We start from the raw sequence: 57,391 nt of genomic DNA on the forward strand, positions 1-57,391 counted from the left end.
TCCAGCTTTCCGTTGTCGAGGGTGTAGATATCCAGGATCGAACGGAACAGTTGAGAGACGGTATGCAGCGAGCGGTCGATGTTGTCTACCAGGCGCAGTTCTTCGCCGCCCAAATTCGCGTCCCGCAGGCACGCGGTGAACAGGCCGATGGAGTGGATGGGCTGGCGCAGGTCGTGGCTGGCCTGGGCGAGAAAGCGAGATTTCTCCTGATTGGCGGCGATTGCCTCTTCCGATGCTATGCGAGTGCGCTTGAGCAGAATATGCGCATAGGCCGGCACTACGATGGTGGTCACGATCAGCATCAGGAACATGTAGGGCTGTGCGCGCCAGAAGGGGGTAAGCATGAAGATCATGACCAGCATGCTCAGCGCGATGAGTGTCGCGGCGGTCAAGTAGCGCGAGCCAAAGCGCATGCCATTGCCCAATGTGACCCAGAGCAACGCGGCATAAACCGGCAACGCGCCTTCTCCACCCACGATCATGGCGAAAGCGATGCCGGTATAGTCATGGGCCATGGCGAACAATCGGCGCCAGAAAAAGTGCCCTGGCCAGCGCTTGATCGCCATGCGCAGGGGGACTGCCACGCTGATGAAAAACGCCATGTACCACATGATCGGTACATAGGTGGCGAAGTCACTTGAAGGAAGGAGGGCCACCACAAAGATGTACAGCGAAGCACAGGTGCTGACCGTCAACCGCAATGTGGCCTGGTCCAGTTCACTGTTCTTTTCCGTCATGTTCATTGCGATTCTCCAGGGCAAGAAGTCGCTTAAAAGTTGAAACCTGGCGTTACAGTTTGCGTTACGATGCGCCGGACCTGATGTGAGATGGACCTTGACATGACGCACAGAATAATAGTGGCAGATGACCATCCTCTGTTTCGCGAAGGTATGCTGAGAACCATAGAACGGCTTATGCCGACAGCGATGATAGAGCAGGCGGGCAATCTGGATGAAGTACTGGCGCTGGCGCGTGCGGGCGCAGAAGTTGATTCGTTGATTCTGGACCTGCGCTTTCCCGGTATCACGTCTATGCAGGTCATAGGCCAGCTGCGCAATGAGTTCAAGCGCACCTCGATCATTGTGGTGTCGATGGTCGATGACCTGGACATTATTTCCCAGGTCATCGCCCAAGGCGCTGATGGCTTTATCGGCAAAAACGTTGATCCGGCAGGCATTGCCGAAGCCATCCTGGCGATTCGGGAAGGGGAAGTCGTGGTGAAGTACAACCCCGAAAATCCCCTGCTGGACCCAAGCCTTGCCTCACTCACGGCCCGCCAACGGCAAGTGCTCGGCCTGGTTGCAGCGGGCAAGACCAATAAGGAAATAGCCAAGCAACTGGGGATCTCCCCGTTCACCGTACGCATCCATGTTTCCACTCTGCTTAAATCCCTGGGTGTGCCCACCCGTGCGGCGGCGGCGGCTCAATTCAGTAACTTTCCCGGTGCCAGTGGGTGGCCGGGCAAGCTCGATACGTGAATCAAGACGGTGCAGTGACCATTAGAGCGTGGGTTGGGGCACGGGGGTGTTACCGGGGATCAACTTGGCGCCTTTAGGCCTTTTTGGACAGTCGCCAGATGAATACCAGCGGGTCACCACGCCCTTTTCAATCATGAACCGCTGTTCGCAACGGGCGTAATCAGGCACATAACCCCATTCCATCGAATGGCTGCCGTTTGTAAGCCATACGTAGTCGTAGCCGATGATTTTCGAGTTGCCATCACTGAGGCCATGGCTGTTTTTCGGCGCCCCCCATGACGTCACCAACTCATCTTCGGATGCACCTACCCATGAAGCAGTAATGTCCGATGTCGTTTGATAACGCTGGTTCATGACCAGATTACTCAAGGGAGAACCCGCACACCCGGACAGCATCAGAATGGATAAGACGGTGATCCATGATTTCATATTTCGACTCCATTCATGCGGCTTCAATAATCGGGCATTACATCAACTGGCGAGCAATTTATTACATTAATTCAAGCCATTAATGTCCATCTGGCTATGCTAGACAAGTCCCTGTTGTCCGCCTATAGCACACTTGTACTATGGCGTCAGCTCACGCGCCCTCATAAGCTGTACACGCTCGAAAAAGTCTTAAAGGCTTTGAGCCCGAGCGCACACCGGAATGCACTTTAACTTCAGCGTTTAAGTGTTCCAGTGTGTTTGCCCGCCTGTGAATCCAAAGGCTCGATTAGTTGCACTACGTTGTGTCAACTTCACCGTGCATCCGGTCGAAATGGAATGGTATTAATCACAACTCAAGGTAAGTCTATGTGCTTGAAATATGGAAAACTACTTAGAATCGGATTCACGCTGTGCATACTGACCGCAGGCCTGGGAGGCTGTGCTAACACTGGGGATTTGATGAATTCCTTAAATCCGGGAGCACAAAAGTACGATGTTGCTTACCTGAAGAAAACCATCATCCCGGGAAAAACTACCAAGACTCAGGTGACGCAATTGTTCGGCGCTCCAGCCGAAGAGGAACTTGATTCAACGAGCAGAAGCAATGGGTCCAACTGGACCTATGATAAAAACCAGGAGGGCCTGGAAAAGTACATGACCCTGGCCCACAAATATGTCTCGACCGAGACAAGCCTGAAGATGTACGACGCCTCGTCGCAAGTGTCCAAGGCTCAGGGTGTCGCCAATGATGTCGGCAGTGTGACGGGCACGAAAAAAGCTCAAAGCCAGACCAAGGGAACGAGGTTGATAATCTACTTCGTGGATGACGTGGTGGATTACTACAGGCTTTACTGACACGTTCCACTTCTGATACGACACGCTGTGTCGTTTGATGCCTTAACACGCCAACCTACGCCTTATTGTTCTCAAGGGGGCGGCATCCAGCGATGCATCCCCCATGGTCCATGAGGTTGAACGCGTGGAAAAGAACAGCGAACTCAATCAGGCCACGTTACGCCTGACCGTCAGCGCCTGTGCGCTGCTGTACATCATCGTACTGAGCGGGCTGCGCCCCAGCGATACCGCAGCCTACACGCCCATCATCGTGTATATCTCCACATTCATCGTGGTGTCGATATTCCTGCGCATGGCGATCAAGCGCTGGCCAGGACACTTTTTTTGGCGGCGCTTGCTCTCCATGCTTCATGACTACACCGGTATCGCTTTCGCCATGGTGCTGGGAGGCGAAGGTGCATTGCCTATCTATGCCGCGCTGCTCTGGGTAACCCTGGGTAATGGCATGCGTTTCGGCTCACACTATCTGGCCCTGGCAACCGTGATCGCGTTGTCCACCCTTATCGTTATTTTCTTGTTCAACCCCTTCTGGCGCGCACAGCCCTACATGTTCCTGATGCTGATCGTGACCACCATCGTAGTACCGGCCTATGCGCACATTCTGCTCAAGCGCACGCGTATCGCATCGGAAGAGGCAATCGCCGCCAATCAGGAGAAATCACGCTTTCTCGCCCAGGCCAGCCACGACCTGCGCCAGCCCATCCACTCCATCGGCCTGTTCACCGCGTGCCTGCGGGACGCGAATCTGGGCGGCGAAGAACTGCGCCTGGTAGACAACATCGACCGCTCGCTGCATACCGTCTCTCAACTGTTCCGTTCGATCCTGGATATCTACACCCTCGACAACGGAAAGCTGGAGCCGCGAGCGGAACCGGTGAACCTGGGCGCGCTGTTGCAGGAGGTCGTCAAACAGAACACCGAGGCCGCGCGCTGGGCCGGGATTGAACTGCGCCTGCGCCCTTGCGAGCACTGGGTGAATGTCAATGCGGGGCTGTTGACCACCATGGTGCAGAACCTGGTGTCCAATGCGATCAAGTACGCATCGGGAGAGCCCGTGCTGATCGGTGTCAGACGCCAGGCAAAGGGCTTGGCCGTGGTGGTTTACGATAAGGGCTGCGGTATCGCCGCCGAACATCTGCCGGACGTATTCAAAGAGTTTTACCGGGTGCGCCACGCACGCGACAAGGATGTCGAGGGCCTGGGGTTGGGCTTGTCCATCGTCAAGCGCATCAGCCAGTTGCTCAATGTCGATGTAGATATTCGCTCCACGCCCGGGCGCGGCACCCAGGTGGCAATCAGCGGGTTGAAACACGCCGCCCCCAAGGTCGTCGCGCCTCGGATGAAAAGCACCCATGAGCGCCTGAACGGACTACGGATATGCCTGATTGAAGACGACGCCAATGTGTTGCTGGCCACCAAGGCCCTGCTGGAGAAATGGGGCTGCGTCGTCGAGACCCACAGTGATGCGGATACCCTGGCCAGCGATTGCGACATCATCATTGCCGACTTCGACCTGGGCACAAAGGTCTCGGGGGCCGAATGTATCGCGGCAATACGCGAGTTCCGGGGTCAAGAGATACCGGCATTGGTCATCACCGGGCACGAAATCGAGCGCATCCGTCAATCACTGCACGCATTCAATATCTCGGTACTGGCCAAACCCGTGCGACCGCCGGAACTGCGTAACGTATTGCTTGAACAGGTCAAGTCAATGAAGTGTGAGTTACCCGTAGATCCATCAAGGGACTAGCAGGTGTAGCGCCCCGCGAAACGCGCGGCGGCTACTGCTCTATTGGGTACGTTCAAGGCACGTATCAGCGAAGACACGTGAATACGCACGGTATAGGGAGAGATTTCCAGTTCAGCGGCAATTTCCTTGTTGGTTTTACCTTGTGCGATCAAATGCCAGACTTCCCGCTGCCGCGACGTCAGTTTGCCCATCGCGTGATCACTCTCAAATGATGGCGATTCGGCCGGTTCGTATTTGACCACTACTTGGCCGTTCCGAATATCGTTGATGGCGTTACGTACCTCTTCGGCTGAAATGTTCTTGCCAATAAAACCATTGGCGCCGGCCTCCATCACTCGCGTAATGACCACGCTGTCATCGACTGTCGAAACAACAACGACTGCAGTAGTGCCTCTTTCCTCGCACAGTTTTGCAAGCTCTTTCAAGGAGCAAAGCCCTGGCAAATATACTTCGATAAACAGCATGGCGACAGGTTGCCAGCGATTCAGGAGAGCCCAGACTTCCTCCAGGTTTCCTGCCTGTTTTATTTTTGCTCCAGGTATTAAGCACTCCAGTAATCCTGTCATGCCCTCTCGATAAAGTGGATGTTCGTCCGCCACCACAATTCGGCAACTCATATCAGCAAGCACAACCCGTCCAGATCAATGAAAACACGCTTTGATCATGTCCGACTCATACAACTTATGATATAGAACAGCTGAACTAGTACACCTGTACTAGTTGCTAAAGGCCATTAAGCAATTAAGTGCATTTTGCTCGATGCAACTGCGGCACAAACAGCGTGCTTGAACCCGTTGCCAGGAAGGGCAGTGCTATCCTCCTTCTCAGCGCCTGGGCATAAAGCTACCTAGTTGGCTCGCGTCTCATATCGCATCTTGACCACTTCAACGAGCCGCTCCTGTCCACCATTCGTTCCGGAGAGACTGGTCGACCTGATTGATTGCCCACGGTAGGGCCCTTCGGCAGCAAACCAATTCTGCACCACGACCTTCTGGGTCGGTTGTTGACCGGACGTTGACCCAGTAGAAATTTCATTGGTGAAGCGACAGGTCTCGAATGTCCCGAGTGCTGTTTTGATCGTCTCGCGGCCATGGTAGGTCAGCTTTTCTGATACCTCAAACTCAAGCGTGGTGCCGCCGCTGACGACCTGGTTCTTGTAACTGACGGCGACTGTCTGCCCGGGTTGTAAATCCAGCGGCGTGGTGGGAGGAGGGGTGTAAAGGGTCGTGGTCAACGAAGGCCCGGCACCGTGCCGATCACCATAGCGAATCAACTGGCCGTCCTTGATTTGCGCAAAGGTGGTCGTTAAATACACCGGCGAATTGCTTATGAACGTGGTGTGTAATGACGCCACCGGGTTGGCCCCGGCGAAGTCTTCATGGCCCAGCGTTTCGGTTTTACTACGATTGGTTACTGCAGAGGTGTTGTCGCGACTTTCAGACTCCACAACGGTGCCGGCCTGGAAATCCGCTTCATTGGTACACGGTGCCGAGGAGGCCGTTGCACCAACGGCTGCCTCGGTCCAGGTAGCGCTGGTGGTTAACAGCGAGATCAAGGCCATCGCCAGCGCAGCGTTCATTTCAATTTTTCTGGTGGTTATAGGTTTCAAAAAAAGCATCCCTGTTCAATACGATCGGCAGCGTCGAATAGCGTAGAAAAGACCTATTAGAGCGCGAACAACTGTGATCCAGCGCCAAAGCTCGATGCAATAGGGCAGCTGTGCTATTGAGTTATCTCGATAGCCCCGGTTTTATAAGCAGCCAACGACAGCAGCACCCTTTATCCGCTCGACCATCACCCTGGGTGCTAAGGATTTGCGGGAATAACATGACGTTAGTGAAAAAAACAGCAGCGACTACCCTGGTTTTAATCGTCACCGTGGGGCTGAGCATTCAAGCCTCGTCATTCGAGAGCGGAGCAGACAACAAGGTATTCGATGCCGCGAGTCTTGAGGTGTCGAACGTGCCGTTGGGCGCCTTTCCCTACATCGCCCTTCCCGACGGATATGTCATCGCCACCGCGCCCGATGTCTCCGACTTTGATCAGGTACCCTTCTGGACCGGTGATCGCCTGGCAGTAGTAGAAGGCAAGGTCTGGTCAGCCCATATCGACGCCGCGCAGGGCAAGGCGTTCTCCGACCTGGAATTGCAGCGCAACCTCGAGTCCGTCGTGTCCTCGTTGGGCGGCAGCAAGATCTTCGATGGCAGGATTCCGGAAGACCCCGGCCAGAAGATCAAAGAATGGCCGCGGGACTTCGCGCTCAAATACAACAGTGGCCTGGGGGACATTTGGAATAACGCCGCGCAGGTGTTTGTTATCCATCGCGCCGACCGCGATATCTGGATTCATTTGTGCAGCTACGCGTTCGGCGGCGGCCTGCTGATTGCCGAAACCAAACCGCTGCAAATAACGGCCAGCCTGTTGCCGGCCAGTGAACTGAAAGCGCAGATAGATAAAACCGGCAAGGTGGCATTGCACATCAACTTTGCGACTGACCAGACCCGCATCCTTCCGGGTTCACAGCCACAGATCGAGCAAGTGTTGTTGTTACTCAAGCAAAATACATCGTTGAAACTGGCCATTAACGGCTACACCGATCACACCGGTGACCCCGCGCACAACAAGACACTGTCATACGGCCGCGCCAAGGCCGTCGAGGCCGCCATCACCGCCAAGGGCATCGACGCGGCGAGGTTATCTGCGGCCGGGTTTGGCGAGGCTGACCCGGTGGCCGACAACGCCACCGAGGCAGGCAAAGCTGAAAACCGCAGGGTCGAGCTGGTCAAGCAAGACTAAGCGAACGCTCAGGACCAGGGGCGGCCCGGGCCGTCAAGACGAGACCCGTGATGGCTTCCGGCCGATGGCGAGCCCCAAACTATCACGGGTGAAACCGCCGCCCCAACGCATCCAACCGCACCGCAATCGGCGGCAACTGCTCGCTGCTCCTGGCCAACATCTCCACGTCGTCAGCGGTGTTTTGAGCAATGCTCTGCACCGATTGCAAGCGCCCGACAATCTCCTGATTCGCCGAGGTCTGTTCGCGTGTGGTGGAGACAATCCGCCCATTCAGCGCATCGATCTGGGTAATGTCATTGCCCACCGCTCGCAGCATTTCCACTGCCAGCTGACTGTCCTCCACACACCGTTCCACGCCCTGGCGGCTGTCGTGCATGGCTTCCACGGCCTGGCGGCTGCCTTGCTGCAGGCCCTCGATGATGGTTTTGATTTCCTGGGTGGAAACGGCGGTGCGTTGCGCCAGGCTGCGCACTTCGTCGGCGACGACGGCGAAGCCGCGGCCTTGTTCGCCGGCGCGGGCGGCTTCGATGGCGGCGTTGAGGGCAAGGAGGTTGGTCTGGTTGGCGATGCTGCTGATGACTTCCAGTACCGAGCCGATTTGTTCGGCCTGGACCGCCAGGCCTTGCACGGTGTGGTGGGTGCCTTCCAGGCGTGTGGCCAGTTGGGTGATTTCGTGTTGGGCGCGGCCGACGCTTTCCTGGCCACGCAGGATTTGTTGGCTGGCGACGCCCGCGTGCTCAACCGCTTCTTCGACGTGCACCGTAATGTGGCCCATGGCGTCTTCCATGCGCTGCATGGAGTCGGTCATTTGCGCGATTTCGGCCAGTTGGTGGCGAGCACCTTTTTCCAGGGTGCCGCTGGCGTGGGCCAGTTCCTGGCCGAGTTGGCCGAGACCGTGGGAGTCGCGGGCGACGCCGTCGATGAGGTGGGTGATTTGTTGCAGGAAATGGTCGAAGCGCTTGGCAAGAGAGACGTGCACCTTACCTTCACCTTTGGCGCTGTCCACGGTGAATTGGGTGGTGACGGCGAGCATTTTTTCCAGCATTTCCTCGCTTTCCACCGCCTCGGCCTGGCTGTTTACCGCGAGGTAGAGCAGGGCGATGGTTTCCATCACGACGTAGAAGGCGTGGACAAATACCATGGTCCAACCGCCGTGATGCGCCATCACGAACACCGGGAAGCCTTGATGCTGCAACGCATGGAACACCACGTGGTGCACGGCAATCGTCAGGGCGGCCACCAGGATCGGCAGCCAGTCTCGATAGAACGTCAGTACCGCCAGCAGCGCGAAAATCCCGAAGTGCGCTTCGATCACGCCCTGGGCCTGGTTGATGTGCAGCGCCGCCATGACCATCAAGCCCGCGCCCAGTGCACAACGCATCACCCGCGTGCCGCCGATGGCGCGGTAGAGCGCGGTGAGCACCGTGCTGGTGCCTCCTCCCACGACAATTGCCTGGGTCAGGGTGTCGTGCCAGAACGCGAGCCCGACGGAGAACAGCGTCATCAGCCAGATCAATGCCAGCATGATACGGTCGGCCTTGCGGTAGTGCTCCAGGAAACGTGCGCGTGCGGGCATTCACTCTTACTCCATGTGGTCTGGCAAGAATCAAAGCATGCGGCGTGCCACTACGGCCCGCGTTCAGGCACTTTGCGGGGGCAGGGAAACCAGAAAGCTTATCGGCTTTGGGGGAGGGGACTTTAAGCGCGAATGCGTTCGCCGAGCGGCTGCCCGAGCGGGCAGCCGCCAGGTGGATCAGAAGCTGTACTTGGCCGTCAGCATCATGTTGCGTGGGGTGCCGTAGGCGTCGCCGCCATAGCTCACGGAGTTGGCGATGGTGGAGTAGTAGCGGCGGTCGAAGATGTTGTTGGCGTTGAGCTGCAGGTCGAGGTGGTCGTTGACCTTGTAGCCGGCCATCAGGTCGGTGACGGCGTAGGCGCCCTGTTGGAGGCGGTAGGTGCTGCCGTCAGCCAGCTTGACGTCGTTGTACAGGCGGCTTTGCCAGGAGATGTTGCCGCCCACGCGCAGTTTCTCCAGCGGGCCCTGGAAGTTGTAGCGGGTGGTCAGCTTGAACAGGTGCTCCGGAACGTCCGTGTCGTACTGCTTGTTGACCTTCTGCGGGTTGGCTTCATCCTTGATGGTGTGGGTACGCGCGTAGGTGTAGCCACCGCCGACCTGCCAGTTCTCGGTCAGTGCGCCTTGCAGTTCGAAGTCGATCCCCTGGCTGCGAATCTCGCCCGAGGCCTCATAGCACTCCGTCTGTGGGCAGTTTTGCACGGTCACCTGGGTGGCGCGGTTTTCCTGGTCGACACGGAATAGCGCCACGCTCGCATTCAGCGCGCCACCCAGGTACTCGCCCTTGATGCCGACCTCGTAGTTCTTGCCGACAATCGGCTTGACCGGAGTGCCGGAGGTGTCCTTGGCGCTCTGCGGCGTGAAGATGTCGCTGTAGCTGACGTACACCGAGTGGTGATCGTCCAGCTCGTAGATCAGCCCCGCGTAGCGGGTGAGGTTGCGGGTGACGTGATAGTCGCCGTCGTTGCTGCCATGGGCATCGTAGTCATACCAGTCCAGGCGCCCGCCGAGGATCAGCTTCAACGGGTCCGCCAGGCTCAGGCGCGTGGTCACGTAGACACCGTCCTGGGTGGTGACCTCGCGATCGTTGGTGGTGTGGACGAAGTCCGGTTTGCCCGCGGTGAGGGGCCAGTTGGTGTTGTAGGGGCTGTAGTTGTGGGTGGTCATGTCGTAGATGCGTCGGCTGGCGCCCACCACCAGTTCATGGGTGCGCCCGAATGCCTGGAACGGGCCGCTGGCAAAGGCGTCGACGCCGGCCTGGTTTTCATCGTAGGCGGCCTGGTAGACCGTGCGCGCCAGGGTGTTGTTGACCCAGCGCGACTGGTAGGAGCCGGAAAACAACGCGTTCTGTTCGGCGTAGTTGGCGTTGACCTGAAGCTTCCAGTCATTGGCCAGGCGCTGGCGCAGTTCGGCGAAGACCGTGTTGATTTCCTGATCCTTGTTCTCCCAGTCGGTACCGGGATTGTAGGAGCGCGGCAGGTCCAGGTGATGGCCGTCCTGGCCGATCATCGACGAGCCCCAGAAGTAGTTGGTCTTGTCCTTCTGGTTCGAGAAACCGAGGGTGAGGGTGGTGTCTTCGCTCAGGTCGGCTTCGGTGACGGCATAGAACAGGCCGTGATAGGACTCGGCGTTGTCGATGAAGCTGTTGGCGTCGCGGTAGGAGGTGACCACCCGGCCGCGCCAGGTGCCGCTGTCATTGAGCGGGCTGGAGGCGTCGAGCTCGCCACGGTAGTCATCCCAGCTGCCGGCGGCGCCGGTGAGGGTGACTTTCTGTTCGTCCAGCGGCCGCTTGCGGACCAGGTTGATGGCCGCCGACGGGTTGCCCGCACCGGTCACCAGGCCGGTGGCGCCACGCACGACCTCGACACGGTCGAACATCGCCAGGTTCGGCTGGGCGCCTACGGAAACGCCGTTGTAGCCGCTGGGAATGCCGTCGTACATCAGGTTGTCGATGTCGAAACCGCGTGAGGTGTAGGACTGCCGGCCCGGGCCGTTGGAATAATTGAGGAATAGCCCAGGCGTGGCATTGACCACGTCGTTGATGCTGGTCATCCCCTGGTCATCCATGCGCTGGCGTGTGATGACGGTGACGGCCTGCGGGGTTTCACGCAGGGTGAGGGGCAGTTTGGTCGCGGTTTTCATCGCGCCGGTGGTGTAGGACTGCGTACCCTCGGTGGTTTCGCCCAGTTGCTGCTCGCCGGAGATCTGGGTCGCACCCAGTTCCAAGGTGGTTGCCGGCGTTTCAGCGTCGGCGGCGAAGGCCGCGTGCGAAGTGGCGAGACACACCGCCAAAGCAATCAGACTGGGTGTAAAACCTTTACCGCCGTGTTGTTGCACAGACATGGAACGGACTCTCCCCTAAGTGCCGTCCTTGGCGAATAATAAATCTGTTGATAATTATTCGCATTAGTTTGGCAGATTAAACCTGTCGGAAAAAGCCTTTGGGGAGAATTAGTTAACGAATTTTTCACATCTGCAGGGCAGGCTTTTGGCCATTACCTGCCGTCGGCGAGTGCTTTTTTTGCGTGTTCAATCGCGCTTCGGAATCGCCATCCGACTCGTCGCCTTCACCTCGCGCAGCGCCAGGCTCGACTGGATCGACGCAATCCCCAGCTGCCGTCGCAGCACGCTTTCCACAAACTCGCTGTAGCTGTCCAGATCCTCCGCCAGCACCTGCAAGAGGTAATCCGCGTCGCCGGTGATCTTGTGGCACGCCAGCACCTGAGGAAGCTCCTTCACCACTGCTTCGAACGCATCCGGCGCGTGGTCGGTGTGGATCGCAAAACGCACATGCACAAACGCCATGATGTCCAGGCCGAGCAGCTTGCGATCGAGGTTGGCCTGGTAGTCCTTGATCACGCCTTCTTCCTCCAGGCGTTTGCGCCGACGCCAGCAGGGGGTAAGGCTCAGGGCCAGGCGCTCGCTCAGTTGGGCGTTGGAAATACTCGCGTCTTCCTGCAGCAGGGCGAGGATGGCGAGATCGGTGTCGTCCAGAACGACCTGTTTGGTTTTATTTTTCATATTTGGCTGTAACCAGGGTAAAAACACCCGATAAAGCTATCAGTGTAAGAAGTAAAAGCAAAGAAAGCCCTGCGCAGCCAGAACAAAATAGACCCTGTCTTTTTCTGGCGGATGTATCCAAATGCTGACTGTTTTTAGTGATGACCACCGTTTGCACCACGGCACCGAACTCAAGGACGGCGTGCTCAAGCCCTCATTCGAACAACCCAGCCGCGCCGACACCGTGCGTGACCGCGTCCGACACGTCGGGCTGGGCGATATCATCGTGCCGCGCCGCTTCGAGCGCGCCTGCTACGTCAACGCCCACAGCGAGCGCTACGTCAGCTTCCTCGAAACCGCCTGGGCCGAATGGACCGCCATCGGCCGCCGCCATGACGCGCTGCCGCTGGTGTGGCCGGTACGCGACCTGGCCAATGAGCAGGTGCCGGATTTTATCGACGGCAAACTGGGCTTCTTTGCCATGGACGCCGGCTCGCCGATCACCGCCACCACCTGGCAGGCGGTCAAGACCAGCGCGGACATCGCGCTCACCGGCCTGGCGCTGATCGACGAAGGCCATCACAGCGCCTTCGCCCTGTGCCGCCCACCGGGGCACCACGCGGCCCGCGAATACATGGGCGGTTATTGCTACCTCAACAATGCCGCGATTGCCGCGCAACAGGCCATCACCCAAGGTGCCAGGCGCGTGGCGGTGCTGGATGTGGATTTCCACCACGGTAACGGCACGCAGAATATTTTCTACGACCGCGCGGATGTGCTGTTCATTTCCCTGCACGGCGACCCGTCGGTGTCCTATCCGTACTTTTCCGGCGCCGACAGCGAACGCGGCGCAGGTACGGGGGAGGGCTTCAACCTGAACTACCCCTTGCCGAAAAACACCACGTGGGACCATTACAAAACCGCGCTGAACCACGCCTGCCAGCAACTCAAACACTTCGCCCCCGAGGTGCTGGTGATCTCCCTCGGCGTCGACACCTTCAAGGACGACCCCATCAGCCACTTCCTCCTCGACAGCCAGGACTTCCTCAGCATGGGCGAGATCATCGCCGGGGTCGGCGTGCCGACGCTGTTCGTGATGGAAGGCGGCTACATGGTCGACGAGATCGGCATCAACGCCGTCAACGTCCTGCACGGCTTCGAAAGCAAGACTGCCTGACCTGATAACAACACTCGCTCGATTTTTTTTCTGCCAAAACTCAAAAACATAACAAGAGGTTTTGTGATGAAAACAACCACGTCCGGGCTGTGTGAAAAGCCTGCGTTGCAACGCACCCTGAGCAACCGCCACATCCAGCTGATGGCCATGGGCGGTGCGATCGGCACCGGCCTGTTCATGGGCTCCGGCAAGATCATCGCGTTGTCCGGCACCTCGATCATCCTGATCTACATGATCATCGGGCTGTTCGTGTACTTCGTGATGCGCGCCATGGGTGAGCTGCTGCTGTCCAACCTCAACTTCAAGAGCTTCGCCGACTTTGCCGGCGCGTACCTGGGCCCGCGTGCGGCGTTCTTTCTCGGCTGGTCGTACTGGCTGAGCTGGAGCGTGGCGGTGGTGGGGGACGCGGTGGTGGTCGGCGGGTTTTTCCAGTACTGGTTCCCGCATGTGCCGGCATGGATGCCGGCGGTGGGCATGCTGTTGACGCTGTTCGCGTTGAACGTGCTGACGGTCAGGCTGTTCGGCGAAGTGGAGTTCTGGTTCGCGATCATCAAGATCATCGCGGTGCTGACCCTGATCGGCGTGAGCGTGGTGCTGATTGCCAGCTCGTTTGTCTCGCCCACCGGGGTCACGGCCTCCGTGAGCCACTTGCTGGACAAACAGGCGGCGTTTCCCAATGGCCTGTTCGGTTTTTTCGCCGGCTTCCAGATGGCGATCTTTTCCTTTGCCGGCACCGAACTGATCGGCACCGCAGCCGCCGAAACCCGAGCACCGGAGAGGACCTTGCCCAAGGCGATCAACTCGATTCCGCTGCGCATCATCCTGTTCTACGTGTTGGCCCTGGCGTGCATCATCGCGGTCACTTCGTGGCAACAGGTGTCGCCGAGCAAGAGCCCGTTCGTGGAACTGTTCCTGGTGGCGGGCTTTCCAGCGGCGGCGGGGGTCGTCAATTTCGTGGTGCTGACCTCGGCGGCCTCGTCGGCCAACAGCGGGGTGTTCTCCGCCAGCCGCATGTTGTTCGGCCTGGCTGACCTGGGGGACGCCCCGGGTATCTTTGGACGCTTGTCGAAAAGCAGCGTGCCGTTTATCAGCCTGGCCTTCACCACCTTGCTGATGCTGCTGGGCCTGGTGTTGCTGTTTGTGGTGCCGGAGGTGATGACCGCCTTCACGATTGTGTCGACGGTGTCGGCGATCCTGGTGATTTTCACCTGGTCGACCATCCTTGGGTCCTACATTGCCTACCGCAAAAAACGCCCGGACCTGCACGCCAGATCCCTCTACAAGATGCCTGGCGGTGTGCCGATGGCCTGGTTTTCCCTGGCCTTCATGGCCTTCGTCCTCGGCCTGCTGGCGTTGCGGCCGGATACACGCCTGGCGCTGTACGTGATGCCGGCCTGGTTTATCTGGTTGGGCATTGCCTTTCAGTTTTCACGCTTCAAGGCGGCCGGTGTGGTCAATCCCGGTCATAGGTGATTCACGGGTTCCCTAGAACTCCATTCTCAGGCCGACCGTGCCCTGGCGGCCGTTGAAGGTGTTGCTGTCCAGGTTGCGGTTGTAGCCCACCTCGCCGTACAGGCTGATGCCCGTGGCCACCTTCAGCGTGGCGCCGGCGCCCAGGTCCAGGGTGGTGGACTTCTGCTCGGTGTCGATGGCTGTCACACCGTTGAAGGTGACGGTGTTCTGCCCGGCACTGGTGTGCCAGACATTCGCCCGTACGTAGGGTTGAAGCGGCATGCTGCGGACCTGATAGTCACCGCGCAGGCGCACCCCGAGGCGGCTGGTGACGTTAGTGTCGGCGTCATAGGAAACGTCGGAGATCCCGTCGTTTTGCTTATCCAGTCTGGTCTTGCCGACGATCAGTTGCGCCTGGGGTTCAACCACCCAGTTACCCATCCCGGCAAACGGCCAGCCGACTTCGGCGGACGCCGTGACATTGTGCCCCCGGGTGTCCATCTTCACGCCACGATCCGACTCGTTATTGCCGTCGAAGCGGGTGCCCATCAATACCAGGTCGAGGTAGGCCTGGTTGGCGCCGATCAGCGTCCAGTAGACCCCCAGGCTGTCCCCGCGCAAGGTGGTCTTGCCGGCGTCCTTGTCCTGCCAGCCGCCGTTGAAGCCCTTGATGTTGCCTTTGAGGGTGCTGTGGCCGACGAAGAACCCGCTGCGTTGGGTCAGGCCATTGTCGTAGGTGCTGGCGTACAGGTCGGTACCCACCTGGAAGCCGGTCACCGAACTGTCGAGCGACGGGCTGACCGTCCCGGTAAAGCTCTGGCGCGTGCTGTTGCCGTAGGTCCGTCCCCAACCCGACGTGAGTGCACCGCTGTGCAGTTGCTGGCTCTGGTCGCCCATGCGTTGGTGAAAGGTGCCGAGCATGCCCTGCACGAGTTGCTGTGCGGCGGGAAACAACGCAGCGTAGATCGGCACTTCCGGACGATAAATAGGGATCGGTTCGGTCCCGGGATTGGGCGGCAGCGGTGGTTCACCGGGAACCGGGGTGGGTAACGGCACGATAATCACCGGGCCAGGCGGCACCACGGGGATCGTCGAGCGCAGGTAGTAGTTCTCCGCCGTACCGGCCGTGACACCGCCTTTGAACAGGTAGTAGTCGAACGCGCCGGCAGGTACCGGGCCCGCCAGTGTAAATGCGCTGCCACTGCCAGACGCGCCGTTGAGGGCCTGCACCACCTGGATGCCGTCCTGCAGGGTGGCCGCGCCCGCGCCGCCGAGGTTGGTGACGCTGATGGCGGTGGTACCGGCGAGGGTGCCCTGGTTGATGATCAGTTTGTCGCTGGGGGAATCATCCGCGCCCAGGGCGCTTTGCAGTAAAAGCCGTCCATTGTCGCCGGTGTAATTGCCATTGATGGTCAAGGTGTCGCTGGTGCGGGTGTTGCCGGTGGTCATGTTGAGGGTGCCGCTGTTGGTGACGTTCACCCGTTGGCCGGCCGTAAACGGGTCGATCACCCCGGTGCCGATCAACAGTTCACTGGTCCCGTCGATGCTCAGGCTGCCCGTGCCGGTGTCGCTGTCACCCAGTTTCAGCGTTCCGCCCAGGATCAGCTGCGACTGGTTGTCCAGCCGAATGCTCTCCCAGTTGGAAAACAGGCCCGGATCGCCTGCCTTGGTATTGTCCAGTGTGAGCGTGTCGACACCCAGGCCAGCGTCGATCAACTGCGCCGCGGCCAGTTGGGTATTGACCAGGTTTTGCAGCACCGCCGTGTCGTCACCGGCGCCCAGCAGTACGAACGAATGCAGGTTGCCACCGGTCCATTCGAAGTGATCGTCGCCAAAGCTGAGGAGTATCTGGCCGTTGACGTCACCACCGGACACCGCCACGTGATCGTTGCCCCCGCTGACACTGATATTGCCGCCGACGAAGGCCGTGCCCGAGATCAGGATGGTGTCGTCGCCGAAGCCGGTTACCAGGTTGGCGATGATGCTGCCACCCGACATATCGAACAGGTTGTTGTCGAGTTTCATGTCGACTCGGCCAATGCGGCCGCCGCTCATCTTGGCCCGGTCGCCATCCTCGAAAGCACCGTCGATGATGCCGCCGCTCATGTTGAAGTCGTCCAGCCCATCGCCCTGGGCCAGTGACGCAATCCTGCCGCCGCTCTGGGCGTAGCTGTCGACGCCTGCGCCCTGGCTGACGGCGCCGGCCTGGCCGCCGCTGATCTGCGCCACATCCGCGCCCGAGCCCTGGCTGACGCTGCCGGTGATGTTGCCCAGGTTGAGCCGGAAAATATTACTGCCATCGCCCTGGTTGAGGTTGCCATCAATCCCGGCACTGGGCCCGTTCACATCCACCAGATCGTTGCCGGCGCCATAGGTGACATTCCCGGTAATCCGCCCCGTGGCGCTGAGGTTCAGGGTGTTATTGCCGGCACTGTCGGTAAAGCCTGGTGCCGTGCCGCTGTCGCAGGAAGAGAGGTCGTCGCCGGCGGTGTTGCTGATGGTGCACGCCCCGTAAGAGGCGCTCGGCAGTGTCGCCAGGGCAATCAGGTACAACAGGGTCGGAGTCCGTGAGCGCATGATCCATCCTCGTGCGAGGGGAAAGTTGCCCCGGCACCGGCAAAGGCCGGTGCAGGCCAGACCATGACAACGTGAAACGCGATACGGAGCAGGGAGTGCGGGTTACCTGTTCGAAAACACCGGCCAATGCAAGGAGTTGGCATGGCTTTCTCGACTGCACCTCAACGGGTGCAGCGCTGTTTGCACCCTAGCCATACATCGTGCAGGGCGCTACTGTCAGAGTTGACAGGTATAGACGAGCTGCCGGTCTTACGAAAACACAATCTCGTAAGGCTCGCGCATACGCTCCAGCAGCACCTGGGCCAATATCGGCGCCAGGCCGATCTGCGGGTCGCCCGCCAACTGGCTGGCATACGCATGGACGGCGTGGAGTTTGCGCGCCACGGTCCAGGTGTCCAGGCGTACCTTGCGCGCCCGTTGCCAGGGGATCATCGCACCCTCGCGGGCGGGGCAGTGCCAGGCCCAGATCGGCAGTTCATAAAGCTGCGCGCCCACCAGCCTGCAGGCGTTGGCGCTGGCACGGCCGACGGCCTCATGGTCGTCATTGCCGTCGTTGCGCCAGGTGGAAAACACCACATCGCCCGGTTGCAGGTAGCGCGCGATAAATTGGCTCAGTTGCGGTTCGCGGGCGGCGAGGGCGTTGTCGCAGAAACCGCCGCGAATCCACTTCAGGCTGTGCAAGGGCATGCCCAGGCGGCGCAGCGCCTCGGCGCTTTCCTGGGGCCGCACCACACTCAGGCGGCTGGCTGGCCACACGTGGGACCCCGGGTGGCTGGCACTGCCGTCCGTGATGGAGATCATTTGCAGGGGGTGTTCCAGGGTGCTGAGCAATTGCAGTAGACCACCGCAGGCCACCACCTCGTCGCCGGGATGCGGCGCGATGATCACCACGCGCGCGCCAGCGGGCACCAGGGAGGTGGTAGAGATAGGCGGGATTTGCGCCAGCTGCGGTGCGCTGTTCCAGATTTGCGCGGGGCCGCGACGGCCTTCACTGAGGGAGGCAGGCTTCATGGGCGTTACGTCCTTGTCGATTGATGCTGGGTCGTGCCCCGTTGACGGGACGACTCTATTTATTCACCACAGACTCCGCCGTGGTGCACGCGTGGTAATCCAACCCTGAATTACCAGCAAGGCGTCATCAGCATAGACAAGGATTGGTCGCTTTTACATTTTGCAATGTCGTTTTTTTCAAGACGCGCACATCAGGCTCTTCAAATAATCGCCGAACCCGCCCTGGGCACGGGCCTCCAGGCGCGCGCTGGTGATGACTTGCGGGGCGTGGCTCCAGGCGATGGACGCCCCGCAGCGCTCGAGGTCGCGCACCAATTGCACATCTTCGTGACAGGGCAGCGGTTCGAACCCTCCGGCCCGCACATAGGCTCCGGCACTGATGCCCAGGTTGGCGCCATGGATATGCCGGTGGCCGTCACGGGCGTGGTACGCCTGCTGGTAACGGATCTGCGCCGCCGGGTCGAACCCTTCGCTCCAGGCGTCGACGGTCACGGTGCCGCACACCGCGTCGGCGCCCAGTGCCAACTGGGCCACCAGCCAATCGGGGGCCACGCGGCTGTCGGCGTCGGTGCATGAGATCCAGCGCGCACCCTGGTTGAGCAGGTGTCGCGCGCCCACCCCGCGCACATGGCCCACGTTGCGCGCCTGCACCTCCAGGCGCTGCACCGGGAACCCTTCGGCAATCGCCGCACTGGCATCGCTGCAACTGTCGAGCAGCACCAGGATCTGCACCGCTTCACCCAGCAGGCCTGGGTGACGGGCAGCCACCAATGCGGCCTCCAGACACTCGCCGAGCAGCGCCTCTTCGTTATGTACCGGGATCAGAATGCCGATCATCGCAGGCCCTCAAGGGTGGCAACCGAAGTGCCGTCGCGGCTCCACAGGTCGAGTAGAAAGTCGGGTTCGTGGTGGGTGGCGACCAGGGGCATCCCCAGCCGCTCATGGAGCAGGGCATGCACCTGTTCGGCGGTCTGCGGGCACCCGTCGATCGTCGGGCGCCAGTGGCAGGCCAACACCTGGCCGTTGGCGGTGAGGCTGCCGAGGGCGCGATCGATCAAGCGGCACAGGTCATCGCGGTCGAGGTAGTAGCACAGCTCGCTCAAGACGATCAGATCGAATTCGCCGGTCGGCCATTGCGCGGGCAGGCGGCTCTGCTCCACCCGGGCATGGGCAAAGCCCAGCAGGCGGCTGCGTGCCAGGGCGACGGCGGCCGAGGCGGTGTCGCAACACAGCAGGTGATCACAACGCGGGGCCAGCTCGAAGCTCAATTCGCCATTGGCGCAACCGGGCTCGAACACCGAGGCATAGCGCGGCCGGGTCAGGAGTGCCAGGGTCAGCGCCCGTTTGCGACGCTCGTACCAGCGTTGGCGAAAGGCCCAGGGGTCGTCGTTACCGGCAAACAGTTGATCGAAATACGGTGTCGCCACACTCATACGAATACCACTTCAAAAGGTTGTAGCAGACGCTCCACCACATAGGGTGCCAGCACCGGCGGCAGGCCGATCTGCGGGTCACCCTCCAGCTGGCTGGCGAACGCATGGATGGCGTGGCGCTTGCGCGCGACGGCTTCACAGGTCAGGGGGATTTTGCGGGCACGGTGCCAGGGCACCAGGCTGTTCTCGGGAGACGCCCAGTGCCAGGTCCACACCGGCAGCTCATAGAGGGCCGCACCCACCGCGTGCGCTGCCTTGGCGCTCGCGCGGCCAACGGCCTCGTGGTCGCAATGGCCGTCTTCGCGCCAGGTGGTAAACACCACATCCGTGGGTTTGAGGTGGCGCTGGATAAAGGCGCTGAGCTGCTCTTCCCGCGCCGCGACCTGGCTGTCGCTGAAGCCGGCCCGCAACCATTTCAGGCTGTGCAACGGCACACCCAGGCGATGCAGGGCCTGGGCCGACTCCTGGGGGCGCACCACGCTCAAGCGCTCCACCGACCAGTGGGTGGAGCCGGGGTGACTGGCGCTGCCATCGGTGACCGAAATCAATTGAATGGGCCGGCCCAGTTCGGCCAAGCCTTGTAACAGGCCGCCACAGCCCAGCACTTCGTCATCCGGGTGCGGGGCGATGATCACCGCGCGGTGGCCCTCGGGCACCAATTGTTCGACGCTGATCTGCGGCAGTTCGGCCATCAGCGGCGAGTCCTGCCAGCGCTGCAGGGGCGTGCCCTGGCCGACGATCGGGTTGGGTTTCATAACTGCCACCTCCCTGTGGGTTCCCCGGCGACCAGTTCGCCGAGGCCGGCCAGGTCGCGTTCGGCATGGCTCTGGCGGACATACACCGGCAGGTCCGCCATCAACTGGGCGAAGTGCGGATCCTTGCAGTACGGACCCGCGCCCACGGCTCTGCCCACATGCCGCATGACCTGCTCGACGGTGTCCTCGATGCACGCGCGCACCTGCTGGGCCAGGTGCCGGGCATTGGCCCTGGGGTAGCGGTCGATCTGTTCAGCGCTGGCCCGCAGCACACAGGCCGCGCTGTTCAAGGCGCTGTCGACCGCACCCAGATGGGCGAGGGCGTGAGGCTCCGAGCGCTTGCTGCAGTGATCGCGCAACACCTCGGCCAGGCGTTGTGCGGCACCGTACCAGCAGGCGGCGATACCGATGCCGCCTTGCCAGAACCCGGGGCGCGCGAGGTAGTCGCCGGGGCCGCCCACGGCAAGGCCATGGGCACCGTCAAAGACGACCTCGACGCTGCCGGTGGCGGCCATGCCCACGGCACTCCAACCGTCGTGGGTGACCGTGATGCCCGGTTGATCCATCTGCACCGCGACCAATTGCTGGCCGCCTTGTTCATCCCACGCCGTCAACAAACCATGGCTGAGCACCGCCGCCCCGGAACACCAGGCTTTACGCCCGTCCAGACGCAGGCGATGACCCTCGCAGCGCACCTGCACCTTGGCATTCGGCGGTTCTGCGGCCCACATGCCCCACAGACTGCCCAAAGGCGGCGCCGGGCTGCGCAGCTCTGCAATGATCGCCAACGCATCGGTGTGGCCTTCGAACAGCTTGCACAAGCGCAGGTCATGGCCAGCCACCTGCGCCAGGCGACTGAACCGCCCGAGGGTGTCGCCGCTGCCAGGCAGCGGCAACTGATCGAGGCCTTCCTCCTGAAGTGCCCTCAAGGCCTTGGCCAGGGCCTGCGTGTCCGCATAGCCCTGGAAGCCTTGAAGGAATCCATGCAGTGCCATGTCACACCTCGTCGTCACGCTGCAGTTCGAACAGCAGCAGCGAGCGGCCGGTCACACCGTACTCGTGGTCGAACTCGAAGCGTTCCTGGCCACGTACCGCCGGCTCGTTGGTGTCGAGCATGCAGGTCCAGAACTCACCCTCCGGCACCGGCGGCAGGCGGAAATTGACCACGTCGTGGTGGGCGTTCACCACCAGCAACAAGGTGGCGTCGGCACCGGCGCGGCGAATCCCGGTTTCCTGGGCGCGGCCATCCATCAGCATGCCCAGGCAACGGCCGTGGCTGTCTTCCCATTGCTCGGTGGTCATCTCGGTGCCAGCCGGCGACAGCCAGGTGACATCCTTGACGCCGATGTCCTCGTTGTAGTCGCCCACCAGGAAGCGCCCACGACGCAGGATCGGGTAGGCCAGGCGCAGCTTGATCAGGCGCTTGACGAACTTGAGCAACGCCTTGCCGTCCTCGTCCAGGTCCCAGTTGACCCAGCCGATCTCGCTGTCCTGGCAGTAGGCATTGTTGTTGCCGTGCTGGGTGCGCGCGAACTCGTCACCGGCGACCAGCATCGGCGTGCCCTGGGCCAGCAGCAGCGTGGCGAAAAAGTTGCGCATCTGGCGCAGGCGCAGTGCGTTGATTTCCGGGTCGTCGGTGGGGCCCTCGACGCCGTGGTTCCAGGACAGGTTGTTATTGCTGCCGTCCTGGTTGTTTTCGTCGTTGGCTTCGTTGTGCTTGTCGTTGTACGACACCAGGTCATGCAGGGTGAAACCGTCATGGGCGGTGATGAAGTTCACCGAACTGTACGGGCGGCGGCCACGGTGGTTGAACATCTCGCCCGAGGCGGTCATGCGCCCGGCGAAGTCCGCCAGTTGGCCGTCATCGCCTTTCCAGAACGCGCGAACGGTGTCGCGGAAACGGTCGTTCCATTCAACCCAGCCGGGCGGGAAGTTGCCCACCTGGTAGCCACCGGGGCCGCAGTCCCAGGGCTCGGCAATCAGTTTGAGCTGGCGCAGCACCGGGTCCTGGCGGCAGGCCACGAGGAAGCTGTGGCGTTCATCGAAGCCATCGCGGTAGCGGCCGAGGATGGTCGCCAGGTCGAAGCGGAAGCCGTCGACGTGCATCTCGTTGGCCCAGTAACGCAGGGAGTCGGTGACCATCTGCAGTACGCACGGGTGGCTCAGGTCCAGGGTGTTGCCGGTGCCGGAGTCGTTGATGTAGAAGCGCTTGTCATCGGGCATCAGCCGGTAGTACGAGGCGTTGTCGATGCCGCGCATGGACAGGGTCGGGCCGCGTTCGTTACCTTCGGCGGTGTGGTTGTAGACCACGTCGAGGATCACTTCCAGCTTCTGCTCGTGCAGGTGCGCGACCATCTCCTTGAACTCGGCGATCTTGCCGCTGGCCAGGTAGCGCGGGTCGGGGGCGAAGAAGGCAATGCTGTTGTAGCCCCAGTAGTTGGTCATGCCTTTTTCCAGCAGGTGCTGGTCGTTGACGAAGGCGTGCACCGGCAGCAATTCCACCGACGAGATGCCCAACTGGCGGATGTGCTTGAGCACATCATCTTCCATCAACCCTGCACAGGTGCCGCGCACGTCTTCGCCCACCGAAGGGTGGCGCATGCTGATGCCGCGCAGGTGGGTTTCGTAGATGATCGTACGGTCCCACGGCACCCGCACCGGCTGGTCGTTGCCCCAGGTGTGCGCCGGGTCGATGACCTTGCACTTGGGCACGAAGGGCGCACTGTCACGCTCGTCGAAACTGAGGTCGTCGTCCGGGTGGCCGATGGTGTAGCCGAACAGCGCTTCGGACCATTTGAGTTCGCCCACCAGTTGCTTGGCGTAGGGGTCGATCAGCAATTTGTGGTGGTTGAAGCGATGACCATTGGCCGGATCATACGGCCCGTACACGCGGTAGCCGTAGATCAGCCCAGGGTGGGCGTCGGGCAAGTAACCGTGGAAAATTTCGTCGGTGTATTCGGGCAATTCGATGCGCTCGAGTTCCACTTCGCCGGTGTCGTCGAACAGGCATAGTTCGACTTTCTCGGCGTTGGCCGAGAACAGCGCAAAGTTGACACCCAGGCCATCCCAGGTCGCGCCGAGGGGGAAGGGCAAACCTTCACGAATCCGCGACGGCTCGCTGCCCGGCGTCGAAGGGGTCTTATGGGGTTTGCTCATTGAGTTGCTCCTGCAAGGCTGTTTTTTCGGGCCGAACGCGGCCGTGCTGACGAGTTTTCAGCGGATGATAAGAAGAGTGAAATCACCTTTTGCCGACCGCGCCGGCAAAAGGTCGATGGCGCCGTGCGCGTTAAGCCTTGGGCTTTTTCGGCGCGGGTGGCTTCTTGGCCGCCGGCGGCGCCGGCTTGCTCGCGGCTGGCTTGGCTTTCGCCGCAGGCTTGGGGGCGGTCTTGGGCTTGGCGGCGGGCTTGGGTTTGCTCGGCGTCAGCGCTTCGGCTTCGGCCAGCTTGCGCGCCATCTCCCAGTGGCGCGCGTCTTCCCCGTGGGGTTTGCCTTCAGACTCCCAGATCTGATGCGCCAGTTCGCGTATGCGTTTGTCTTCAGTACTCATCACAATGCTCCTCACAGAAAATTTTCAGCTTTCTTGATCATCAGGATTGATAAAGACATTGACCGGGAAATCCCCCAGGGCAGTGCTGATCAACAGCTCCTTGTCTGGTGTGACTGCGCCTGTATGAAAAAGTCCCTTCCAGTTTTGCGTTGGTGCGGCGAACGGTAATTTCACCCGTGTATCGCCCCAAACCTGCGCATTGATCTGGGGATGCACACCGTTTTCAAGCAGTTCATGGGACCAGCGTGGCACCACTACCAGCACGCGTTTGCCCTGGTGTTCGCGGCAGAATGCGACCACCCGCCCGGCGTGTTGGCCGACCACTTCCAACGCTGTATAGCGGCCGCTGCGGAACACCTGCGGATGGGCCTTGCGCAAGGCCAGTACCTGGGCAATCAAGGTTTGCTTGATACGCCCGTCACGCCAGTTGAACAACAGTTCGCCGATGTCCGGCGGGGTATTGAGTGCCTGTTGCCGCGCGGTGAAATCCACCGGACGACGGTTGTCCGGGTCCACCAGGCTGAAGTCCCAGAACTCATCGCCCTGGTACAGGTCCGGCACACCCGGCACGGTAAGGCGAAGCAAGGTTTGCGCCAGCCCATTCAGTGCGCCGGCGGGGGCGATGGCCTGGGCGGCGTTATTGATCGCACTGCGCAGGGGCCGACCTTCCTCCGTGAGCAGCAGGCGGGTGAGAAAAGCCTCGACACCCTGTTCATAGGCCTCATTGGGCGCACTCCAGCTGCTCTGCAGCTTGGCTTCGCGCAGGGCTTTTTGTTGCCACTGCCACAGGCGCTGGTGATAGCCTTCGAAGTCCTCGGCCTGGTCCAGCGGCCAACTGCCCAGCAACACCTGGTACAGGATCAGTTCATCGCCGGCCGACGGTGTGGTCGCGTCGTCGCGCAACGGCGCCGCCAGGGTGCGCCAATGCTCCACGTGCTCGACATACCACGGCGCGCACTCGCTGAGCACGGCCAGGCGCGCCCGGGTGTCTTCGCCGCGCTTGTGGTCATGGGTAGCGGTGGCCAGCAGGTTGTCGGGGAAGGCCTGCAAGCGCTGTTGGTTGATGGCATGAAACTCGGCCAACGGCGCGCTGAACTGCTCGGTACTGAAGCCCACATCGTTGCGCGACAGCAGCACGGCCGAGCGATAGAACGCGGTGTCTTCCACGGCCTTGGCCGCTGCCGGCGAGGTCAGTTGCTGGAAGCGCACACAGGCATGCTTGAGCATCTTGCGCTCGCGGCCCACCGGGCGATTGCGCCAGGGTTGGCCGCCGAGCCAATTTTCCAGATGCTCGAGCACCGGCCAGTCGCCCTCGCCAAGGGTCGTGCGGGCGCCGTCCATGGCCTGCTGGAACACCTTGTCGTCATCTGCGCTGCGACCGCGAGCACTGATATAGGTGCGGTACACCGGGAAGTGCACGATCAGTTCCTGCAGCGCGCGGCGGATTGCGCCGAGGGTCAGGTCGCGGGTCATCACGTCGTCGCGGGCCACTTGCAACAGGGCCTGGGCCACGCTTTCAAAGTCGCCGCCCAGGGAGCCGTTGAGGATTTGCTGGCGGGCCAGCCGCGCCTCTTCGATAAACGCCGAGGGACGTTCGCTGTGACGCGTCCATAATTCCGCCAGCGGCGCAAAGCCCTCGGGATGGTGTTGCAGCAGCGACAGTTGGTTCATGAATTCGTAGCCGGTGGTGCCGTCCACTTGCCAGTCTTCGCGAAGGGTTTCCCCCTCGCCGAGGATTTTTTCGACGAAGATCGGCAAGTGCCGTTCGGGCGACAGCGTATCCACCCGACGGCGCAGCTTGCGGCAGTAACCGCGCGGGTCGGCCAGGCCGTCGATGTGGTCGATGCGCAGACCATCCACCAGGCCTTCGCTGATCAATTCGAAGATCTTGCCGTGGGTGGCTTCGAACACTGCGGTGCGCTCCACGCGCAGCCCGCCCAGTTCGTTGACGTCGAAGAAGCGCCGCCAGTTGATATCGTCCGCCGCCGTGCGCCAGCTGGCCAGGCGGTAGGCCTGTTGCTCGAGCAACTGGTGCAGGCGCTTGAAGCCCTCGGGCGTGCGTCCGTCGAACTCGGTCAGCCGGCGTTCGATAAGCTCGAGGACTTCGGTGGCGCGCTCGGCCAATGCCTGCTTGAGCCAGGCGGCTTCGGCGTAGGCGTCATCCTGATAGGCCAGGGCGCTGAAGCGGTCGGCCAGGGGTTTGAGCAGCTCGTCGGTGCCGAGGATCGCCGCGTAATCCCGTGGGCAGATCGGGAAGCGATGTTCGTAATGCTCAACATGAAACGCGCCGTGGGCGGCATCGAAATGCAGCGTCAGCGTGCCGCTCTGCAAGGCTTCGCCGTAGTCGCTGCCGAGAAAGGGCATGAGCAATTGGCCCTTGAGCAGCGGGTCGGGGGAGTGCCACTGGATATCGAAGAATTCGCTGTAGGGACTCAGCCGGCCCCATTCCAAAAGGTCCAGCCACCAAGGGTTGTCAGCGCCGCCCACGGCCATATGATTGGAGACGATATCGAGGATCAGCCCCATATCGTGCTCGCGCAGGGCCGCGACCAACCGGCGCAAGGCGGCTTCGCCACCCAGCTCGGGATTGACGCTGGTGGGGTCGACCACATCGTAGCCGTGCATCGAGCCGGCGCGGGCAGTCAGCAGTGGCGAGGCATATAGATGGCTGATGCCGAGCTGGGCGAAGTACGGCACCAGTGGCACAGCATCGTCCAGGGTAAAACCTTTGTGGAATTGCAGGCGCTGGGTAGCGCGCAGGGGCAGGGCTTTCATCGGTCACGCTCGTAGGCTTGGTTGCGCGCGACGGCCAGCAGTTCAAGGCGGCGCGCGGCACCGGCGTTGTCGAGCAGGCTGGAGGCCTCGCCCGGCAGACGGCGGCGCCAATTGGGGTGGGTGTCGGTGGTGCCGGGCAGGTTGGCCTGTTCTTCCAGGCCCAGGGCATCTTCCAGCGGCAACAGCACCAGCGGCGCACGGGTGTGGCCGAGGTAGCGCACGCTGGCGTCGATCATATGGTCGGTTTCATTGCGGATCTCATCGACGAAGTTCTGCGGGTCCTGGCTCAAGGCCTGGCGCAGCGCCTGGCGTTCACGCAGGCGGTGCTCGCTCCATTGCTCCACGGTGGGCGCATCGATCAGGCCCAACTGGACGTTCCAGTCGATATCGCGGCTGTGCCACCAACCGTTGAGGGTCGGCAAGTCGTGGGTGCTGGTGGTGGCCAGGGCGTTGTCCGGCCAGTCGAGGATCGGCTTGAACTGGCCATCGTGGCCCTGTTCGAACAACAGCACGCGCATGCCGAGGATCGAGCGGGCGATGAGTTTTTCGCGCAGCCCATCGGGCACTGTGCCGAGGTCTTCACCGAGCACGATCGCCTGGTGGCGGTGGGATTCCAGCGCCAGCAGGCGCAACAGGTCGTCCACCGGGTAATACAGGTAAGCGCCGTCACGCGGCGAGGCGTCCATGGGGATCACCCACAGGCGTTGCAGGCCCATTACATGGTCGATGCGCAAGCCGCCGGCATGGGCGAAGTTGGCCCGCAGCATCTCGATAAACGCGCGGAAACCGTTGCGCTTGAGACCTTCGGGCGAGAACGCGGAAATGCCCCAGCCCTGGCCGGCACGGTTCAGGATGTCGGGTGGCGCGCCCACGGTCAGGTCGGCCAGCAACTCATCCTGGCGGCTCCAGGCCTGGCTGCCACCGCCGTCGGCACCGACGGCCAGGTCAGCGATCAAGCCGACGCCCATGCCGCTGCCTTTGGCGGCTTGTTGGGCGCGCTCCAGGCAACGGGCGATCAGCCATTGGCCAAAGGCGTAGAAGCCGATCTCGGCGTGGTGCTCTTCGGCGAACGCAACCAGCGCAGGGCTTTGCGGCGAGCGCCACTCTTCAGGCCAGTGGCGCCAGTCAAGGTCCTCGCCTGCAGCGGCGCGCACTGCCTGCACGGCTTCGAAGCGACAATGGTTTTCCAGCGCCTCGCCACCGGCCTGGCGAAAGCTCAGGAAGTCGGCATGCTGCGGGTGATGGCCGTGACGGAAGTCTTCATACAGAACGCGCAACAGCCGCTGTTTGGCTCGCGCAGCGGCTGGCCAGTCGATCAGGCTGTGCTGTTCCAGCGCGCGCAGCTCTTCTTCCAGGCCAAGGGCTTCAATCGCATTGCGCACCTCACGTTCGCCGAGAATGCAGGCGGGCGAGGCATACAGGCTGTTGAGGAACAGGCGGCTGGACGGCGAGTACGGGCTGTAGCGCTCGGTATCGGCGCTGAACATCGCGTGCATCGGGCTGATCGCCAGGGCATCGGCGCCGCGTTCGGCGGCGGAACGGACCAGGTGTTCCAGGGCCAGGGTGTCGCCGAAACCGCCATCGCCCAGGCGGCGCAGTGAATACAGCTGGGCGCTCAGGCCCCAGGCGCGGGCGGGGCGGTTGTCCACCGCTTCGGCCACGCTGTAGCAATGGGTGGGCGCGACCGCCAGGGTAAAGCTCTGGTTGTCGATCTGCACCTGGTGGTAGCCCAGGGCGATAACCCCGGGCAGCACGGCATCGCCGTCGAGGCGCAGTTCCAGGCTTTCGCCGTCTTCGAGGTTGACCCGGCACAGGGTGTCGGGTTCGAAGTAGCGCGCCAGGTCGAGGCCTTCGCCGCTGTCGACGGTCATCAGGGGCGGCAGGTGCTTGTCTTGTTGCGCCCGCTCCAATTCAAGCAGGCTGGCGTTGATGTCGGCATCGTTGTCGGCCGGGTGGCCCAGGCCTTTGAGAACCGCGCGCAGGGCGTCGGGTGTCACTCGTTGCGGGCGGCCGTTTGCGTCGATCCAATCGACGGCCAGGCCCGCGCGGCTGGCGAGGATTTCCAGGTTCGCTTCGCTCAAGGGTGCTCTCCAACAGGGGATAAGGTGACGCGGGCGCTGAAGGGCGGCAGTTGCGCACCTTGCAGGGCCGGCGTTTCGAACAGGACCGGCGCGGTGGCCGGGTGATCCAGCGGCGTGGCGCTCAGGTTCAGGTCGATCTGCAACAGGCTGCCGTTGCCCAGGCGCCAGCGCGCACTGACGGCGGCGTAGGCCAGCACCTGCGCGCCCAATGCCACGGCGCCAGGCAGGTGCGGCACGATATGGCGATGGCGCAGGCCCAGCAGTTGGCGGTAGAGCTCGGCGTGTGGGGTGTCGGCGATCACCGGGGCCGATTGCGCGAATGTCGACAGTGCGTTGGGATCCGGGATGCGTTCACGGCGCTCGGGGTCATGGAACGCGGCGAAGTCGGCAAATTCATTGCGTCGGCCTTCGCGTACCGCTTCAGCCAGTTCACCGTGGTGGTCGGTAAAAAACAGGAACGGCTCGCTCGCGTTCGCCTCATCCCCCATGAACATCAGCGGAATCATCGGCGACAACAGCAGCAGGGCGGTTGCTGCCTTGAGCGCCTGGGGCGAGCAGAGCTGGTGCAGGCGCTCGCCCAGGGCGCGGTTGCCTATCTGGTCGTGGTTCTGCAGGAACGCGACGAAGGCCGTGGGCGGCAAGTCAGCGCTCGGTTCGCCGCGCTCGTGGCCATGGCGGGTGGTGTGGCCCTGGTAGATAAACCCTTCGCCCAGGCAACGGGCGAGTTTGGTGGTGGGATCCTGGGCAAAGTCGCTGTAATAGGCATCGGTCTCGCCGGTCAGCAACACGTGCAGCACGTTATGGAAGTCATCATTCCATTGCGCGTCGAAATCCTCCTTGAGCAGGCTGGCCTGGTTCAGCTCGTTTTCCAGCACCAGCCACACCTGCCGACCGGTATCCACCTGCTGGCGTACCCGATGCGCGAGTTCCTGGAGGAAACCGGGGTTGTCGATGGCGTGCACCGCGTCCAGGCGCAGGCCGTCGAAGCGGTACTCAAGCAGCCACATCAGCGCGTTATCGAGGAAGAAATTCCGCACCTCACGGCGCTCGAAGTCGATCCCGGCGCCCCATGGGGTGTGCACGTCTTCCTGGAAGAAGCCCTTGGCATACTGGCCCAGGTAATTGCCGTCAGGGCCGAAGTGGTTGTAGACCACGTCGAGAATCACGGCGAGGCCGTGTTCGTGGGCGCTGTCGACCAGGTGCTTGAGTTGCTCGGGCGAGCCGTAGGAAGACTGCGGTGCGTAGGGCAGTACACCGTCGTAACCCCAATTGCGCTCACCGGGAAATTGCGCCAGTGGCATCAATTCAATCGCGGTGACGCCCAGCTCGGCCAGGCGTGGCAGGTGCTTTTCGACTTCGGCGTAGCCCCCCATCGCGCCGACGTGCAATTCGTAGATCACGGCTTCGTGCCAGGGGCGGCCTTGCCAGTTGGCGTGACGCCAGGTGTAGGCGAGCGGGTCGACCACCAGGCTCCAGCCATGCACGTCCGAGGCCTGGGCCCGGGACGCGGGGTCGGGAACGTCCATTTCCCCATCGATGTTGTAGCGATAGCGCGTGCCCGCCGGGCATTTCACTTCAGTCTCGAACCAGCCATCTGCCTGGGGCAGCATGGCGATGGATTTACCGTTTTCCAATTCAACGCTGACATAAAACGCGTCTGGCGCCCACAAGGCAAAACGCGTGTGTTGCGCGTCCAGCATGATTGCGCCGTGGGGCCAGGTTTCCAAAGTCCGTAACGGCATCTATGAAGACCTCCCTTGATTATTTAGTCGATTTCCCCAAGGCCTTGGCCACCAGTTGTTCATACAGCTCGGCGTAGGGTTCCACCGCCTGGCACCAGTTGAAGGGTTGGGTCATGGCGCGGCTGCGCATGGCGTTGAGCAGGCCTTTATTGGCGAAGACCCGGAACGCGCGGCTCAGGGCTTCTTCGTAGCTTTCTACGGTGGATTCATTGAACAGGAAGCCGGTGACGCCATTCTCGATGGTGTCCGCCAGCCCGCCGGTGTTGCGAGCCACGGGCAGTGAGCCGAAGCGCTGGGCATACATCTGGCTCAGGCCGCAGGGTTCGTAGCGCGATGGCATCAGCAGGAAGTCGCTGCCGGCGAACATGCGCCGCGCGTCGGTCTCGTTGAAGCCGATGCGCACACCGACCTGGCCCGGGAAGCGCAGCGCCAGTTCACGCATGGCCTGTTCTTCTTCCGGCTCGCCGCGCCCGATAATGGCGATCTGCCCGCCGTTCTCGACGATAAAGCTCGCCACCGCTTCGGTGAGGTCGAGGCCTTTCTGGTAGACCAGGCGCGAGACCACCGCGAACAGTGGGCCGGTGGAGTCATGCAGGCCGAACAGCTCGCGCACGTGGTCGGCGTTGATGGCCTTGCCTTCCCAGTCACCGATATTGAAGTTGTGGGTCAGGTGCGTGTCGGTGGAGGTTTCCCAACTTTCATCGATACCGTTGGGGATGCCACTGAGCAGGCCCTGCTGGGTCTTGGCGGCGAGGAAACCGTCGAGGCCGCAGCCGAATTCCGGGGTGGTGATTTCCTGGGCGTAGGTCGCACTCACGGTGGTGATGTGGCTGGAATACGCCATGCCCGCCTTGAGGAACGACATCTTGCCGTAGAACTCCATGCCTTCCTGCTGCAAGGCGTGAGGCGGGATACCCAGCTCCGGCGTCGAGGCCAGGCTGACCACGCCTTGATAGGCGAGGTTATGGATGGTGAACAGTGTGGGTGTGCGTGACCCACGCCAGTGCATATAGGCGGGGGCCAGGCCGGCGGGCCAGTCATGGGCGTGCACCAGGTCCGGGCACCAGTGGATCTGGGCCAGGTTGGCGGCCATGTCGGCGGCGGCCAGGCCCAGGCGGGCGAAGCGAATATGGTTGTCCGGCCAGTCGCGGCCGTTGTTGGCGCCGTAGGGCGTGCCTTCGCGCTCGTAGAGCTCGGGGCAGATCAGCACATAGATGACCAGGCCGTCCTTGAGGTCCATGCGCCCGATCTTGCACGGCGGCAGCGCGGCGTGGCCACCCAGCTCACCGATGATATGGATCGGGTTGTCGCTTTCCATCACCTGCGGGTAACCGGGGATCAGGACGCGCACATCATGCAAGTGGGCCATGGCGCGGGGCAGGGCCGCGGACACGTCGCCCAGGCCACCGGTTTTCACCAGGTCGGCGAACTCGGAGGTGACGAACAATACCTTCTTGCGATTGGGATTATTACTCACGATCGGCCGCACAGTGTTGGGCAGGTCGGCCAGTGACGTTGGCCCCTCTGCCGCCTTACTAAAACGCTCTCCCTGAGTATCTACAGCGGCACTGATCATAGTTCTCTCCCAATGTTGGTTGGCTAATGGCCCGCTGCCACTAGCTCCGAAGACCGCATCCTGCGGCCAGGCGCACAAGCGCTATACAAGCTGGCAAGGCTTATGCCAGTTGCACGGTCGGCTTAAATAGATTGGATGGACGGGCATCGGGTGTGAACCGCGTGCACTCGCCCTACCTTAAAACTGGACCTACGGCAGAGTTCGAAAGTTTAGATTTTTTGCGGGGTTTTTGTTTTGGAAGGGACCCATCGGTCATCAGTCTAGGACAGATTCCAGAGCCTGTAGGGTTTGTGCGGGAATTTTGTAGGACAAAAAACTTGTAACCATATGCAATTGAGGAAGGCGAGAGGTTGTAGTGAGCAGGCTTGCCCTGCGCTGGAGTGCGAAGCGCTCCCAAACAATTTGGCGGCCTGCCACCCCGTTGCCGGTTTTCAGGGCCGCTTCGCGCCCCAGCGCAGGGCAAGCCTGCTCACCACGAAGATTAAGCTCACACCCTTAGTGCGGGTCGCACCTGATTGGTGCGTCAGCCAAGCACCCGAATGGGCGCGCCCTTGGCCCAGGCCTGGATATCTTCAATCATCTGCTCGTAGAACTGCCGGTAGTTCTGCTCACTCACGTAGCCCACATGGGGCGTGGCGAGTACGTTGGGCAAGTGGCGAAACGGGTGATCCACCGGCAGCGGCTCTTCGGCGTACACATCCAGCGCCGCGCCCGCCAGGCGACCAGTGGTCAATGCCTGCACCAGCGCCTGCTCATCCACAATCGGCCCGCGCGCGGTGTTCACCAACCGGGCCGTCGGCTTCATCCAACTCAATACTTCGGCGTCGACCAGGCCACGGCTGCGGTCGCTGAGTACCAAATGAATCGTGAGAATGTCGGCCTGCTCAAACAGCTCGCGCTTGCTGACCCAGGTCGCCCCGGCCTGCACGGCGTGCTCCGGCGTGAGGTTTTCACTCCAGGCCAGCACCCGCATACCGAATACCTGGGCGAACTGCGCAACCTTCTGGCCAATGCTGCCCAGGCCGAGCACTCCCAGGGTCTTACCGTGCAGGTCGCCACCCAGGCCCGCCTGCCAGCCACCCGCGCGCAGTGAGTTGGCTTCGGCCAGCAGATTGCGGGTAGACGCCATGATCAGTGCCCAGGTCAGCTCCGGCGCCGCCTGCTTGTAGCTGTCGGTGCCGCACACCTGGATGCCCAGGGCCTTGGCGGCGGCAATATCGATGGCGGCATTGCGCATGCCGCCGGTCACCAACAACTTGAGGTTGGGCAAACCCTGCAACAGCGCTTGGTCGAAGGTCGAGCGTTCGCGCATGACGCAAATGACCGTGAACGCCTTTAAACGCTCAATCATCGTGGCGGTATCGGCCGGATAGTCGTGCAGGAAGTGCACCCGCCCCACGGCCTCCAGCGGCGACCAATCCACCACGCCACGGGCGACATTCTGCCAATCATCAATGACTGCGATCTGTACCGACATGCACGCGTGCCTCGAAAAAAGTTGGATTAAAGGGCGTTCAAGCCCTGCAACAGCGCCTGGTGAAACTTCGCCGGCTCTTCCATCTGCGGCGCATGGCCCAGGCCTGGAAACTCCACCAGTGTGGCGTGGGGAATCAGCTTGGCCACTTGCTTGCCCAATACCGCGTAGTTGCCGATCCTGGCCTTGACCGCCGGCGGCGCAATGTCTTTGCCAATGGCGGTGGTGTCGGCGGTCCCGATCAGCAACAGGGTAGGCATCTGCAGATGCTTGAACTCGTAGTACACCGGTTGGGTGAAGATCATGTCGTAAATCAATGCCGAGTTCCATGCGACCAGCGTATGCCCTGGGCCATTGCTCAGGCCCGCATACATGTCTACCCAACGCTCGTACTCCGGCTTCCAGCGTCCGACGTAATAGGTATTGAGTTGGTACTTGCGAATCCCCTCGGCACTGACTTTCTGCTCCCGCGCATACCATTGGTCGACGCTTAGCGTGGGCACGCCCAGGGCTTTCCAGTCTTCCAGGCCGATGGGATTGACCAGCCCGAGCTGCTCGGTCTGCTCGGGGTACATCAGCGCATAACGGGTGGCGAGCATGCCGCCGGTGGAATGGCCGAGCAGCGTGGCCTTCTGAATGCCGAGTTTTTCCAGCAGTTGGTGGGTGTTGAGGGCCAATTGCTGGAAGCTGTACTGGTAGTGGTCGGGCTTGCTGGAACTGCAGAAGCCGATCTGGTCCGGTGCAATCACCCGGTAACCGGCGTCGCTCAAGGCCTTGATCGTGCTTTCCCAGGTGGCGCCGCAAAAGTTCTTGCCATGCATCAGCACTACGCTGCGACCGTTGGGTTGCCCCTTGGCCGGCACGTCCATGTAGCCCATTTGCAGGGATTTACCTTGGGATTGGAATTGGAAATGTTCGAGGGGATAGGGGTATTGGAAGCCTTGCAGCTCAGGGCCATAGCTGGCGGCGAACGCCGGGGCGATGCTGGCCGTCAGCAGGCCGGCGATGCAAAAGGCACGGGATAGAGGCATGGGCGGGGCTCCGAACAGGGTGCTCGGATGCTGTTTGCGGGGGATTAACGGGGGATTAACACCCACTGCAAGGTCACGGCGGCGAGCACCGCGTATCGCAGGCCCTTGGCCAGGGTCACCAGCAGCAGGAACCGCCACAACGGCTCACGCATCACCCCGGCCACCAACGTCAGCGGGTCGCCAATGACCGGCAGCCAACTGAGCAGCAGCGTCCAATGCCCCCAGCGCTGGTAATGATGGCGGGCCTTTTCCAGCTGCTTGTCGCTGACCGGAAACCAGCGACGCTGCTTGAAGTGCTCCACCCAGCGCCCCAGCCACCAATTGACCAGCGAGCCGAGGACGTTGCCCAGGGTGGCGATACCCAGCAGCAGCCACAGGCTGTAGTGCCCGCTGATCAACAGGCCGACCAGCACCGCCTCCGATTGCAGGGGCAGTAACGTCGCCGCGCCAAATGCGGCGAGAAACAGCCCCAGGTAACCCATCGGCACCGATCAGTGCGCCGGGTAGTCCGCCACCACCACATCCTGGCCGTCGCGGGTCAGGCCGATGACTTGATAGGCCTCGGCATGGCCGTCCATTTCCATGCCGGGCGAACCCATGGGCATGCCCGGTGCGGCGATACCCTGCAGGTCGTCGCGCTTGCGCAAGGCCAGTACCTGCTCGGCGGGCACATGGCCTTCGACGAACTTGCCGTCGATCACGGCGGTATGGCACGAGCCCAGGCGCGGGGCCACGCCCAGCCGCTGCTTGACCGCGCTCATGTCGGCTTCGACATGGTCATTGACCTTGAAGCCGTTGCTTTCCAGGTGGCTGATCCACTTTTTGCAGCAGCCACAATTGGCGTCGCGGTGCACATCGATGGGGATCAGGTCGGCGGCCTGGGCCAGGGTGGTGGTGAACAGCGCTGAAAGCAGGGCCAATCGCAACGGGGTTTTCATTGGGGTCTCGTCCAATACGGGCAGTAAGCCGGGCATTCTCCCTGCTTTTATCCGTGGGACGTCGGGTTAATGTTTCAAAATTATACGGAGAGCGAGTTTTCCATCCGTTGCTTGAGCCGGTCCAGTGCAATCGCCGACAGCTCGATCATGCGTTCATGGAGGCTGGCCAACTGCAATTCGGTTTCATAGGTCAGCACGCGCTTGAACAGGGTGCCGTCGCGAAAGGGCTGCAAAAAGTAATGGATCGAACCGTCGACGGCCAGTGAGGTGAACACTGTCTTGAACTCGTCGGGACGCCGGGCGATCTGTACGCGGTAGCTCATGGGCACGCGTACTCCGAGCAGGTCGATCATTTCGGTAAAACGTGCGCCGGCGGGGAGGGGGCCGCTGGTGCCGGTGTCGGCACCGAGGGAGGTGGGGTGCCATTCGTGCCAGCGATCCGGTTGGGTCACATAGTCGTAGACGGCATCGATAGGGGCCTGGATAAAACGTTCCTGACTGATCCGTTCCAAGCGGACCGACTGCTCGACAGCGCGCATGGCACACCTCCTGTGTGGCTGTGAACTGTCAGAATAGTCCCACTCCCGCACATTGCACGGGAGTGTTTCAGCCATTTATCAGCGCACCTTGAACCGGCCCATCAACGCAATCACCCGGCCATTGGCGTCCAGCAGGCTTTGTGTATTGGTTTGCGTGGCATGGCCGCTTTGCACCAGCTCTTCGACCATATGTCGGATATGCACCATGCTGCGGTTGATCTCCTCGGTCACCGCGCTTTGCTGCTCGGCAGCGGTGGCGATCTGGGTGCTGAGGTCATTGATATGGCTGACCGAACCGGCCATCTCGTCGAGCCCGGTGTTCACCCGTGCCGTGGCATCCGCCGCCGACTGGCAGCTGGCCTGGGTGTTTTCCATGGCCGCCACCGACGAACTGACACCGGTGGTCAGGCGTGCGAGCATTTCATTGATCTGCGAAGTGCTGGCCTGGGTACGCGCCGCCAGGGCGCGGACTTCGTCGGCCACCACCGCAAAACCACGACCCTGCTCGCCGGCCCGCGCGGCTTCAATCGCGGCGTTGAGGGCCAGCAGGTTGGTCTGGCCGGCAATCGCGCCGATCACGCCGAGGGTTTCGGTGATGCGCGCGGCGTCCTGGCGCATGTTCTCGACGGTGTGAGTGGCACTGGCGACTTCGCCGATCAGCGCACTGACGCTGGTGGACGCTTCACCCACCACCACGCGGGAGCGGTCGGCGTGTTCGTTGGCGCGCTGGGTGAACGAAGCGGTTTGCGCCGCGTTCTGCGCCACCGTATCGGCGGTGGAACTCATCTCGGTGATGGCGGTAACGGTCTGGTCGGTCTCCGAGGCGTGGCGCACCAGGATGCTGTTGGTGTGCGCCGAGGTTTGCTGCAATTGCTCAAGGCCCGCTGACATGGCACCGGTGGCCTGGGTCACTTCGCCGATCATGTCTTGCAGGTAGACGATAAAGCGGTTCACCGAATGGCCGATGGCGCCCAGTTCGTCTTCGGCGCGGATGGTGATGCGCCGCGTCAGGTCGGCATCGCCGGTGGACAGTGCGTCGATGTTGGTCTTCAGGATTTTCATGCGCTGCACCAATTGGCGGATCGCATACACCGCCAGCAGCACCAGCAGCAACACCATGGGGATCTGCAACAGGGCCAGGCTGCCGAGTACGTCATCGCGCTGGGCGGTGATCAGCGAGGTGGGCAGGGCGGTGGCGAGGAACCACGGCGTGCCTTCGATGGGGCGCATGTAGAAGGTACTGGCCACGCCCTGGTTGTCGAACTCGTTGCGCTGCAAGGCCTGGTCGCGATGGGCCAGGGCCTTGCTGACCTGGGCGGCAAAGGCCGAGGTCCCGGTCAGTTCACTGATGTTCTTCAACACCACCGGGCTGCTCAGGCGCGTGCTGTTGCTGATGATCTTGCCATCGCCTTCGACGATCAGCATTTGCCCGCCGATGTCCTTTTCCTTGCTGGCTACCAGTTCGTTGAAGAAACCCAGGGTCACGTCGATGGTGGCCACGCCGTACGCCGCGCCGTCACGCTGGATCGCCATGGCGCAGTTGGTGCGCGGCTCCTGGCTGGCGTCGTCCTTGTAGGCCGCGGCCCAGGCACATTGGCCACGTGGCGACGCGAGTCCGCCCTTGTACCAGCTCTGGTCGTAATAGTTGGGGGCAGGATCGCTGTTCCAGAAGGTGTTCACTGCCAGCTTGCCCGAGGCATCGCGGTGCCAGAAGGTGCTGTGCTTGTTGCGCCCCGGCGTGCGCTGGTTGGGCAGCGGCCAGATACCGCCGCCGAAGACCTTCAGCTCACCATATTGGTCGACCAGGCCGGGCAGGACCTTGTCGATGGCATCGCTGTCGAGCAGGGGAATGGTCTGGGTGATGGTGCGTTGCTGGGACTGAACCTTGTTGAGTTCGCCCTGGATCTGCTCGGCGACCTCACTGATGCGGTTGAGCACCACCTGTTCCTCGGTATGGCGCAGCGTGGGCGCGACCAGTTGGCCGATGCCGACGACCGTCAACACGAACAACACCAGGACGAACAGCACCAGGAACAGGGTATAGCGAGCTTGGATGGAGCGCAGTGGGGGCATGGGGGTCGTCCTTACGAAGCGTTTATTATCGACGCGGCTGTTTTGGAGCTTCGTAGGGCTATCGGCTTGGCGAGGAAGAGCTTTAGGTACGGGGGTGCCAAATCAGGTTTTTAACATGGCGAGGCCAGCAGCTGCCTCGCCATGGGGATTACCGCTTATCGAATCAATGCCTGGCCTGCCGGCGCTGCATTAGTTCCCGCGACCTTGAGGGCTGGGTGTCCATAAGTAGGACTGCCTCAAGGGTTTGCCCATTTCTGCATTCAGGGCGTTCTCAGTGAAGTGTTTCGGATTGGTTACACGCGCTGATGTCGAGGGAGGGGTGCCGTCCTGAGAAGGTTCTTCAACGTAGGGTAAACCGATGACTTGACGTTTGTTGTTCTCGACAAGGCCTTCCTCCCCCGGCTCTTCGCGGGTGTACCCATGCTCGGATGTACCGGTTGCGTAGGTGTAGGCTTGGTTTATCTCATGGGCGAGACCGGTTACGGGCACCATTGTATTGGTACGCTCGGCGTTTTCGATAATAGATGGCGGTTCATAGCGAATGATGCCGCGAGTGACGCGGAAACCGGGAACGCCATCCGTGATATGCCCGTAGGTTCCGGCTTCTGCGCTTTCGCGCTCCTCGGGCGTCAATTCATCCAGTTCACTACCGCCAGGAATGTAGTCGGTACCGCCGTTCCCGATTGGCTCAATGGTGACCTTGCCGCCATTTGTTACCGCGAGCTCATCCATTTGTTTGAGTGCTTGTTGCCCTATGGGTGAACTGCGCAGAAATTCAAAATCGTCGGCGACGCGCTGCTTGAAAGCCTGTGCGTCCTCCTCCGGGGTCTGAGGGGGAGTTTCTACACTGAATCCCAGGTTGCCGGCATTGCTTGGCTTCACTTCGGTGAAAGTCGACCCCCTGGTGCGGTCGAAACCATCCGTGGCCTTGGCGTAGATAAGGTCCTTGCGCTGGTTGTTCCAGATAGTGTCGTTTCCTTTGCCGGTGTAGAAGGTCGTGCGCTCGTACCCTGCAAGGACGTCGTCGCCATTGCCCCCATGTGCAACGGTATGTCCGCTGCCTGAGAGAAGTACATCGTTGTCGTCGCCACCGTCCAGATAGGTCTGCCTGGTGGAGGGGCCAAAGCCTGCAATGAGCAGGTCCTTGCCTTTATTGCCGTACATTACGCCATTGCCGGGACCTCCCATGATTGTGTCATCGCCGTCGTTGCCCTCGGCATAACCCAGTCCGCTGCCCAACTGCAGGATATCGTTGCCAGCCCCTCCGAAAAGCCTGCTGCGACCTCCGCCCGCCTGGAGATAATCGTTGCCGTCGCCGCCTTGCACGCTCACGCGAAGCTTGACGTCATCGTCGATGATGACCGTGTCGTCACCGCCGTGGCTTTCGATGAATAGCTCGTGCTCGCTTCTTTCGTTTGTATTGATATCGACTAAATGCGGTTTATCGTTGATGAAGATCTGCAGCTTGTCCACCGACCAACTGCGCACGTGGATACGGTCGGCGGCATTACCGGTTTGCAGGTGCAGATAACTGGTCAGGATCTCCGGTTTTTCGGGGTCAGATGGGTCCCAGTCAACGACCCTGCTGATTTTGGTGTCACCGTCTACAAGCAGCGTGTGGGTGCGGCGGTTCACGATGCCTGGCGTCAGGTCGGTGGGAGGGGTGAAGTGCGAAACGTTTGTTTCAGCGAAAGGCCGGGGGAGTTGGGCGTAGAGTCCGGATGTCAAGGAGTGGGCAAGTGCAGATAACATCGGTATGTCCTCTGGGGTGGCGTGTAAGGGCACCCTGATTACGTATCAGGGTTGCTATTACGTGGAACTCCGACTGAGAAGGTTCCCCGCCCCCGGAGGGGCTTTAGTGCTAAACGTGTTGGCGTCGGAGCACCGCAAACCGGGTGCCCCTTGAGCTTGGCCGTCAGATATCCAGCATGGCCATCACCTCTGCGGGATAGCGCAGGCCGGCACTTGCATCGGCCGGAAAGATCCTCTCCAGTGCCGCCAGTTCAGCCGCGCCGAGGCGGATTGACACGGCCTCCACGTTCTCCTGCAGGTACTTGCGCTGCTTGGTGCCAGGAATCGGAATAATGAAGTCGCCTTGTGCCAACACCCACGCCAGCGCCAGTTGCCCGGCGGTGACGCCTTTGTCGGCTGCGAGGGTTTGAACCTGCTTGACCAGTTGCAGGTTCTTCGCGAAGTTCTCGCCCTGGAAGCGTGGGTTGGTGCGACGGTAGTCATCGGCATCGAAATCCGCCGGGCTTTTCAGGGCGCCCGTCAGAAAGCCTCGGCCCAGCGGGCTGTAAGGCACAAACGCGATGCCCAGGCGTTGGCAGGCCGCGAGGCAGCCGTTGCTTTCCTGGTCGCGGCTCCACAGGGAATATTCGCTTTGCAGGGCGCTGATCGGGTGCACCTTATGGGCGCGTTCCAGCGTGGCGGCGGATGCTTCGCTCAGCCCCAGGTAACGCACCTTGCCTTGCTGCACCAGCTCGGCCATGGCACCGACGGTTTCTTCGATGGCCACCTGCGGGTCGATTCGGTGCTGGTAGTACAGGTCCAGGGTGTCCACGCCCAGGCGCTGCAAGGTGCCGTTGATGGCATCGCGAATGTACTCGGGGCGACCGTTCACCCCACGCAAGGCCGGGTTGGCCGGGTCACGCACAATGCCGAACTTGCTCGCCAGGAACACCTGGTCACGTTTGCCGGCAATGGCTTTGCCGATCAGTTGCTCATTGGTGTGGGGGCCGTACATATCGGCGGTATCAAGGAAATTGACACCCAACTCCAAGGCGCGATGCAGCGTGGCAGTGGCCTCCGAGGTGTCGGTGCCGGGGGCGTAGAAATCACTCATGCCCATGCAGCCGAGGCCGATGGCACTGACGTGAGGACCGTTCTTACCGAGTTGACGAGTGTGCATGGGTGCAGCTCCTGATGAGGTAGGACGCCATTGTTGCCCTCGACAAAACCGGGATAAACCGGCTAAAAGCACTATCACTATTGATAATTTCTAAATAATCCTCCTGGAGTCGGCCCTTGGATCGTTTTAACGCCATGCGGGTGTTTACCCGGATTGTCGAGTTGGGCGGATTTGCCAAGGCCGCCGACAGCCTGCAACTGCCCCGCGCGTCGGTGACCATCCTGATCAAGCAACTGGAGGCGCACCTGGGCGTGCAGTTGCTGCAGCGCACCACGCGCCAGGTCAGCCCGACCCTGGACGGCGCGGCGTATTACCAGCGCTGCGTACAGCTGCTCACCGACCTGGAGGAAACCGAGGCGGTGTTCTCCACTCGCCGCCAGAACCCACGCGGCACCCTGAGCGTGGATATGCCTTCGGGGATCGGGCGCCTGATTGTGATTCCCGCGTTGCCGGCGTTCACCGCGCGCTATCCGCAAATCGAATTGGACATCGGCCTGAACGACCGCCCGGTGGACCTGATCCGCGAAGGTGTGGATTGCGTGCTGCGCGGCGGTCCGGCGCTGGATGAGTCGCTGGTGGCCAGGCCCTTGGCAATGATGGACCAGTTGACCCTGGCGAGCCCCGGGTACCTGGAACGCATGGGCATACCGGCGGGCCTCGACGACCTGGTCAATCACCAGATGGTCGAGTATGTCTCCACGGCCAGCGGCAAGCGGTTCGGCCTGGAGTTCCTGGTCGACAACGCCGTGCACTCGATCCAGTTGCCCAAGCGCGTGGCGGTCAACAGCTCCGATGGTTATTTCGCTGCGTGCGAAGCCGGCTACGGCCTGATTCAGGCGCCGCACTATCATGCGATGCGGCAACTGGCCGAGGGCCGCCTGGTGCCCGTGCTGGCGCAGTTGCCCGTGCCGACAATGGCGCTGACGGCGCTGTATCCGCCCCATCGCCAGTTGTCACAGCGGGTGAGGGTGTTCGTGGACTGGCTGGTTGAGCTGTGCCGACAGCCGGGCACCGGTTTGCACCGCTAGGCCTGGGCCTTGCGGTAAGCGCCGGGTTGCTGCCCGGTCACTTTGTGGAAGGCGCGGGTAAACGCCGCCACGGACTGATAACCCACCGCCACTGCGACATCCGCGACGGTCTGGTCCTGCTTGAACAATTGGCAGGCGTGGCGCATGCGCATCATCAGCAGCACCTGGCCGGGCGACTGCCCGCACAATTCAGTGAAGCGCTTGAAAAACGCCGAGCGCGACAAGCCGGTGCAGGCCGCCATGCTTTCCAGGGTCCAGGCGTCTGCCGGGCGGGCGATCAAGTGTTCCAGCAGGTTCGCGAACGCCGGCTGGCGCCCCAGCGCGGCCAGGCCACCGAGTGCGTGGTTATCCAGCACTTGCTGGCGCAGTACATACAGGAACAGCAGGTGGCACAGGCGCTCGAGCAAGGCCGCGGACGGCGCCGGGTCGCGCTGGCACTCCTGCAGGATCAGCTCGAACAGGTTGCGGGCGGCCGTCAGCGAGGGGTCGCCGGCCCGCAGGACGATCCACGCGGGCAGGGTGTCGACGATCATCGCCGACAAGCCCGACTGGAAGTGAAAGAACCCGCACACCAGCCCCACGCCGTCGCTGGCGCCGTTGTCCAGGGGCAGCATCGGGCGTCGCGGACATTCCTGCGCGCCAGCCGCCGTGGCTGCCCCGGACAACCGATATTCCAGGTCACGGAGCAGGAACACCGCGTCGCCGTTGTTCAACGCTACGGCGGTGGGTTCGCCGGCGATGTGCAGCCAGCACTCGCCTTGCACGATCAGGTGGAAACTCGCACGCGCCAGGCCGTGGGTGCTGGCATGCCAATCGCCGCAATAGCGCCCGACATGGAACAGGCTGGTGTTGAGTTCGAGGCTGTCTAATAACCAATCGACAAGGGCACTGGAAGAATTCATCTAATGGAAAGACTCAAGAGCAAGTAATCGCTACTTTAGCCTATTGAGAGGATTTCTTATAACCAACAGACTGGATACACGAACCCTCAGGAGACCGCTCCATGTCCCGTGTACCGCTGCTCACCCCGCAAACCGCGCCACCCGCCGCCAAGCCGCTGCTGGAAAATGCGCTGAAAGCCTCGGGCTTCATCCCCAATCTGCTGGCCGTGCTGGCCAATGCCCCGGCGGCGCTGGAAACCTACATCACCGTCTCGGGCCTGAACGCCAAGGCCGAGCTGAGCCTGGCCGATCGCGAAGTGGTGCAGTTGATTGCCGCCACCACCCACGGCTGCGATTTCTGCGTCGCCGGCCACACCGCCGTGGCGCGCAACAAGGCCAAGCTGCCGGAAGAGGTGATCGACGCCCTGCGCCAGCGCGGCGAATTGCCCAATGCCCGGTATGAGACACTCGCTGCCTTTACCCGGGAAGTCATTGCCACCCGTGGCGATGTCAGCGACGCCGGTTTTGACGCGTTCCGCGCCGCCGGTTACACCGAAGGCCAGGCCCTGGAAGTTATTTTGGGAGTGAGCCTGGCAACCCTGTGCAACTTCGCTAACGTGTTTGCCCGTACCCCGCTGAACCCGGAGCTGGCGCAATACCGTTGGGAAAAACCGGCCAGCTGAATGGCTGATGGTCCCGCTGCTTTGACAAGGAGAAACATGAATGCTTGACCCGATCTTGAGCCGTTGGCTCGATGTTCAAGCGCAGGCCCTGGATGTGGGCAGTTGCGATCCCCAGGAAGTGCTGCCACGACTGGCAGAGGCCAACGTACTGCGTATCGGTGTGCCAAAAGCCTTCGGCGGCCTGGGCGGCGATGTGGCCGGCGCCGTCGAGGCCATCGCCCATGTCGCCAGCCATTCGTTGGCGGCGGCGTTTGTGTGCTGGGGCCAGCGCTCGTTTATCGAGTATCTGCTGCAGAGCCCGAATGAGCGGCTGCGCGAGCAATTGCTGCCGGACCTGCTCAGCGGCAGGCTGGCGGGGGCCACCGGTTTGTCGAATGCCATGAAGTTCCTGTCGGGCATCGAGACGCTGCAGATCAGCGCCGAGCCCACCGATCACGGCTGGACCCTCAACGGTCGCCTGCACTGGGTGACCAACCTGCGCAAGAACGGCTTTGTCGCGGCGGCGGCGGTCGAGCATGCCGGCGGCGGCGCGCCGTTTATACTGGCGATCCCGGATTCGGTGGCTGGCCTGCAACGTTCCGGCGACCTGGAACTGCTCGGCCTGCAATCGAGCAACACCGCAGCCCTGGGCCTGGAAGGTGTCGAGCTGAGTCGCGAGTGGTTGCTGCACGAGGATGCACGCAAGTTCCTGCCGGCCGTGCGCCCGGCGTTCCTGGGTTTGCAGTGCGGTATGTCGATCGGCCTGGCCCGGCGCTCGCTGGCGGAAGTCGCCCATCACCTGGGCGCGGCCCGCACGGTGCTGCGCGAAGAACTCGAAGGGTTGCGCGGGACCTTGGATCACCTGGTGACCGAGCTGCAGAATGGCCTGCTCGCCGGGCGCTTCGCCGCCGAGCCGGTGGCGCTGTTCAAGTTGCGCATCGGCCTGGCCGAAACCGCTGCCAGCGCGGTGCAGCTGGAACTGCAGGCCAGTGGCGGCAAGGCTTACCTCACGGCCCATGGCAGTGGGTTTGCGCGGCGCTGGCGGGAGTCGGCATTTGTGCCGATCGTCACGCCCAGCCTGGTGCAATTGCGCACCGAGTTGCAACGCCAGGCCAACCTGTGAGCCCGGTGGTATTGAGTGCCCGGGGCATTGGCCTGGGGTACGCCGGCGGCCCGGTGCTGCAAGGCTTCGACCTGCAATTGCAGCGCGGTGAAGTGGTGTCGATCCTGGGCCCCAGCGGGGTCGGCAAGTCCAGCCTGTTGCGGGTGCTCGCCGGTTTGCAGACGCCCCAGGAAGGCAAGGTGCAGGTGTTGGGCGAGCCGTTGAGCGGCCCCCATCCACGTGTCGCCGTAGCGTTCCAGGACCCCAGCCTGTTGCCGTGGTTGAGCCTGGAAAAGAACGTCGCGTTCGGCCTGGATTTCGCCCGCCAGCCGCACCTGAGCGCTGATGAGCGCCGCCGGCGGGTCGACCACGCCATCGCGGCGGTTGGCCTGGAGCACGCCCGCCAGCAATTTCCGGCGCAGCTGTCCGGCGGCATGGCCCAGCGCACCGCGTTGGCCCGTTGCCTGGCACGCCAGCCTCAGGTGCTGTTGCTGGATGAGCCCTTCGGTGCGCTGGATGAAGTGACCCGTGCCGATATGCAGCACCTGTTGCTCAAGGTCAACCGTGAGCAGGGTTCGGCGGCGGTGTTGATCACCCATGACATCGACGAAGCGCTGCTGTTGTCCGACCGCATCCTGCTGCTGGGCAACCGCCCGGCGCGGACGCTGGGCGAATGGCGTATCGACCTGCCGCAACCGCGGGAAGAACAGGTGGAAGCCATCGGCGCGCTGCGCATCGAGATTCTTAAAACCCTACGGCAGGCGAGCCGCCCTCAACCCCAAACCCTTGACCTGCCGGAGCCCAGCCATGTGCCTGGATGACCTGACCCACTCGCGCCGTGACTTTCTCAAACTTTCCGCGGTACTCAGTGCCGCCGGCGCCTTGCCGCTGCTGAGCAGCCTGCAGGCCCGCGCCGCCAGCGAGCCGGATGCGCCGGTGCGCATCGGCTACCTGCCGATCACCGACGCGACGCCCTTGCTGGTGGCGCATAACAACGGCCTGTTCGAAGCCGAAGGCATCAAGGCCGAGCGTCCGGTGTTGCTGCGCAGTTGGGCGCAGGTGATCGAGGCGTTTATCTCCGGGCAGGTCAACGTGATCCACCTGCTGTCGCCGATGACCGTGTGGGCGCGCTATGGCAGCCAGGTGCCGGCCAAGGTGGTGGCGTGGAACCATGTGGGCGGTTCGGGGCTCACCGTGGCACCGGGTATTACCGAGGTGAAGCAACTGGGCGGCAAGTCGGTGGCGATCCCGTTCTGGTATTCGATCCATAACGTGGTGGTGCAGCAACTGTTCCGCGACAACGGCCTGACCCCGGTGGCGCGTGCCGCCGGCAGTGCGATCGGCGCCAATGAAGTCAACCTGATCGTGCTGCCGCCTTCGGACATGCCGCCGGCCCTGGCCAGCCAGCGCATCGACGGCTATATCGTCGCCGAGCCGTTCAACGCCCTGGCGGAGAACCTCAAGGTCGGGCGTGTGCAGCGGTTTACCGGCGACGTGTGGCGCAATCACGCGTGCTGCGTGGTGTTCATGCACGAACACGACCTGAACAATCGCCCGGAGTGGTCGCAGAAAGTCGTGAATGCGATCGTCAAGGCCCAGGTCTGGACCCGTGATAACCGCGCAGAGGCGGTGAAACTGCTGTCCAAGGACGGCCCGAACCGCTACACGCCACATGCCGAGCCGGTGTTGAGCAAAGTCCTGGCGCCAGCCGCTGCCGACCGCGCGGCCTACCTAGCCGATGGCGCGATCCGGCATGCCGACTGGGACGAGCACCGCATCGACTTCCAGCCCTATCCATTCCCCAGCTACACCGAGGAATTGGTGCGACGCTTGAAGGACACGCTGATCGAGGGGGACAAGAAATTCCTCGCCGACCTGGACCCGGCCTTTGTCGCCAAGGATCTGGTGGATGACCGTTTTGTGCGCAACGCCATCCAAGCGGTGGGCGGCATGGGCATCTTCGGTTTGCCCGAGGGCTTTGAGCGGACCGAGGAGATTGGCGTTTGAACAACCGCAGAGTCCCGGGCTGGTTGCTCGGGTTGAGTGGCCTGGCCGGCCTGTTGTTGCTGTGGTGGCTGGGGGTGAAGGTGTGGGGCGATGGGGGCGGCCTGGCGGCGCGCTTTTCGCTGGCCGCCACCTTCAGCAGCCTGTGGGAATTGCTGGGGCGCGGTGAGCTGTATCTGCATATTGTCGTGAGCCTCAAGCGTATCTTCGTCGGGCTGTTCCTGGCCTTGCTGGTGGGGGTGCCGCTGGGGCTGCTGGTGGGCAGTTCGCGCAACCTGGAAGCGGCGACCACGCCGGCCTTCCAGTTTCTGCGGATGATCTCACCGCTGTCCTGGATGCCCATCGTGGTGATGCTGATGGGGGTAGGGGACCAACCGATCTACTTCCTGCTGGCGTTTGCCGCAGTGTGGCCGATCATGCTCAACACCGCCGCCGGCGTGCGCCAACTCGACCCGCGCTGGCTGCAGTTGAGCAGCAGCCTGAGCGCCACGCGCTGGGAAACCTTGCGCCGGGTGATCATCCCTGGCGTGGTGGGCCACGTGCTGACCGGCGTACGGCTGGCCATCGGGATCCTGTGGATCGTGCTGGTGCCGTGCGAAATGCTCGGGGTCAGCGCGGGGCTCGGCTACTACATCCTGGATACCCGTGATCGCCTGGCCTATTCGGAACTGATGGCGATGGTGTTGCTGATCGGGCTGTTGGGGTTTGCCCTGGATGCGCTTGCACGCGGGTTGCATCAGCGCTGGGCGCATGGGGGGAGCCAGTGACGGCATGGCCTGAGCCCGGCGGCCCGCCGTCGTCGGGGTGAGCGGCACACCGGAGGAGCCAAAGCTTTTCATCACCTGTAACATAAGACCCCGTCGACCCCGTGCATCCCGTCGCCGGGTATGTGCCTGGCGTGTTCGGCGATACACAGTGAATACATTCTTCCGGTTCAGGAACCCGTCATGACCCAAAAGCAACGCTTGAAATACTCGATCCTGATCGCCCTGGCGGTATTGGCGACGATGTTTGGCCTGTCCTACCTGCAGAACATCGGGTTTATCAGTGAGAAGACGTTCCAGACCATCGCCATCGCCGTCGCGGTCGTCGTGGTGGTGATCAACGGCATCATGCGCCGCAAGGTCAAGCTTTAAGGTCCGCCTCAGCTTCGAGCGTCGAGTACCTTGGCAGCCTCTTCATGGAGGCTGTAGCTTTTATCTGCGTTAAGGGTGATCACGCCTTCGCTGCACAGGCGCTTGAGCACCTCGCGCACACTCAGGAACGACAACGGGATCCCCAGCTCCAGCAAATGGCTGTGCACGCCACGTACCCCCAGGGTGCGCTGGTTGTCGGCGGCGGTGAGCAGGGCGTCGATGACCTTCAGCCGGATCAGGCTGGTGCGCAGGCCGAAACACTTGAGCAGGTGGCGAATACGCTGGTTGCCTTGCTGTTCGGGGGGGTTGCCGAACGCTTGGGCGCCGTTGCCAAATTGGCTGTCGGCTGCGGGTGGATGTCCGTCCGTGGGCACTTGCGGGTTGTACATGCAAAAACTCCTTATCAGAGCCTGATCAGGAAAATGATGGCGCTCTTAGTTAATAAGACGAACGAGCGTGCTAAATCATGAAGGGCGTGATGTAGAAAATTTGTCGGTATCGGCTTTGTCACATCTGCAGCGCCTCGGATAAACCTGCTCCAGGGTTAAATTTCTCCCGGTTTTTTGCGTCCTTACGGTGGGGTGGTTACCCCTGTGAGGGTGTTCAATTTGACTGCGGAGTCTGTGTGATTATTTCCAATGGGTTGGCCAGGGTGTGCGTGACGGGGCTGTTGCTGGGGGTGAGCCTGGCTGCAACGGCACGGGAGTCGACAACGCAGGCGTCGGCGGATATCCGCCGCACCAGTTTCGGCGTGCCGCATATTCGCGCCAATGACGAGCGTGGCCTGGGCTTCGGGATCGGTTATGCCTATGCCCAGGACAACCTATGCCTGCTGGCCAATGAAGTGGTTACCGTGAACGGCGAGCGGGCCCGGTACTTCGGCCCCGAGCAGTCGACCCTGGAAGAGCGCAACAACCTGGCCAGCGATGTGTTTTTCACCTGGCTGAATACTCCGGGCGCGGTGGCGGCTTTCTGGAAGGCGCAAAGCCCGCAGATCCAACAGCGCATGCAAGGCTACGTGGCCGGCTACAACCGCTATCTGAAAGAACAGGGCGCACCCGCCCAGTGCCAGGCGGCCTGGGTGCGGCCGCTGGTGGTTGAAGACCTGGTGAAATTGACCCGCAGGTTGTTGGTGGAGGGCGGTGTCGGCCAGTTCGCCGAAGCCCTGGTCGGCGCCGCGCCGCCTCAGGCCTCCGCGAGTGTGCAACCCAGCGCCAAGGCATTCGAATTGGCCGCCGCCAATCAACAGCGCTTCAGCCTGGATCGCGGCAGCAATGCCGTGGCGGTGGGCCGCGACCGTTCGTTCAATGGCCGTGGCATGGTGCTGGCCAACCCGCATTTCCCGTGGGTGGGCGGCATGCGCTTTTATGAAATGCACCTGACCATCCCCGGCCAGTTGGATGTGATGGGCGCCGCGCTGCCCGGCCTGCCGGTGATCAATATCGGCTTCAACCAGCATGTGGCGTGGACGCACACGGTGGATACGTCCAAGCACTTCACCCTGTTTCGCCTGACGTTGGATCCCAAGGACTCCACGCGCTATATGCTGGATGGAAAATCCATCCCCCTGGAGAAAACCTCGGTGACGGTGCAGGTCAGGCAAGCGGACGGCAGCGTGAAGCCGGTGACCCATCCGGTCTATAGCTCGCAGTTCGGCCCCGTGGTGCAATGGCCCGGCAAGTTGGATTGGGACAGTCACCACGCCTTCAGCCTGCGCGATGCCAACCTGGGCAACGACCGCGTCCTGCAACAGTGGTACGCCATGAACCGTGCCACGAGCCTCAAGGACCTGCAAACCTCGGTGCACACCCTGCAAGGCATCCCGTGGGTCAATACCCTGGCCGCCGATGACCAGGGCCAGAGCCTGTACATGAACCTGTCGGTGGTGCCCAACGTCAGTGCGGCCAAACTGGCGCAATGCAGCGACCCGCGTGCCGGCCTGCAGATGATCATGCTCGACGGCGCCCGCAGTGCCTGCGCCTGGGACGTCGACCCGCGCGCCGCCCAGGCCGGCATCTTCCCCGCCGACCAGTTGCCGCAGCTGGAGCGTAGCGACTACGTGCAGCACTCTAACGATTCGGCGTGGCTGGCCAACCCCAAGGCGCCGTTGACCGGCTTCTCCCCGGTGATCAGCCAGGACCACATCGGCCTCGGCCCGCGCGCACGCTTCGCCCTGCAACGCCTGCAATCCCTGGAGACGCAACCGATCAGCGTCGCCGATCTGCAAAACATGGTCATGGACAACGAGGTGTACCTGGCCGGCCAGGTCATGCCCGACCTGCTGGAATTCTGCGCTAAACACCTCGGCACCGACGCGACTGCGCTGAAGTCGCTGTGCACCAGCCTCAACGACTGGGACCGACGCGCCAACCTCGACAGCGGCCTGGGCCTGGTGCACTTCATCAATTTGGTTGAAGACCTGCAGCAACTCCCCGATGCCTGGCGCGTCGCGTTCGACCCGGCCCAACCCCTGACCACCCCACGGGGCCTGGCCATCGAGCGCGCCCCCGTGGCCAAGGCCCTGCGCGAAGCCATGCTGGCCTCCACCGCAGCCGTGGCCAAACTCGGCCTCAACGCCGACAGCAAATGGGGCGATATCCAGGTCAGCGGCCAAACCCCGATCCACGGCGGCCCGCAAGCGCTGGGGATCTACAACGCCATGCAAACCGTGCCCCGGGTCGACGGCAAGCGCGAAGTGGTCAGCGGCAGCAGCTACCTGCAGATCGTCACCTTCGACGACCAGGGGCCACACGCCCAAGGCCTGCTGGCATTCTCCCTGTCCAGCAACCCGGCATCGAAATACTCGAAGGACCAGACCCAAGCGTTCTCCGAGAAAAAACTGCGCCCACTGCCGTTCACCGACGCCCAGATCAAGGCCGACCCGCAGTACCAGCAGCACCTCATCAAGGAGTAGGGCAGGCGCGCAACTCCTTGATGCCAATACGAAATATTTTTGAAATCAAGGGGTTGCAGGCAAAAGCAAATGAGTACATAATGGCGCCCATCGAACGCAACGAAGCATTAAAAACTTCAATGTATTCAATGAGTTAGAGTAGAGGCAGGGCTCTATGGCCCACTCAAGTTTTTATGCGGTGAATGCCAGCGGCAAGGGCGTTGATCGTTTGAGGCCGAGTAGCAAAATGGTTATGCAGCGGATTGCAAATCCGCCTACGCCGGTTCGATTCCGACCTCGGCCTCCACTCTTAAAGCCCCGTAGATCAATGGTCTACGGGGTTTTTTATTGCCTGCGATTTGGTAATCGCTTCCGCAACTTTTCGGATCGCTTCCGCAACCCTACCTTTTTTGGGAAGCTCAAGAGGCCGTTATCGGTATGGCTCTCCTCGATTGAACGTGGGATTGTGCTCGAGACCAAGGAGCCTAAACGTCCACTCACGGCCAGAAGTAGTCAGTCGACGGGTTTGATAAAGATGATTAAACAGTTGGTATTTGGTAAACAACCGAGTCGTACTTGGCTGATGTGCGCATCTCGAGGATGATCCCACCAAGAGCCTCGGCAATACGTCGACTCGCATGGTTGTCCGTCGCAACGGGGTAGATGAAACTTTTTGCTACCACTCGCTGGCTGGCCCACTGAACAACCGCTTGGACCGCTTCACCTCCAAAGCCTAGCCCGTGTTTATCTTCACGAATCCAGATACCCAGCTCCGGCGTTTCACCGTGGGTATCGTGCAGGCCGACAAGGCCAGTAAAACGAGCATCGTCGAGTTGTCTAATTGCGAACACAAAGTCGCTGCCATCTGCGATTGAAGGCAGCCAGTGCCGCCAGACGTTTGCGTAGTCCTCAAGAGAAGCAGGTGGCTCCCACGACATGTAACGAGTCAACGAGGCAGTTATACAAGCGAAGGATTCAACGGCGTCCTGCGCGCAGAATGGCTGAATACTAAGGCGTGGCGACTGAATGCAGATTTCGCGGGTATCGACGAGCATCGTAATTTCCTTACAAGAGGTGCAGTACTCCGTGTGTGTCAAGGAAAAGTAACACGCTGACCATTTCTTCAGCGAATCGGACGTCTGCGTCTCTTGGCCGGCAGCTGACTATCGCCGCAGTTGACATCAATCCAAAGCGTTCACACTCCATCTCCGCGCAGGTCCATTTCCAGCATTCCTCTTGATATCCCCCTCAGTAGCCTCCTAATCAGTTAATTCAGTATGTTCAAGCCCAATGGCAAAGGCCGCGACGGCACATTTATCCTCATGACGAGATAGAAAATCATCGGTGACAGAGAGATCTGGACCAATTTTGGTAGAGACGCCACATTTTCCAATCGCGGCGATATATTGCCTTTGCGCTAATAGCGCGAGTGCTTCTCAGTAGTATTAAATGCCAGGCTCTTAAATACCGTATTTGTTAAAGATGCTCACAGAAAGTCATTAGCTATCCGCGAGCGGGGTGCGGCTTGCTAACTGGCTAGTGGTGTCTTGAAGCTTACGCAATTCGAGGGCAACTCGTGGCTGTATAGCTGTCGTGACAATTATTGATCCGTCTTTAGGGAATTTTGCATGATTATCAATATTAGTAATTCGATTCCAGAAAAAATCGCTCCAGGCGCTATTCGTCAAGAAACCGATAGCAAAGCTGAGGGTTCATCAAAGATATCTATGGACGAATCCGCTGTCAGCCCAGGAGATGGACTTAGAGGTGTGCTCGACGAGAAAGATGTGAGTTCCTCGAAAGCTCCGGATATTGTCGAAACGTTGAAGAGACAACTTGAAGAGTTACAAAAACAACTTCAAGAAGAACTCCGAAATCTTCAAAAGACTCAATCCGGAAAACAAAGTGAAGAAGCTAAAGCGGCAGCTGCGCTTGCGGCTCAAGCGCGTATAGGTGCCCTTAATGCATCAATATCGACACTGACGGCCGCCTTGTTGAATGCACTGATATCTCAAGGTGGCAGTAGTTCAGGGTCGCTGGTAGAAACTACCGCCTGAGTTTTGGGTAGTCGCTATCGCTGGCCGGGGCGACGGCGCAAACTCACCATCCTTATTTGTAAGGTCTCGCGGCCGCGTCGACCATATTGTAAACGCTGTTTGTAATCTCCAGCTGAGTAAGCCACAGAAGGAGGCTAGCATTGCCAATATCGATGGTTTTCGATACCAGCGGCACTCGCTTAGTATTCACGCTTCATACAAAGGAAGGGCATGTCCAGTGGCAGCAACCAAGAACTTAAGCAATCTCCAGGTAGATGGAGTGCTTTGTATAAGTTTGAGAAACCGGCAAGATCGCAGAAATTTAATAAAAAATGAATTTGCACAGTCTGGTCTGGTTATAGAATTCATCTTAGTCGATGCTGATGTGGAAAACCCGGAACGCGGGTGCTTCAACTCCCACATCAAATGTGCAACGTTAGCCGTTGAGCGGCGTTATAAAGCCGTATTGATTTTGGAAGACGATGCAACGCTTTCTAGCTTCTCGCCCTCGCAAATTTTGCGAATCAATCGCTTCATGACAATGCGAACGCCCAAGCTTCTTTACCTCGGTGCAACCCTGGGCAAGCTGTGGCTGACCTGGAACCGAGGAATAGCACGGGTTAGAGCCAAAGGGACGTTTGCCTATATTCTGTCGAATGAAGGCTGTAGAGAACTGATCAAGTTATCGACTTACACAGGTACTCCCATCGACAAACTTTTTACAAAGTCTTTCAAGGCTTACTGCTCACTCCCGCTTATCTGCAACCATCACCCGAATGTTTAGCCAAGAGCGATATATCTACGTGTCGAATAGCGGACGGCTCCTCAGCCGACGAAAAGTTTTGGCAGCGTAACTGGCGACGTCAATATACACAAGTGCTTAAAAATATCGGAAAAACCATTGTCCGACGGGACATTTAATCGAATATTTTTTTGCGTATTTCGCGGCACTCTACATATTAGAATAAAGCAGATAGGAAATGATCTGTGACATCCGGGGTGATTTTTCTATTTTCCATAATTGTCTAGGCTAGCAAAAGCCTGGCTCCGTTATTAGATGATCCATCATCGAGAGTAATTGCATTCTGCCTTACATGCCAAGCGATGCGCTTTGAGGCGCGCGTGACTCTGCTGCTTAGGGCATATTTAGGGCATGGCACGGGCCGCAGTAGGCCGCCAAAGCCTGCTAAGGTTCGCTCGTTTTTCCACTATTGCTGGCCTATACCGGTATACGCGAAAACAAGAACGGGTTCGAATCCCTGTCCGGACAGTTGATTGGACGGCTTGATAGAACGAGAGGAGGGATACCCGACTGTAGGCGATGAAGCATAGAAAATCCATTCCGCAACGGAAATAGAACCTCCCGATTTCAGAGGGCTCCAGCGAGGAAGAAATATTGACGATGCGGAATTTATGTTGCTATAAGTAATTGAAAATAAACAATATATTTGTGGATTGCAAATCCGCCTACGCCGGTTCGATTCCGACCTCGGCCTCCACTCTTGGAAACCCCGTAGATTAACGTCTACGGGGTTTTTTATTGGGCGAAAGAAAAGGCCCGGGTGCCAACCTCTCGAGCAGGCCGATCTACCTCCCTCCGCATCCGCCTGTGCAGGCGCCATTCCCTTGCCGTTGTGTACAGCGTTGTGCCTTGTTCCTCCCGCGCTCGAAGGGTTTTTCGACGAGTGACGTGTCTAGATCAAGGGTCAGGAGGCTTTTAAGGTTGTCATGGCCCGTGTTGGCGACTACCCTGAAAATGTTCGTATTGTTACGAATAATTTCGGTTGTGGCTGTTTTCAAGTCACGCTACTTCAGGATGAGGAACGAAAATGTTTTCACACGAAGGTCCCGCAATAGAGCTGTTGCTATTCATTTTTGGTCTGGCGATGCTACTTTTGGTCGTTTGGTTTTTTCATCATCAATACGAGCGAAAGACGGGGAAGGGTGTTAAAAAACTACATGATCTCGACGACAAACGCTCAACCTGACGCTGCTGTCGAATGACTTGATCGAGTCGGCTCCCGCTGGCTCGCACTGTTCACTGACGTAAAGATCGAGGGCTGGCTACGATTTCCGAGTCGAGGCCCTCATTCTTGAGCGTACTGAACTCTATCTTCAGCGCCAGTCTCTGACCTGCTGATGCGCTGCGCCTTCACTTCACCCGCGTACCTGGCGATTTTCTCCCGCTGAGTTGCCAGCAACGTGCAGATCTTCACTAGCGCCAACGCCTCACTCGGCGTCCTGCTGCTGTTTGCCAGGGCTGTCAGTTCAACCACGGACCAGCCAATGACTGCAGTTGCATCTTCCAGGTCATAAAACAATTCCTGCTGGGCGGTTCTGGGTCCATCGAGGCCCTGTATCAACTCGTTCATCTACTTCTCCGCCTGGTGCTGATTCAGTTCAAGGCCCATGACCACCATCCCTATTTCTACCAAATCCGTGCTGAAGGGGATTTCACCGATCCGGCGAAACCCAAACCCCGCGTAAAACCGCTGGGCATTTAAATTGCTCTTGAGCACGTCCAGCCACAGCAAGCGTTCCCTGCGCTGCACCGCCTGATCGCAGATAACCTGCAAAAGTTGCCTGCCATAGCCAAGACCGGCGGCGGACTTGAGGAAATAGATTTTCTGCAGCTCTGCCCCCAATTCGCCAGTGATCGGCGCCGGGGTTGACCAGTTGACCTTGGAGAAACCCAAGGGGTTACCCCGTTCGTCTGAGGCGATAAGCCACGAATGACGGTCGGGCAGCTCAAGTGAGCGGCTGAGCGAATCCTGTGAGAAATCCTGTTCGAGAAAGTCCTGCATGCCTGAGGGAGACCAGAGTGTCGAGAAATGCGCTTGATAGGTTTCGCAGCCGACTGCACGCAGGCTATCGAGATCGGCCTTGGTCGCTGCGCGAATGTTGAGCATGTTCTTCCCCCCGGTTAACGCGTACCCAATGAGTTGACGTGTATCCACCCCAACACAAACCCTACCAAGACGTTACACGAAACCCATGACGGACTTCATTTAACGCGGTCTTACTTGACGTACACCCAACCTTGTAAAGCAGAGAGCGTTGTCATGAAGTTGAATTACCTAACCAAGGCGGCTGTTGTTGTCGCGCTGTTGTCGACCTTGTCAGGCTGCTGGATATTCATGCCGCCGGGCGGTGGTGGGGGTGGTGGCCATGGCGGTGGTGGTCATGGTCAAGGCGGCGGCCCTGGTGGCGGTCCGCGCTGACAGTCAGTCAACGGGAGGCAGGCCATGAACAATGGCCTGCCTCTTTTTTGCCCCGGATAAATCCCAGGCAAAGAAAAGCCCGCGATGGGGAGCACGGGCTAAAAGGGATGTTCATTAGGAGCTGGGTTCACCATAAGGGTGCGTCTGTGAAAGCTTTGTGAAAACGCCGGAGCCATCTGAACCTGAAGTGTATGCCTCGATCCGTGCCTGGCTGTACGGGGCGCCGGGCGGCATAACCCACTACTGTCGCAGGCCTACCACACCGCTCGGATGCCGCACCATGTCCATGTCTACCAGCCTGCTGTCGGCTTTTGTGCTGTTCGCCTTCGTGTCCTCGATCACCCCAGGTCCGAACAACACCCTGTTGCTTGCCTCGGGGGTGAACTTCGGGTTTCGCCGCTCGATGCCCCATGCGCTGGGGATCAGTCTCGGCTTCATGCTGCTGGTGATTGCGGTCGGCCTGGGCCTGGGCGAAGTGTTCAAGGTATTCCCGTGGGCCTACACGGTGTTGCGCTATGTGGGCGCGGCGTACTTGCTGTACCTGGCCTGGAAGATCGCCACGGCGGGCGGCATGTCCGATAGCAATGAGGAACACGGCAAGCCCATGACCTTCCTCGGCGCGGCGGCGTTTCAGTGGGTGAACCCCAAGGCGTGGATCATGGCGCTCGGGGCCATCACCACCTATACGCCGGCTGAGGGCTATGTCACCAACGTGCTGGTGATCGCGCTGGTCTTTGCCGTGGTCAACCTGCCCAGTGTGTGCGTGTGGGTCGGGTGTGGCAGCGGCTTGCGCAATGTGCTGCGCGAACCGCGCTGGGTGAGGCTGTTCAACTGGTCAATGGCCGGGCTGTTGGTGCTGTCGCTGTACCCGATGTTGTTTGCCGGCTAGGCGTCAGACCGGCGAGATGGTTGCCAGCAGCCCGATGCCGATGGTCAGCACTAAAAAACCGAACAGGAAAATCGCCATCTTGGTCATAAGGCCTCCGAAGGAAAGGGGGTAGGGATGGGGGCCATTGTCCGCCCAGGCGGCGTTTCAATACAGGCGCAGATAGCAAAGAAAAAACCGTATCAGATGCGCCGGCGAGGGTTCTGCCACGGGCTTTTGGCGCCCGTGGTTTTTTCAAGATCAGTGCCTGAGACAGCCAGCGTTTTTCCCCCTAAGATGGCGCCCATTGCATCAACAATAAAAGTGGGCCAACCCTCGATGGAAAGACGCCAGTTCAGCGGTGGCATGAAAGGCAAGAACCTGCGCTACCTCAATGAAACCTCCCAGCCGGCATCGGTCACCCGCGTCGGCTTCCTGCTGCTCGAGCATTTTTCCCTGCCGGCATTCACCCAGACCCTCGATACCGTGGTCACCGCCAACCTGCTGCGACCTGATCTGTTCGCCACGCGGACCTTCGGGTGTGACGACGGGGAAGTCATCAGCGACCTGGGCCTGGTGATCCGCCCCGA

At 60.9% G+C, this 57,391-nt stretch carries 50 protein-coding genes and 1 tRNA gene (1 of these 51 cut by a window edge); 19 read left to right on the plus strand and 32 right to left on the minus strand.

All coding sequences use genetic code 11. The annotated features are described in order from the left end of the window. Positions 1 to 743, minus strand: a 743-nt coding sequence (locus BLQ09_RS12460; RefSeq protein WP_371914506.1) for a sensor histidine kinase, incomplete at its 3' end; no start/stop codon positions are given. A gap of 96 nt (positions 744 to 839) precedes the next feature. On the opposite strand from BLQ09_RS12460, the gene BLQ09_RS12465 reads away from it, so the two are divergent. Then, positions 840 to 1,478 (plus strand): response regulator, encoded by a 639-nt coding sequence (locus BLQ09_RS12465; RefSeq protein ID WP_027608115.1) that lies wholly within the window; start codon positions 840 to 842, stop codon positions 1,476 to 1,478. A 21-nt stretch (positions 1,479 to 1,499) separates the two neighbouring features. Here BLQ09_RS12465 and BLQ09_RS12470 read toward each other — a convergent pair whose 3' ends face one another. Continuing rightward, positions 1,500 to 1,907 carry a hypothetical protein gene (locus BLQ09_RS12470; RefSeq protein WP_027608114.1) on the minus strand — a complete coding sequence of 136 codons (408 nt, stop codon included), beginning with the start codon at positions 1,905 to 1,907 and terminating at the stop codon, positions 1,500 to 1,502. Between the two features lie 459 nt (positions 1,908 to 2,366). On the opposite strand from BLQ09_RS12470, the gene BLQ09_RS12475 reads away from it, so the two are divergent. Together BLQ09_RS12475 and BLQ09_RS12480 are read left to right on the plus strand one after the other, a co-directional pair. Next, positions 2,367 to 2,762 (plus strand): hypothetical protein, encoded by a 396-nt coding sequence (locus BLQ09_RS12475; RefSeq protein WP_027608113.1) that lies wholly within the window; start codon positions 2,367 to 2,369, stop codon positions 2,760 to 2,762. A 103-nt stretch (positions 2,763 to 2,865) separates the two neighbouring features. Continuing rightward, a complete protein-coding gene (locus BLQ09_RS12480) occupies positions 2,866 to 4,512 on the plus strand; it encodes an ATP-binding response regulator (protein ID WP_085205415.1) in 1,647 nt (548 codons plus the stop codon). On the opposite strand, the gene BLQ09_RS12485 is transcribed toward BLQ09_RS12480, so the two are convergent. Both BLQ09_RS12485 and BLQ09_RS12490 read right to left on the minus strand, forming a co-directional pair. Further along, complete coding sequence (locus tag BLQ09_RS12485; protein ID WP_027606758.1) at positions 4,509 to 5,129, minus strand: response regulator transcription factor; 621 nt, start codon at positions 5,127 to 5,129, stop codon at positions 4,509 to 4,511. The two genes, BLQ09_RS12480 and BLQ09_RS12485, sit on opposite strands and share 4 nt — an antisense overlap. 230 nt (positions 5,130 to 5,359) lie before the next feature. Then, positions 5,360 to 6,073, minus strand: coding sequence for a DUF3108 domain-containing protein (locus BLQ09_RS12490; RefSeq protein ID WP_027606757.1), 714 nt, complete (start codon positions 6,071 to 6,073; stop codon positions 5,360 to 5,362). Positions 6,074 to 6,339: 266 nt separating this feature from the next. On the opposite strand from BLQ09_RS12490, the gene BLQ09_RS12495 reads away from it, so the two are divergent. Then, positions 6,340 to 7,308, plus strand: a complete 969-nt coding sequence (locus BLQ09_RS12495) for an OmpA family protein (protein ID WP_027606756.1) — start codon at positions 6,340 to 6,342, stop codon at positions 7,306 to 7,308. Positions 7,309 to 7,390: 82 nt separating this feature from the next. On the opposite strand, the gene BLQ09_RS31760 is transcribed toward BLQ09_RS12495, so the two are convergent. The 3 genes from BLQ09_RS31760 to BLQ09_RS12510 all read right to left on the minus strand — a co-directional run bounded on the left by BLQ09_RS31760 (position 7,391) and on the right by BLQ09_RS12510 (position 11,902). Beyond that, entirely contained in the window at positions 7,391 to 8,884 is a 1,494-nt protein-coding gene (locus BLQ09_RS31760; protein WP_027606755.1) for a methyl-accepting chemotaxis protein, read from the minus strand. A gap of 177 nt (positions 8,885 to 9,061) precedes the next feature. Further along, positions 9,062 to 11,224 carry a TonB-dependent siderophore receptor gene (locus BLQ09_RS12505; RefSeq protein WP_092357038.1) on the minus strand — a complete coding sequence of 721 codons (2,163 nt, stop codon included), beginning with the start codon at positions 11,222 to 11,224 and terminating at the stop codon, positions 9,062 to 9,064. A 186-nt stretch (positions 11,225 to 11,410) separates the two neighbouring features. After that, positions 11,411 to 11,902: an Lrp/AsnC family transcriptional regulator gene (locus BLQ09_RS12510; protein WP_027606753.1), complete on the minus strand. Its 492-nt coding sequence runs from the start codon at positions 11,900 to 11,902 to the stop codon at positions 11,411 to 11,413. A gap of 121 nt (positions 11,903 to 12,023) precedes the next feature. On the opposite strand from BLQ09_RS12510, the gene BLQ09_RS12515 reads away from it, so the two are divergent. After that, positions 12,024 to 13,058: a histone deacetylase family protein gene (locus BLQ09_RS12515; protein ID WP_027606752.1), complete on the plus strand. Its 1,035-nt coding sequence runs from the start codon at positions 12,024 to 12,026 to the stop codon at positions 13,056 to 13,058. A 66-nt stretch (positions 13,059 to 13,124) separates the two neighbouring features. After that, positions 13,125 to 14,531, plus strand: coding sequence for an amino acid permease (locus BLQ09_RS12520; RefSeq protein ID WP_092357041.1), 1,407 nt, complete (start codon positions 13,125 to 13,127; stop codon positions 14,529 to 14,531). A 12-nt stretch (positions 14,532 to 14,543) separates the two neighbouring features. On the opposite strand, the gene BLQ09_RS12525 is transcribed toward BLQ09_RS12520, so the two are convergent. From BLQ09_RS12525 to BLQ09_RS12620, 20 genes are all read right to left on the minus strand, one after another. Further along, the gene (locus tag BLQ09_RS12525) at positions 14,544 to 17,087 is read right to left on the minus strand and encodes an autotransporter family protein (protein WP_092357044.1); all 2,544 of its coding nucleotides are present in this window, start codon (positions 17,085 to 17,087) and stop codon (positions 14,544 to 14,546) included. A 249-nt stretch (positions 17,088 to 17,336) separates the two neighbouring features. Continuing rightward, the gene (locus BLQ09_RS12530; RefSeq protein ID WP_065925216.1) at positions 17,337 to 18,098 is read right to left on the minus strand and encodes a PIG-L deacetylase family protein; all 762 of its coding nucleotides are present in this window, start codon (positions 18,096 to 18,098) and stop codon (positions 17,337 to 17,339) included. A 177-nt stretch (positions 18,099 to 18,275) separates the two neighbouring features. Further along, a complete protein-coding gene (locus BLQ09_RS12535; RefSeq protein WP_027606748.1) occupies positions 18,276 to 18,935 on the minus strand; it encodes a glycosyltransferase family 2 protein in 660 nt (219 codons plus the stop codon). Beyond that, positions 18,932 to 19,531: an SAM-dependent methyltransferase gene (locus BLQ09_RS12540; protein ID WP_092357047.1), complete on the minus strand. Its 600-nt coding sequence runs from the start codon at positions 19,529 to 19,531 to the stop codon at positions 18,932 to 18,934. The genes BLQ09_RS12535 and BLQ09_RS12540 overlap by 4 nt, the downstream gene beginning before the upstream one ends. After that, entirely contained in the window at positions 19,528 to 20,286 is a 759-nt protein-coding gene (locus BLQ09_RS12545; protein ID WP_027606746.1) for a PIG-L deacetylase family protein, read from the minus strand. The genes BLQ09_RS12540 and BLQ09_RS12545 overlap by 4 nt, the downstream gene beginning before the upstream one ends. Next, positions 20,283 to 21,281 carry an acyl-CoA dehydrogenase family protein gene (locus BLQ09_RS12550; RefSeq protein ID WP_092357050.1) on the minus strand — a complete coding sequence of 333 codons (999 nt, stop codon included), beginning with the start codon at positions 21,279 to 21,281 and terminating at the stop codon, positions 20,283 to 20,285. Before BLQ09_RS12550 ends, BLQ09_RS12545 begins: the two co-directional genes overlap by 4 nt. A 1-nt stretch (position 21,282) precedes the next feature. After that, entirely contained in the window at positions 21,283 to 23,442 is a 2,160-nt protein-coding gene (gene glgX / locus BLQ09_RS12555; RefSeq protein WP_027606744.1) for a glycogen debranching protein GlgX, read from the minus strand. A 130-nt stretch (positions 23,443 to 23,572) separates the two neighbouring features. Continuing rightward, positions 23,573 to 23,833, minus strand: coding sequence for a DUF2934 domain-containing protein (locus BLQ09_RS12560; RefSeq protein WP_027606743.1), 261 nt, complete (start codon positions 23,831 to 23,833; stop codon positions 23,573 to 23,575). 24 nt (positions 23,834 to 23,857) lie between these two features. After that, positions 23,858 to 26,608: a malto-oligosyltrehalose synthase gene (locus BLQ09_RS12565; RefSeq protein WP_092357053.1), complete on the minus strand. Its 2,751-nt coding sequence runs from the start codon at positions 26,606 to 26,608 to the stop codon at positions 23,858 to 23,860. Then, a complete protein-coding gene (malQ, locus tag BLQ09_RS12570; RefSeq protein WP_092357056.1) occupies positions 26,605 to 28,689 on the minus strand; it encodes a 4-alpha-glucanotransferase in 2,085 nt (694 codons plus the stop codon). Before malQ ends, BLQ09_RS12565 begins: the two co-directional genes overlap by 4 nt. Further along, positions 28,686 to 30,431 (minus strand): malto-oligosyltrehalose trehalohydrolase, encoded by a 1,746-nt coding sequence (treZ, locus tag BLQ09_RS12575; protein WP_092357059.1) that lies wholly within the window; start codon positions 30,429 to 30,431, stop codon positions 28,686 to 28,688. Before treZ ends, malQ begins: the two co-directional genes overlap by 4 nt. Before the next feature lie 19 nt (positions 30,432 to 30,450). Next, positions 30,451 to 32,007 carry a glycogen synthase GlgA gene (gene glgA, locus BLQ09_RS12580; RefSeq protein ID WP_074846904.1) on the minus strand — a complete coding sequence of 519 codons (1,557 nt, stop codon included), beginning with the start codon at positions 32,005 to 32,007 and terminating at the stop codon, positions 30,451 to 30,453. A gap of 523 nt (positions 32,008 to 32,530) precedes the next feature. Next, on the minus strand, positions 32,531 to 33,484 hold the full coding sequence (locus BLQ09_RS12585) for a D-2-hydroxyacid dehydrogenase family protein (RefSeq protein WP_092357062.1): 954 nt from the start codon (positions 33,482 to 33,484) through the stop codon (positions 32,531 to 32,533). A 26-nt stretch (positions 33,485 to 33,510) separates the two neighbouring features. Further along, complete coding sequence (locus tag BLQ09_RS12590; RefSeq protein ID WP_027606737.1) at positions 33,511 to 34,512, minus strand: alpha/beta fold hydrolase; 1,002 nt, start codon at positions 34,510 to 34,512, stop codon at positions 33,511 to 33,513. 44 nt (positions 34,513 to 34,556) lie between these two features. Further along, entirely contained in the window at positions 34,557 to 34,994 is a 438-nt protein-coding gene (locus BLQ09_RS12595) for a YqaA family protein (protein ID WP_027606736.1), read from the minus strand. A 9-nt stretch (positions 34,995 to 35,003) separates the two neighbouring features. Then, entirely contained in the window at positions 35,004 to 35,450 is a 447-nt protein-coding gene (locus BLQ09_RS12600; RefSeq protein WP_092357065.1) for a DUF411 domain-containing protein, read from the minus strand. A gap of 80 nt (positions 35,451 to 35,530) precedes the next feature. Beyond that, complete coding sequence (locus BLQ09_RS12605; protein WP_027606734.1) at positions 35,531 to 35,989, minus strand: SRPBCC family protein; 459 nt, start codon at positions 35,987 to 35,989, stop codon at positions 35,531 to 35,533. Between the two features lie 78 nt (positions 35,990 to 36,067). Continuing rightward, positions 36,068 to 38,062 (minus strand): methyl-accepting chemotaxis protein, encoded by a 1,995-nt coding sequence (locus tag BLQ09_RS12610; protein ID WP_092357067.1) that lies wholly within the window; start codon positions 38,060 to 38,062, stop codon positions 36,068 to 36,070. A gap of 189 nt (positions 38,063 to 38,251) precedes the next feature. Next, complete coding sequence (locus tag BLQ09_RS12615; protein ID WP_092357071.1) at positions 38,252 to 39,814, minus strand: M91 family zinc metallopeptidase; 1,563 nt, start codon at positions 39,812 to 39,814, stop codon at positions 38,252 to 38,254. 163 nt (positions 39,815 to 39,977) lie between these two features. After that, the gene (locus tag BLQ09_RS12620; protein WP_092357074.1) at positions 39,978 to 40,973 is read right to left on the minus strand and encodes an aldo/keto reductase; all 996 of its coding nucleotides are present in this window, start codon (positions 40,971 to 40,973) and stop codon (positions 39,978 to 39,980) included. Between the two features lie 116 nt (positions 40,974 to 41,089). Here BLQ09_RS12620 and BLQ09_RS12625 point away from each other — a divergent pair, with 116 nt between their 5' ends. Continuing rightward, the gene (locus BLQ09_RS12625; protein ID WP_092357077.1) at positions 41,090 to 42,001 is read left to right on the plus strand and encodes a LysR family transcriptional regulator; all 912 of its coding nucleotides are present in this window, start codon (positions 41,090 to 41,092) and stop codon (positions 41,999 to 42,001) included. Here BLQ09_RS12625 and BLQ09_RS12630 read toward each other — a convergent pair. After that, positions 41,998 to 42,903: an AraC family transcriptional regulator gene (locus BLQ09_RS12630; protein ID WP_092357080.1), complete on the minus strand. Its 906-nt coding sequence runs from the start codon at positions 42,901 to 42,903 to the stop codon at positions 41,998 to 42,000. The genes BLQ09_RS12625 and BLQ09_RS12630 overlap by 4 nt on opposite strands. A 101-nt stretch (positions 42,904 to 43,004) precedes the next feature. Here BLQ09_RS12630 and BLQ09_RS12635 point away from each other — a divergent pair, with 101 nt between their 5' ends. The 6 genes from BLQ09_RS12635 (at position 43,005) to BLQ09_RS12660 (ending at position 47,786) form a co-directional block, all read left to right on the plus strand. Further along, complete coding sequence (locus BLQ09_RS12635) at positions 43,005 to 43,565, plus strand: carboxymuconolactone decarboxylase family protein (protein WP_027606729.1); 561 nt, start codon at positions 43,005 to 43,007, stop codon at positions 43,563 to 43,565. Positions 43,566 to 43,605: 40 nt separating this feature from the next. Continuing rightward, positions 43,606 to 44,667, plus strand: a complete 1,062-nt coding sequence (locus BLQ09_RS12640) for an acyl-CoA dehydrogenase family protein (RefSeq protein WP_027606728.1) — start codon at positions 43,606 to 43,608, stop codon at positions 44,665 to 44,667. Next, on the plus strand, positions 44,664 to 45,467 hold the full coding sequence (locus BLQ09_RS12645) for an ABC transporter ATP-binding protein (RefSeq protein ID WP_027606727.1): 804 nt from the start codon (positions 44,664 to 44,666) through the stop codon (positions 45,465 to 45,467). Before BLQ09_RS12640 ends, BLQ09_RS12645 begins: the two co-directional genes overlap by 4 nt. Continuing rightward, positions 45,454 to 46,653, plus strand: coding sequence for an ABC transporter substrate-binding protein (locus BLQ09_RS12650; protein ID WP_092357083.1), 1,200 nt, complete (start codon positions 45,454 to 45,456; stop codon positions 46,651 to 46,653). Before BLQ09_RS12645 ends, BLQ09_RS12650 begins: the two co-directional genes overlap by 14 nt. After that, positions 46,650 to 47,417 (plus strand): ABC transporter permease, encoded by a 768-nt coding sequence (locus BLQ09_RS12655; protein ID WP_092357086.1) that lies wholly within the window; start codon positions 46,650 to 46,652, stop codon positions 47,415 to 47,417. The genes BLQ09_RS12650 and BLQ09_RS12655 overlap by 4 nt, the downstream gene beginning before the upstream one ends. 180 nt (positions 47,418 to 47,597) lie before the next feature. Further along, positions 47,598 to 47,786 carry a hypothetical protein gene (locus tag BLQ09_RS12660; RefSeq protein WP_027606724.1) on the plus strand — a complete coding sequence of 63 codons (189 nt, stop codon included), beginning with the start codon at positions 47,598 to 47,600 and terminating at the stop codon, positions 47,784 to 47,786. An 8-nt stretch (positions 47,787 to 47,794) separates the two neighbouring features. Here BLQ09_RS12660 and BLQ09_RS12665 read toward each other — a convergent pair whose 3' ends face one another. After that, positions 47,795 to 48,175 carry a fe2+ zn2+ uptake regulation protein gene (locus BLQ09_RS12665; RefSeq protein ID WP_027606723.1) on the minus strand — a complete coding sequence of 127 codons (381 nt, stop codon included), beginning with the start codon at positions 48,173 to 48,175 and terminating at the stop codon, positions 47,795 to 47,797. Between the two features lie 236 nt (positions 48,176 to 48,411). Between BLQ09_RS12665 and BLQ09_RS12670 the strand changes: the two genes are divergently transcribed. After that, the gene (locus BLQ09_RS12670; protein ID WP_092357089.1) at positions 48,412 to 50,700 is read left to right on the plus strand and encodes a bifunctional acylase PvdQ; all 2,289 of its coding nucleotides are present in this window, start codon (positions 48,412 to 48,414) and stop codon (positions 50,698 to 50,700) included. A 212-nt stretch (positions 50,701 to 50,912) separates the two neighbouring features. After that, a tRNA-Cys gene (locus BLQ09_RS12675) sits at positions 50,913 to 50,986 on the plus strand. Between the two features lie 232 nt (positions 50,987 to 51,218). Here BLQ09_RS12675 and BLQ09_RS12680 read toward each other — a convergent pair. Continuing rightward, a complete protein-coding gene (locus BLQ09_RS12680) occupies positions 51,219 to 51,734 on the minus strand; it encodes a GNAT family N-acetyltransferase (protein ID WP_027606721.1) in 516 nt (171 codons plus the stop codon). 573 nt (positions 51,735 to 52,307) lie between these two features. On the opposite strand from BLQ09_RS12680, the gene BLQ09_RS30995 reads away from it, so the two are divergent. Next, complete coding sequence (locus tag BLQ09_RS30995) at positions 52,308 to 52,736, plus strand: hypothetical protein (protein ID WP_133822102.1); 429 nt, start codon at positions 52,308 to 52,310, stop codon at positions 52,734 to 52,736. A gap of 217 nt (positions 52,737 to 52,953) precedes the next feature. Continuing rightward, on the plus strand, positions 52,954 to 53,499 hold the full coding sequence (locus BLQ09_RS12685; protein ID WP_159457356.1) for a glycosyltransferase family 25 protein: 546 nt from the start codon (positions 52,954 to 52,956) through the stop codon (positions 53,497 to 53,499). Between the two features lie 1,303 nt (positions 53,500 to 54,802). On the opposite strand, the gene BLQ09_RS12690 is transcribed toward BLQ09_RS12685, so the two are convergent. Then, entirely contained in the window at positions 54,803 to 55,087 is a 285-nt protein-coding gene (locus BLQ09_RS12690; RefSeq protein ID WP_027606720.1) for a hypothetical protein, read from the minus strand. Further along, positions 55,088 to 55,624, minus strand: a complete 537-nt coding sequence (locus tag BLQ09_RS12695) for a GNAT family N-acetyltransferase (protein WP_027606719.1) — start codon at positions 55,622 to 55,624, stop codon at positions 55,088 to 55,090. Positions 55,625 to 56,216: 592 nt separating this feature from the next. On the opposite strand from BLQ09_RS12695, the gene BLQ09_RS12700 reads away from it, so the two are divergent. Beyond that, positions 56,217 to 56,825 carry a LysE family translocator gene (locus BLQ09_RS12700; protein ID WP_092357092.1) on the plus strand — a complete coding sequence of 203 codons (609 nt, stop codon included), beginning with the start codon at positions 56,217 to 56,219 and terminating at the stop codon, positions 56,823 to 56,825. A gap of 315 nt (positions 56,826 to 57,140) precedes the next feature. Next, positions 57,141 to 57,391, plus strand: partial view of a GlxA family transcriptional regulator gene (locus tag BLQ09_RS12705; protein ID WP_092357095.1) — the 5' portion only. It continues 757 nt past the right edge of the window; only the first 251 of its 1,008 coding nucleotides appear in the window; its start codon is at positions 57,141 to 57,143; the stop codon falls past the right edge of the window.

Source organism: Pseudomonas sp. NFACC25 (genome assembly GCF_900100935.1).
Lineage (GTDB): Bacteria > Pseudomonadota > Gammaproteobacteria > Pseudomonadales > Pseudomonadaceae > Aquipseudomonas > Aquipseudomonas marginalis.

Bases quoted from the DNA above. Each gene is read 5' to 3' on its own strand.
- BLQ09_RS12465 (WP_027608115.1), top strand. From the start codon at position 840: ATGACGCACAGAATAATAGTGGCAGATGACCATCCTCTGTTTCGCGAA.
- BLQ09_RS12470 (WP_027608114.1), bottom strand. From the start codon at position 1,907: ATGAAATCATGGATCACCGTCTTATCCATTCTGATGCTGTCCGGGTGT.
- BLQ09_RS12475 (WP_027608113.1), top strand. From the start codon at position 2,367: ATGAATTCCTTAAATCCGGGAGCACAAAAGTACGATGTTGCTTACCTG.
- BLQ09_RS12480 (WP_085205415.1), top strand. From the start codon at position 2,866: ATGGTCCATGAGGTTGAACGCGTGGAAAAGAACAGCGAACTCAATCAG.
- BLQ09_RS12485 (WP_027606758.1), bottom strand. From the start codon at position 5,129: ATGAGTTGCCGAATTGTGGTGGCGGACGAACATCCACTTTATCGAGAG.
- BLQ09_RS12490 (WP_027606757.1), bottom strand. From the start codon at position 6,073: ATGGCCTTGATCTCGCTGTTAACCACCAGCGCTACCTGGACCGAGGCA.
- BLQ09_RS12495 (WP_027606756.1), top strand. From the start codon at position 6,340: ATGACGTTAGTGAAAAAAACAGCAGCGACTACCCTGGTTTTAATCGTC.
- BLQ09_RS31760 (WP_027606755.1), bottom strand. From the start codon at position 8,884: ATGCCCGCACGCGCACGTTTCCTGGAGCACTACCGCAAGGCCGACCGT.
- BLQ09_RS12505 (WP_092357038.1), bottom strand. From the start codon at position 11,224: ATGTCTGTGCAACAACACGGCGGTAAAGGTTTTACACCCAGTCTGATT.
- BLQ09_RS12510 (WP_027606753.1), bottom strand. From the start codon at position 11,902: ATGAAAAATAAAACCAAACAGGTCGTTCTGGACGACACCGATCTCGCC.
- BLQ09_RS12515 (WP_027606752.1), top strand. From the start codon at position 12,024: ATGCTGACTGTTTTTAGTGATGACCACCGTTTGCACCACGGCACCGAA.
- BLQ09_RS12520 (WP_092357041.1), top strand. From the start codon at position 13,125: ATGAAAACAACCACGTCCGGGCTGTGTGAAAAGCCTGCGTTGCAACGC.
- BLQ09_RS12525 (WP_092357044.1), bottom strand. From the start codon at position 17,087: ATGCGCTCACGGACTCCGACCCTGTTGTACCTGATTGCCCTGGCGACA.
- BLQ09_RS12530 (WP_065925216.1), bottom strand. From the start codon at position 18,098: ATGAAGCCTGCCTCCCTCAGTGAAGGCCGTCGCGGCCCCGCGCAAATC.
- BLQ09_RS12535 (WP_027606748.1), bottom strand. From the start codon at position 18,935: ATGATCGGCATTCTGATCCCGGTACATAACGAAGAGGCGCTGCTCGGC.
- BLQ09_RS12540 (WP_092357047.1), bottom strand. From the start codon at position 19,531: ATGAGTGTGGCGACACCGTATTTCGATCAACTGTTTGCCGGTAACGAC.
- BLQ09_RS12545 (WP_027606746.1), bottom strand. From the start codon at position 20,286: ATGAAACCCAACCCGATCGTCGGCCAGGGCACGCCCCTGCAGCGCTGG.
- BLQ09_RS12550 (WP_092357050.1), bottom strand. From the start codon at position 21,281: ATGGCACTGCATGGATTCCTTCAAGGCTTCCAGGGCTATGCGGACACG.
- glgX (WP_027606744.1), bottom strand. From the start codon at position 23,442: ATGAGCAAACCCCATAAGACCCCTTCGACGCCGGGCAGCGAGCCGTCG.
- BLQ09_RS12560 (WP_027606743.1), bottom strand. From the start codon at position 23,833: ATGAGTACTGAAGACAAACGCATACGCGAACTGGCGCATCAGATCTGG.
- BLQ09_RS12565 (WP_092357053.1), bottom strand. From the start codon at position 26,608: ATGAAAGCCCTGCCCCTGCGCGCTACCCAGCGCCTGCAATTCCACAAA.
- treZ (WP_092357059.1), bottom strand. From the start codon at position 30,431: ATGCCGTTACGGACTTTGGAAACCTGGCCCCACGGCGCAATCATGCTG.
- glgA (WP_074846904.1), bottom strand. From the start codon at position 32,007: ATGATCAGTGCCGCTGTAGATACTCAGGGAGAGCGTTTTAGTAAGGCG.
- BLQ09_RS12585 (WP_092357062.1), bottom strand. From the start codon at position 33,484: ATGTCGGTACAGATCGCAGTCATTGATGATTGGCAGAATGTCGCCCGT.
- BLQ09_RS12590 (WP_027606737.1), bottom strand. From the start codon at position 34,512: ATGCCTCTATCCCGTGCCTTTTGCATCGCCGGCCTGCTGACGGCCAGC.
- BLQ09_RS12595 (WP_027606736.1), bottom strand. From the start codon at position 34,994: ATGGGTTACCTGGGGCTGTTTCTCGCCGCATTTGGCGCGGCGACGTTA.
- BLQ09_RS12600 (WP_092357065.1), bottom strand. From the start codon at position 35,450: ATGAAAACCCCGTTGCGATTGGCCCTGCTTTCAGCGCTGTTCACCACC.
- BLQ09_RS12605 (WP_027606734.1), bottom strand. From the start codon at position 35,989: ATGCGCGCTGTCGAGCAGTCGGTCCGCTTGGAACGGATCAGTCAGGAA.
- BLQ09_RS12610 (WP_092357067.1), bottom strand. From the start codon at position 38,062: ATGCCCCCACTGCGCTCCATCCAAGCTCGCTATACCCTGTTCCTGGTG.
- BLQ09_RS12615 (WP_092357071.1), bottom strand. From the start codon at position 39,814: ATGTTATCTGCACTTGCCCACTCCTTGACATCCGGACTCTACGCCCAA.
- BLQ09_RS12620 (WP_092357074.1), bottom strand. From the start codon at position 40,973: ATGCACACTCGTCAACTCGGTAAGAACGGTCCTCACGTCAGTGCCATC.
- BLQ09_RS12630 (WP_092357080.1), bottom strand. From the start codon at position 42,903: ATGAATTCTTCCAGTGCCCTTGTCGATTGGTTATTAGACAGCCTCGAA.
- BLQ09_RS12635 (WP_027606729.1), top strand. From the start codon at position 43,005: ATGTCCCGTGTACCGCTGCTCACCCCGCAAACCGCGCCACCCGCCGCC.
- BLQ09_RS12640 (WP_027606728.1), top strand. From the start codon at position 43,606: ATGCTTGACCCGATCTTGAGCCGTTGGCTCGATGTTCAAGCGCAGGCC.
- BLQ09_RS12650 (WP_092357083.1), top strand. From the start codon at position 45,454: ATGTGCCTGGATGACCTGACCCACTCGCGCCGTGACTTTCTCAAACTT.
- BLQ09_RS12660 (WP_027606724.1), top strand. From the start codon at position 47,598: ATGACCCAAAAGCAACGCTTGAAATACTCGATCCTGATCGCCCTGGCG.
- BLQ09_RS12665 (WP_027606723.1), bottom strand. From the start codon at position 48,175: ATGTACAACCCGCAAGTGCCCACGGACGGACATCCACCCGCAGCCGAC.
- BLQ09_RS12680 (WP_027606721.1), bottom strand. From the start codon at position 51,734: ATGCTCGTCGATACCCGCGAAATCTGCATTCAGTCGCCACGCCTTAGT.
- BLQ09_RS30995 (WP_133822102.1), top strand. From the start codon at position 52,308: ATGATTATCAATATTAGTAATTCGATTCCAGAAAAAATCGCTCCAGGC.
- BLQ09_RS12690 (WP_027606720.1), bottom strand. From the start codon at position 55,087: ATGAACGAGTTGATACAGGGCCTCGATGGACCCAGAACCGCCCAGCAG.
- BLQ09_RS12695 (WP_027606719.1), bottom strand. From the start codon at position 55,624: ATGCTCAACATTCGCGCAGCGACCAAGGCCGATCTCGATAGCCTGCGT.
- BLQ09_RS12700 (WP_092357092.1), top strand. From the start codon at position 56,217: ATGTCCATGTCTACCAGCCTGCTGTCGGCTTTTGTGCTGTTCGCCTTC.